A 57,671-nucleotide genomic window follows, 5' to 3' on the forward strand; every position below is an offset into this window, starting at 1 on the left:
GACGATTTTCTATCACACCCTGATCGATAGCCTGATTCCCGTCGTTATCGGTATCGCTGTAGCGACTTTGGTCCTAGTCCCTCTGGCGCTTTGGCTTGAGCAAAGCGAGTTCAGTATTGAAACCAGCCTATGGGGCTGGCTGCTACCACCATTGCTTATTATCGGCCTAACCGCCTCGGTGACCCTGCTTTCAGTATGGAAGATAATCAACAAGCCCGCAATTTACGCCCTGCGTGGCACAGGGTAGTTACTCTTTACGCCAATATCCGACACTGCTTGAGATTGTACTCGCTTCATGCAATCTTTGCTGCGAATACAACGATAAGAAATGGAAGAACCAATGCAGCCTCAACAGTGGTTATCAAGTGGCCAATACTTCAGCTACCAAAATCACCGGTTATTCTATATCGACAGCGATCCAAATAACCTTCAGAAGCCAATACTATTGATGGTTCACGGCTTCCCAACAAGTAGCTATGACTGGCATAAAGTTTGGCCACAACTTACGGAAAATTTCCGGTGTATTGCCATGGATATGCTGGGCTTTGGGTATTCTGACAAACCAAAACAACACCGGTATAGCATCCATGAGCAAGCCGACTTACAAGAAGAGCTTCTACATCGCCTAGAAATCACTTCATTACATCTATTGGCACACGACTACGGCGATACCGTTGCCCAGGAACTGCTCGCTAGAGACAATAGCCGGGAAAAGAAGCTTTTCCGTTCTACGTGCTTACTGAATGGTGGTCTCTTTCCTGAAACGCACAAAGCACGACCCATCCAGAAGTTACTGATTTCCCCCATCGGCCCCCTGATCAACTTGCTAGTGAACTATCGTCAATTCTGCCGCAGCTTCAAGGTGCTGTTTGGACCTGCCACCAAGCCCACAGAGACCGAATTGCGTGAACTCTGGCAAATTATCCAGTACAACGGCGGCAAATACCGTTTCCACAAACTGATAAATTACATGCAAGAACGACTCGAATACCGCCAGCGATGGCTGGATGCCCTAAACCAGTACCCTGGCCCACTCCAGCTCATAAATGGCTCATATGACCCGGTTTCAGGCGCACATATGGTAGCCCGGTTCCGCGAACTGATAGAGCGGCCAGCTGGCATCGTAGAACTGGCAAAGGTGGGACACTATCCGCAGTGGGAAGCACCAGAACTTCTCGCATCAACCTACCTAGGGTTTATTGAGAACCATTCAAAAAAAGTGGCTCCAATCAGCCTATAACCAAAGGCTAGATTGCCAAAATTCTATCCAAACAATAAAAGGTTGCCGTCAATGAAAGAGTTGCCCCCAGGTATAACCCCCTATAAGAAAACCCCTGAATTCACTGAAAAAGACATCCCTCCAGGACTACTGAAAGATCACAATACCAAGGAGGGAGTATGGGGGAAAATTGTAATCCTCTCCGGATCACTAGAATATACGATTCAAGAGCCTGAAGTGGAGATTGTTGAGTTGAGTCCTAAAAAATTTGGCGTAGTAGAACCAACTATAAGGCACCACATAAAACCGCTAGGGAACGTAAAATTTTATGTTGAGTTCTATCGATAAAAATCATCCAATCCAGCCATCTTGATAGATAGATCTGGTACAGCCCTGCTTCCTCAAGTCAAAGAAGGCAGATAGACACAGGATACATTTCAGCCACCTATATAAAAGGACAAGATCAACTTCAATGATAAGTAACGTGGATAGTTAGACAGATATTCTCAACCAGAATATAAAATAAACCTCAAAAAATCCAAGGGAGTATTTATGTATCGGATTACATTGCTCACTTTATCTTTCCTGATCGTCAATGCTGTAACTGCAAATTCACCAGATGATAAGAAAAGCATAGAGAGGGCTGTACTCGACTATATTGAATCACAACACCAGGTTAAGCCCAAATTAATGGGTAGGGGTTTAGATAAAAAATTAGCCAAAAGAACCTATTGGAAAACTAAGGATGGTTCAGAGTTCATAATGGAGACAGATTATGAAACCATGCTTTGGATAGCCGAAAACTACAATAAGGATGGAGATAAGTTTCCACCTTCCCCTAGAATTGATATAGATATCCTTGATATTGATAATCGAGCTGCATCAGTAAAATTATCTGTAGATGAGTGGATTGACTACATGCACTTATATAAAAATGATAGAGACGAATGGAAGATAATCAACGTTCTCTGGCAATACCATGACAACAATAGACATGTAAGCAAGAAATAAACTGGGGCAATACGGGCCTAAAGCAAATGGACACTTCTGTATATCATGTGATTTCCAAATGCACTCAAGCCCAAGACAGAAAATCACAACTTCCTGCCTCTCAGAAAACTATCAGTTTAAAATCACTACTTGCTGGTTTGGACCCTGGAGCATTTTAACTACAGCTGGTAAATTAAGATATCCGAGGTCACATAATGCTTAAGCAGAATACCAAGATGACAAAGAGATTCATATCATCAGCATTTCTACTTATTGCTCTCGTTGGGTGCGCACACCAGGAAGACACCCTGAATAATGAATTGTGGCCAGGGGATCTAAACATGTATCAACTTAGCTACTCAAATGATCCTCAGCCAGGTAATACCCAATCTCTATACACGCAACCTGAAAATAATGAAAATAAGAACAAGCAAAAGCTTATTTCTGACTCTATAAACTGGCATATAAGAGCTGGATACCTAACATTTATCCTACGATAGCGATATAAAGAAGTAGTATGGGGCTATCAGCCCCATACTTCACCATTAACAGCACAAAAGTAATTGCATGAAAAAGACCCTGATTAAAATTCTAATTTATACTTGCTGTATTACAGTTCATGATTCGCTTGCAGATCACGGAACAGGTATAGATAAGGCATCTGAGAGCCGACACCTACAGGAAAATGAGCATCTAACCCGTTTATTTAACCAGGATCAGATTGCACGCAAGCTTTCACACGACGAAATCGACTGGAATGTACTTAATCATAAAGACAAGAATCGACGTGAAAAAGTACTAAAGATGCTAGCAGAGGGCCGAATTAAGACTTCAAAAGACTTCTACCATGCAGCACTTATTTTCCAGCATGGCAATAATGCGGAAGATATTAGGCTCGCTCACGCACTTACCACCATAGCAGCCACCCTTGCTGAGGACAAAAGCAAGGCAAATTGGTTAAAAGCAGCTACATGGGATCGATTAATGATGAACCTAAACCAACCACAATGGTATGGCACCCAGTTTGTGAAAGACCCATCGGGAAACTGGAGCCTGTATGATATAGATCCTGATATAATCTCTGATCAGCAACGAATAGACTGGTCAGTTCGAGTAATAGAAGAATCGAAGGCTTTAGAGAAATCACTGAACAACACCAAGGAAGGCAAGCATTAATTAAGCTGACCATTTTTCTTATTACGACAAGGGAAGAACTAAGAATAAGCATGATAAGACTAGTTACTACTTTAGACTCCGCAGAGATTGCTGAAATCTACAATTACTATATAGAAAGTACTTTTATTACTTTTGAGACCGAGCCTGTTTCAACTGAAATTATCACCAACAGGATCGAAGAATGCTCCAGAAACAAACTCCCCTGGCTTGTCGCAGAATATGAAGGTCGCATAGTTGGCTATTGTTATGCCAGTAAATGGAAGGGGCGCTGTGCATATCAGCACTCAGTAGAAGCTACCGTATATTTAGATACAAATTCAATATCCAAAGGCTGGGGTTCGAAGCTTTACGCAGAATTATTAAAGCAGTTGATACAGCTTGATGTTCATGCAGTTATCTGCGGTATAGCACTACCCAATGCAAGTAGCATCGCACTTCATGAGAAATTTGGCATGAAGAAAGTCGCTCATTTTAAGGAAGTGGGATACAAGTTTGGGCAGTGGGTGGATGTTGGTTATTGGCAATGCTTACTTTCCTCAGGAAAATAATTAAGATATATAACCATTCGATTACGATAACCACGTATTAGATATATACTTTTACACTAGATTTCGCCATAAGAAGGAAGTCAAATGATTTTTTCAACTACGGAAACAGTACCAGGGAAGGAGATCTCAGAGGTGCTGGATATCGTCACAGGTAATGTTGTTCAGTCAAAACATATCGGTCGTGACTTAATGGCAGGGATCAAGAGTATTGTCGGTGGAGAGATCCGCGGCTATACCGAAATGCTGACCGAAGCGAGAAAAAAAGCTTTTCAAAGACTGAGCGATAGCGCAACACAGAAAGGTGCTGACGCCGTAGTGGGTATTCGCTTTACTACAAGTGCTATTATGGACGGCTCCTCAGAGATCCTGGTTTTTGGTACAGCAGTTAAGTTAAAAAGATAGGCTGTTGGCATCAAAAAATTTGAACAATTTCCCTGTATAGACTTAACCCAAGCTAGAAGCTGCTACTTATTTACACGACTAAAGCTCTACCGCAAACTGCCCCAACTTTCTCCGCACCGCCGGCAAAGAGTTAGCGGCAGCTATAAGGGCCCTGAATTCAAATCTTGCCTTAAGGGATTGCCCAGTGACTATTTTGCGGCCATGCTCGGTAATGTCAATAACCTTCTTGTCCTCCCTGTGACGCAATTCTGAGTACCCAGTGAGCCGCCCTGCTACAACCCGCGCTGCTAGCTCAGCAGCATCGGCAATCCCCAAGTTCATACCGCGGCCGCCTACAGGAGAATGACAGTGGGCGGCATCTCCAGCAAGATGTATTCTGCCTTTCGAGTAGGTCTCAGCCTGGCGAACAGAAATATTAAAGGTTCCCTGACGACGAACCCTCTTGATATCCAATGCCATTGGGAAAGCCCCTATGGCATCGTCACAGCTTGCCACCAAACGATGGCGCCCCTCCCCTAAAGGCACTGCAACAGCTACCACTCCGGACTCCATTTTTACCAATGTGAACTTTCTTTTTGGGGGCCAACCATCGGTATCGACATCGGCAATCGACCATTCTTCCTCCAGGTCAAACCCAGGATAATTAATACCTGCAGCCTCACGAACAGTGCTGTGGATACCATCCGCTCCAATCACAAGATCGAAACGCGCCTCCTCACCCGCATTAAACTGGGCTACCACTCCGCCTTCAGATTCAGTAAGAAATGTAAGCTCTTTCTGATATTCGACCTCAACACCCATACCTGATAGTACCTGGGCCATAAGGGATTCGGTCCTGTCTTGAGGCAATCCGAGAATAGTGGGGAAATAGGTGCGATCGGAGTGAAGGGGGAATTCAAGCGCTAGTCGCGTATCCAGATAGATACAGGCAGCTTGAACAGCAATACCTTCAGCTATCAATTTCTCTGAAACGCCTGACTTCGAAAGCAATTCAAGACTGCGGGAAGTAATACCCACAGCCCTACTTAGAGTGGATGCGCTGTCCCGACGGTCAATAATCCTTGGTGACAAACCAAGGCGGGTAAGCTCAATGGCAGCGGTAAGACCAGTAGGTCCCGCCCCAACAACCAATACTTTCACAAGCCACCTCGAATAACTTCACTATCAGGCCACTGCTATCTGCGTAAAGTATAAACATGAACTCTCGGTTTCACCCCTATACATAAAGCTCAGGTGGTTATCGATACAAAGGGCACACTTCATCAATGAAAGGAGTAATTATGCCCCCTTACAACTAAAAAGAGTGCTGAAATCAGGAAGCTTTAGCTACTAAATCCTGGACATTATCATAACCACCCCGTGATATGTAGCGACTAATACGAACCGAGCACTGCAGGAATAAATTATTTATTCATTTTAATATTTGATTAATTATATCTTAAATTAATAAAAAAATTATAAAGATATAGACCGCCAACCCACAGGATAAACCCTCCCCTTAGATGCAGCTAGATGCAGCAAATCCACCTAAAAAGAAAGAATCAGCAAGCCCCTTAAACCATCACTTTCCACAGAAATATCACATAAATATGTAGCCTAAGACGCAAAAGAATATTAAACTCAACTTCATAAAACTGCAAAAAAGCAACAATCTGAAAAAACAGAAAACCACCATGATTGACCGAAGACTATTTATTAAGATTAGCAGCCTTTTACTTGCAGCCCCGCTATTCGCAAAAAAATCATTAGCCATGCAGGACTTAACCTTCAGCTCGCTGCACATGCCAGATGAAAGCGATCAACACAAGAGAACATGGATGGCTTTTGTTGCCAATGATTATATTTGGTCACATAAGCAAATTCCTGAGGTAAAAAGGAATCTGGCATTAATTGCAAATACAATTGCCAAATATGAGCCCGTATCTCTCCTGGTGAGCAGAAAAAATTTACATGAAGCAGAAGAGTTACTGGATATAGATAATTCAAATTTTAAAATCGAGCTTCATACTTTTGAAGTCGATGATCTATGGCTTCGTGACACGGCCCCTATCTTTGTAAGATCCACCTATGGGGAGAAAATTGCACTGAATTTCAATTTCAATGGTTGGGGCAACAAACAGGAACACTCGTTAGACAAACAAGTCGCCAGGTATATTGCCAATACATCTGGAGCAATCCATGAGAGAGCCAACATTGTACTAGAGGGTGGGTGCTTTGAAGTTGATGGAAATGGCACAGCGATTATGACTGAGAGCTGCATCCTCAATAAAAACCGTAATCCAGGATGGTCAAAAATAGATATTGAAAAGGAACTCAAGGCACTGCTCGGATTACGTAAAATTATTTGGCTCAAAGGCATTAAGGGAATGGATATCACAGACGGCCATACCGATTTTTACGCACGTTTTATCAAACCTGGGGAAGTTATAGTCAGCAGGGATAATTATCAATCCTCCTATGACTATGAGGTTACTCGCGAAAATATCAACACATTAAGCAATAGTGTCGACGCAAATGGAAATCCGCTAAACCTACACGTCCTGGATACACCAGAAATTATTAATGAGAGATTTGGTACTAAAGACTTTGCCGCAGGCTATATTGGTTACTATGTTTGTAACGGCGCAATAATTGCTCAAAAATTTGGCGATAGAAATGCAGATGAGAAAGCCAGAGCTGTTTTGCAAAGCGCCTTCCCCAATCATATAATTGAGCAAATAGCAATTGATGGAATTGCTTCAGGTGGAGGCAGCGTCCACTGTTCTACACAGCAAGAGATTATTGTTTGATTCTGCTTTTCTTTAAAAATTTTCTGCATCACTTGCAAAACTTTCCATAAGTACCCAGAAAATTATTGGGTTATTTCTGGGAACCCTGGGTGCAGCCTGGATAGGCTTCAAGAGAAATATGGCTGCATTAACACTGGACCTAAACCGGGGGCGAGCTGGATCTTCTTATCAGGTGCAATTTCACTTAGCCTGTATAACCCACTGGTTAAGCTGGTTCACTCTGATGAACCTACAGAGGTCATGGCCTATTGGGTAATTTTATTCGGTGCACTCTGGTTATTGTTTTTTACCCTCCCCCTCTTAGGCACCATAAACTGGCAAAATACATCTTTTCAACTCAATGGCAGCTTACTTTATTTAGCGCTATTCACCACACTAATGAGTTTCTTTCTGCTGCAGTTCGACACGGTAAAAATTGGTCCCACCAAGGTAGCCGCTTATGGATTCTTGAACCCGATTTTTGTACTGGCACTAACCCTGCTTCTGGAAATGTCAGAATTCAGTAGTTCCTTTTTCCAAGCATTATTCTGGTCTTCTTGGCTATGTTATTTATTCAGGCAGAAAAGACAGCATAAAAGGCACCCCAAATATTGAACTACAGATCACTGCTGTACCCTCTTAACCCTCCCCTTACCCACACTGCAGGAGGAGTGATAGATCTAATTCACAGGCTTCTCAATCTCATAAATTGCATCAGATATATCTTCCAGTTTTGAAGACACAATAGCCAGTGCATCATGCAGCCCTTGATTGTAGAAGCCAGCCCCCATCTCCCTTGCAAGAAAATCGATCAAGAACTCCACCTCAAAGCCACCAGCTTCGAGATCAAACTCCTCAGAAAGGTATTTCCTTATCTTCTCCACCAATACAGATTTACGTTCTTTTTCAAGTACAATTTCTGGCATAAGAATAACCCTGTCATTACTTCATTTTTACCCGGAAAAGCTATTAAACATATACTGGGATATATTAGTAAACAAAGACTACGATGACTTCCATAGGTATACAAGACAGAATGAAAAAAATCCGAGCAGCCCAAGGCTGCTCGGATTTGAGTGACCCTTATTGGGAACTTTACTTAAAAATTGTAGTTGAAACGTACTCCGTAGCTCACAGGTGTGGAGAATGGACCGGATACCAGGCCATCACTTCCATCTGCGTAGTACGGAACAATTTCATCGGTAATATTGTTACCATAAGCTTCAACATTCCACTGATCATCTGGGCTTGCATACTTGATGGACGCATTGATCATCCAGAAAGAATCTCGGCCATCATCATAAGCCGAAGTATCACCAGCCGGGAAATCATGCTTATCAACATTCCAATAAGTCAGGTAAGACTCATCCTCCCAGTGAATGCCGATAAACGGAATAATTGCACCGCCGTGGGCCAGCTCAAAAGTGTGATCGTAATTGATAGTGAAGCTGAACTCCGGTGATACCGGCAACTCATTATCCTTCAAATTTCTGAAGAGTCCTTCATTAGTATTGTCATGAGCTAAACCATAATCCGAAAGTTCAAACAACGCTTGGTTGTTGAAATTCCAGCGGTTCCAAAAATCAGAGGTGATTTCTGTTTGTATCCAGGTAGCAAAACCACTGATTCGGCCATTCGGATAGGGAGCCCAGTCAAACTCTAACTCTAACCCCATAATTTCTGCGCTAGCAGCATTCTTGGTAAGGTAAATAACAACGGGCTCGGTCGTAATTTCACCGGCATTCTCACCTTCTCGCTCTACCGCATAGTACGAGTACGCGGTATCAGGTGCAGCTAGCTGCATATCCTTATAGTCGGAGAAAAAGAAGGTACTGGCCAGATTTAGGCGTCCATCCAAGAAGGTACCTTTTGCTCCTAGCTCCCAAGTAATGACCTTCTCCTCATCATAGCTAGTGTCAATTACCTGTTGAACAACCCGATTTCCTTCATCATCGTAGATGTACTCAGCCGTACCCGGGTCTTGCTCATATTGGATGACAACGTCACCCAAACCTCCGGATTTAAATCCACTTGCAACATATGCATACAGCATGACGTCATCTGTCAGGTCATAATCAAGACCAATTCGGAAGTCTGATGAATCCCAGCTCTTGCTGACATCATTGTAAGTATCGATTGTATAAATTGAACTATCGGCGAAGTGACTAATAGAAAAGCTATTAAAGGTGTCCTGTAAATAGGCAGGGAAGCAACCATACACTTCATCTGATCCAGTGGACCAGTCACGAGTACAGCTCAGGTTATTACCACCTTCATCACTCTTCTTATCTTCAGTATAGCGACCACCAAGAGTCAGGTGCAGGGTATCAGTAAGGTCATAGGTAGCCTGAGCAAATACCGCGCTGGCCTCTACAGTTCTGTCTGGCTGTCTCCAAAATACGGCATTATCTAATGAGGCCAGGAAGTAGCCATTCAGATCAGTGGTCTCATGGAAATAAAACAAACCTGTAATCCACTGTAGGGGACCATCACCTGTAGATTGCAGCTGCAACTCATGGGAGTAGGAGGTATTTTCTGAGTCTGTAATGCTCATACTCATATCCCAGGTATTGCGACCAGCATCAATATCAATCAGATTACTTCGTTCCTGAACTGCATATCCGGTGTTATACACAAAGGCCATTGTATCGCTGAGATCCCAGCGGAAGTTAGAACGGAATGAAGTCATGGTGAGATCAAGTTCACCTGGTACATTCACCGCTACGGTGTACTCATCAGCACCGGAGCCGTAGTAGGTTTCACAAGTTGTTCCATCTTCGCGCTGCTCAGCCTTTTCACAGTCGATAGTGTTGATGCCGCCTGCACTACTATCCTGATAGTGTTCCGCTACGGCATACCAAGAAATATCGTCAGTCGGTTCCCATAACGCACCTATACGCACCGCTTGCTGATCAACATTCCCATAAAAATCTTCAGCATCCGCCCTGACCAGCTGATAGTCTGTGGCTCCTTCAGCGTTATTCGCCTGAATAAAAGTTGTGATTGCGTTATCAGCTAATACACCCGCACCTACAGAGTCAGCATCAATATAGCGATTATCCCACTGGTTAACGTCATAAAACCCGGTAAGGTAGGAATCCCGTGTCTCATCCATAAAGGACGCACGAAGAGCAAAGGTGTCTGAAACTGGAATATTGATAACACCTTTTACCAGCTCTTGATTCCAGCGACCGAACTCAACTCCAACTGAACCTTCGAACTCATTAATTACCGGTCTTTTTGAAATAACATTAATGGCACCAACGGTAGAGTTACGCCCATAAAGGGTGCCCTGCGGCCCACGCATGGCTTCAACCCTTTCGGAGTCAAACATCATTGCCATAGCAGACTGGGGGCGTGATGAGTAAATACCATCGAAGTGCAAACCAACAGCTGGGTCACCAAACTCAGTGGTGTTAGTAGAGCGCACGCCCCGCATAGAAATTACAGGGGAGGACTGGGAGGCATCATAGCCAATATCCACATTGGGGATAGTGTTGCCCAAATCCTTTACGTTCTTTACCCCTTGTCGATCCAGCTCTTCTTGAGTAAATGCACTGATCGCTACCGGGGTTTCCATCAGGTTGGTTTCGCGCTTGGTTGCGGTAACCGTTACTTCTTCTAGTACCCAATCATCATCCTGTTGGCTTTCTTCCTGAGCCCAAGCCGACACTACCGCAACATTTGCCATTGCAATCGCAAGGGTAAGTGGTTTTTTAATTCTCATTGATGTCTCTCCAATCTGCTGTAAAAGGAAAGCCAAATTTGATTGTTATACGTGGCTAACCCTAAAGGCCGTCGGCTATACGGCGACCAGATTAAAATCTCAGAAAGGAGAGCTCTGTGAAACCAAGATACGACGGGAGGGATCGCGATTAGGACAAATCGGACCAATCTGCGTTAAGCCAGGATATCAGCCAACTACTTAAATATTTGGAGGAATGGAAGCAGACTCTAGAAATATTTTTTTATTTTACATAAATTAAGGAGACAAATTCCCACAGAAAGCCGTGAAATTTTTTACATCAGCCAGAGAAAAAAATGTCTTGGCTTCAGAGCAAGCTTATTCAATTGGAAAAAGCACTTATTAAATAACTAGAAGCAAAGGAGATAAGAAGTGAAAAATAGCGGGAACCTTACAGGGCCCCCGCCAAAGTAACGCCAATTAACCCTAGAAACTATCGCCAGGCACCCTTACCCACCCCTCCATCAGGATCCGGGCACTGCGACTCATAATGGCTTTGGTGGCAACCCACTGGCCATCAACAACTTTCGCATGGGCTCCAACCCGCAATGTGCCTGAAGGATGGCCAAAGCAGACGGAACTGCGCTCACCACCACCAGCGGCAAGATTCACCAAAGTACCAGGAATAGCCGCAGCTGTGCCGATAGCTACCGCTGCCGTGCCCATCATGGCATGGTGCAGTTTGCCCATCGAGAGCGCACGCACAAGCAAATCAATATCTTGCGCCGCTACCTTTTTTCCACTGGAGGCGATGTAGCCCTGCGGCTTGGCGACAAAGGCAATCTTCGGCGTGTGCTGCCGGGCCGCGGCTTCCTCCACCGAAGAAATCAGGCCCATCTTCACTGCACCGTAGGCGCGGATGGTCTCGAACATGGCGAGCGCCTTGCCATCGCCATTAATGGCATCCTGCAACTCAGTGCCGCTATAGCCAATGTCTTCCGCATTGACGAAGATCGTGGGGATACCGGCATTGATCATGGTCGCCTTCAGCATACCAATCCCGGGCACGTCCAGATCATCGACGGGGTTACCGGTGGGAAGCATGGCACCCTCGCCGTCCGAGGGATCCATAAACTCAATTTCTACTTCGGCTGCCGGGAAAGTTACGCCATCCAGCTCGAAATCCCCGGTTTCCTGCACTTCACCATTGGTAATAGGCACATGGGCGATAATGGTTTGGCCAATATTGGCCTGCCAAATGCGCACTGTACAAATACCATTCTCTGGAATCCGCGCAGCATCCACAAAGCCGCTATTAATCGCAAAGGCTCCAACAGCCGCAGTGAGATTACCGCAGTTGCCGCTCCAATCGACCATGGGCTTATCGATGGAAACCTGGCCAAACAGGTAGTTCACATCGTGATTGGGCTTATCACAGGCAGACAGGATCACCGTTTTGCTGGTGCTCGAAGTGGCGCCACCCATACCATCGGTTTGCTTACCGTAGGGGTCCGGACTGCCGATTACCCGCAACAGTAAATTATCACGGGCCTCTCCTGGAACCTGCGCAACTTCGGGTAGATCCTGTAAACGGAAGAAAACACCCTTGCTGGTTCCCCCGCGCATATAAGTCGCGGGGATTTTTACTTGAGGAATAAACTTCATAACTCAGGCCGTCGCTTCTGCTTCGAGGAAATCTTTAGCAAAGCGCTGCAAAACACCCCCAGCCTCATAAATGGAAACCTCTTCTGCGGTATCCAGGCGGCATGTAACTGGAGCCTCAACTGTCTCACCGTTGGCGCGGTGGATCAGCAAGGTCAGCGTGGCATGGGGAGTGCGCCCACCAACCACATCGAAAGTTTCAGTACCGTCGATACCCAGGGTTTCACGGGTAGTGCCCGGCTTAAACTCCAGCGGCAACACGCCCATGCCAATCAGGTTGGTGCGGTGAATACGCTCGAAGCCTTCGGCAACAATCGCCTCCACGCCGGCCAGGCGCACACCTTTCGCAGCCCAGTCACGGGAAGAGCCCTGCCCGTAATCAGCGCCTGCAATGATAATCAGCGGCTGCTTGCGATCCATATAAGTCTCGATCGCCTCCCACATACGGGTAACCTGCCCTTCCGGCTCGACACGAGCCAGAGAGCCCTGGCGAATCTCGCCCTTATCATTGCGTACCATTTCGTTGAGCAGCTTCGGGTTGGCGAAAGTTGCACGCTGGGCAGTGAGGTGGTCACCACGGTGGGTTGCGTAGGAGTTAAAGTCCTCTTCCGGCAATCCCATCTTCGCCAGGTATTCACCGGCAGCACTGCTGGCCAGAATGGCATTGGAGGGAGACAAGTGGTCGGTAGTGATATTGTCACCCAGCAACGCCAGCGGGCGCATGCCCTTCAAGCTGCGCTCGCCTGCCAGGGCACCTTCCCAATAAGGTGGACGGCGAATATAGGTGCTCGTTGGACGCCAGTCATAGAGTGCGTGACCCTGCTCTTCTGCGGCATCCCGCTCTTCAAACATGGGAATATACACATCGCGGAACTGCTGCGGTTTCACGCTCTGACGTACGATCGCATCGATCTCTTCGTCGCTGGGCCAGATGTCTTTCAGGGTAATCGGGTTGCCATCGGCATCGTATCCCAGCGCATCTTTTTCGATGTCGAAACGGATGGTACCGGCAATAGCGTAGGCAACGACCAGCGGAGGTGAAGCCAGGAAAGCCTGCTTGGCATAGGGGTGAATACGACCGTCGAAGTTGCGGTTGCCAGACAGGACTGCAGTAGCATACAGATCGCGGTCGATCACTTCCTGCTGGATTTTCGGATCCAGGGCGCCGCTCATGCCATTACAGGTGGTACAGGCGAAAGCCACTACGCCGAAGCCCATCTGCTCCAGATCCGGTAGCAGGTCGGCCTCTTCCAGATACATTTTTACCGTTTTGGAGCCCGGTGCCAGGGAGGATTTCACCCAGGGTTTGCGGGTCAGACCGAGCTTGTTGGCATTGCGGGCAATCAGGCCTGCGGCAATCATATTGCGCGGGTTACTGGTATTGGTGCAGCTGGTAATCGCGGCAATAATCACAGCACCATCGGGCATCTCACCGGCTTTCTCTTCCCAGGCTTTAGCGATACCGCGATTGGCCAGTTCCGAGGCCGGCAGCAGCGCGTGGGGGTTGGAAGGGCCAGCAAGGTTGCGACCCACTGTGTCCAGATCGAACTCCAGCACGCGCTCGTATTCGGCATCCTTCAAGGTGTCGGACCAGAGGCCCGTTTCCTTGGCAAACTTCTCTACCAGGGCTACCTGCTCATCATCGCGGCCGGTGAGCTTGAGGTAGTCGATGGTCTGCTCATCGATAGAGAACATGGCCGCAGTAGCGCCATACTCCGGAGTCATATTGGAAATAGTGGCGCGATCGCCCAGGGTCAGGTTGGAAGCCCCTTCGCCGTAGAACTCCAGGTAGGCACCAACCACGCGCTCGCGGCGCAGGAATTCAGTGAGAGCCAATACCAAATCGGTACCGGTAATACCTGGCTGCAACTTTCCGGTGAGTTCCACCCCAACAATATTCGGCAGACGCATATAAGAGGCGCGGCCGAGCATCACACTCTCAGCTTCCAGACCGCCAACGCCCACAGAAATCACACCCAGGGCATCTACCATCGGTGTGTGGCTATCAGTGCCGACACAGGTATCCGGGAAAGCTACGCCCTCGCGCACCTGCACCACCGGAGACATTTTCTCCAGATTGATCTGGTGCATGATGCCGTTACCGGGGGGAATCACATCGACGTTTTCAAATGCGGTTTTGGTCCAGTTGATAAAGTGGAAGCGATCTTCGTTGCGGCGTTCTTCTACCGCACGGTTTTTTTCAAAAGCATCCTTCTCAAATCCGGGGTGCTCTACCGCGAGGGAGTGATCCACAATCAACTGGGTGGGAACAACTGGATTTACCTTGGCGGGATCACCGCCTTTATCGGCAATGGCATCGCGCAGACCGGCGAGGTCTACCAGTGCGGTTTGACCAAGAATATCGTGGCATACAACCCGGGCTGGAAACCATGGGAAGTCCAATTCGCGCTTGCGTTCGATAATCTGTTTCAGGGAGTCGGACAGTTTTTCCGGCTCGCAGCGACGCACCAGGTTTTCCGCCAGAATACGTGAGGTATACGGCAGTTTGGCATAGGCTCCGGGCTGGATCGCGTCAACGGCGGCGCGGGTATCGAAATAATCGAGGTCGGTACCGGGCAGTGATTTGCGGTAATCAGTATTCATAGCTAGGTAAATCAGTCGAATCTTTTTTTAAAATCGTGTCTCTTCTGAGAATGGCTTCAGGCCACCAATCACTGGTAACCTGAAACCTGCACACTGGGTGTGCTTCACTTCAATAATGAAATGAAAATTAACCACGCTCGGCGATTGGAGTGACTGTACGAGGCTCAACACCTACGTACTCTGCACTCGGGCGAATAATGCGATTGTCAGCGCGCTGTTCAAATACATGTGCAGCCCAGCCAGTAACGCGGGACATTACAAAAATCGGTGTGAACAACTTTGTGGGAATCCCCATAAAGTGATACGCGGAAGCGTGGAAGAAGTCTGCATTGCAGAATAATTTTTTCTCGCGCCACATCACTTCTTCACAACGGACTGATACTGGGTAAAGCACAGTATCACCCACATCTTCAGCCAGCTTTTCAGACCAGGCCTTGATGATCACATTGCGCGGATCGGACTCGCGATAAATAGCGTGCCCAAAGCCCATAATTTTTTCTTTACGCTCCAGCATTCCCAGCAGTTCTTTTTCTGCCTCATCCGGGCTGGAGAAACGCTCGATCATTTCCATCGCCGCTTCATTAGCACCACCGTGCAAGGGCCCGCGCAGGGTACCGATCGCTCCAGTAATACAGCTAAACAGGTCAGACAGAGTGGATGCACAAACACGTGCGGTAAAAGTAGATGCGTTGAACTCGTGCTCTGCATACAGGATCAGGGAAACGTTCATAACCTGCTCATGCAGCGCGTTAGGTTTTTCGCCACGCAGCATATGCAGGAAGTGACCGCCGATGCTGTCATCATCGGTTTCAGTTTCAATACGCACATTGTCGTGGGTGAAACGGTACCAATAGCAAATAATGGATGGGAAAGCGGCCAACAGGCGGTTGGCTTTCTCCAGTTGCTGCGCGAAAGACTCTTCAACTTCCAGGTTACCCAGCATGGAGCAACCGGTACGCATGACATCCATCGGGTGGGCATCAGCGGGGATGCGCTCAAGAACTTCTTTCAGCGCTTGCGGCAGGCCGCGCATGCTTTTCAACACCGCCTTGTACTCAGCAAGCTGACCGCTAGTAGGTAACTCTCCGTAGAAAATCAGGTAGGCCACTTCTTCAAACTGACAGTGCTCAGCCAGATCTTTGATATCGTAACCACGGTAAGTTAGGCCGGAACCGGATTTGCCCACTGTAGACAGTGCAGTTTTACCCGCAACCTGGCCGCGCAGACCGGCACCACCCAATGCTTTCTCTACCATCTTCTTATCTCCCCTTTTTAAATACGCAGTTTCTTTATTCGTTGAGTAAATACCACGCTGGTATCTACTCGAAACGAAAATCCGTTACTTCTTGAACAGCTCGTCGAGTTTCTGCTCAAACACGTGATAATTGAGGTAGTCGTACAGCTCCTCACGGGTTTGCATGGTATCCACAACCGCTTTTTGGTCGCCATTTTGCAGAATGCTGGTGTACACATTTTCCGCAGCACGATTCATAGCGCGGAACGCCGACAACGGATACAGTACGATATCTGCACCGGCGTCACCCAACTCTTTGGTGTTATACAGTTCGGTTTTACCAAACTCGGTAATATTTGCCAAAATCGGCACGTTCAATGCCTCTTTAAACGCTCTGTAGTGCTCTAATTCAGTGACTGCTTCAGCAAAGATACCGTCGGCACCGGCCTCAATGCATGCCTGGGCACGCTCAATGGCCGCATCCAGCCCTTCCTGAGCAAAGGCATCGGTGCGGGCCATAATAAAGAAGTTATCATCGGTACGGGCATCTACTGCAGCCTTGATACGATCCACCATTTCCTGCTTGGAAACGATTTCCTTATTTGGGCGATGGCCGCAACGCTTTTGTGCAACCTGATCTTCAATATGCACTGCACCTGCGCCTGCACGAATCATCTCTTTAATGGTGCGAGCGATATTGAAAGCACCGCCCCAACCAGTATCTATATCTACCAACAGCGGCAGGTCACTGGCAGCGGTAATACGGCGAACATCCTCGAGTACATTGTCGAGGCTCGTCATACCCAGGTCGGGCAGACCATAGGAGGCGTTGGCAACACCTGCACCGGAAAGGTAAATTGCCTTGTGGCCAATACGTTCGGCCATGATCGCGGAATACGCATTAATGGTACCGACTACCTGTAACGGTGAATTTTCTGCAAGTGCGGTGCGAAAACGCGCGCCGGCGGAAGGCTTTTTGCTCATACTCTACCTCAGTTTATTTTCAATATTCTGCCTGGAAGCGCGGATATGCCGGCGCATTAATAACTCTGCCAGCTCCCCATCCCCCGCTTCTATGGCTTCGATGATATGGCTGTGTTCGCGAAACGCACGCTGGGCCCTGGGACTAGCCATACCCAACTGGTAGCGATACATACGAACACGGTAGTAAAGACGATTGCATAGCGTGTCGATCAGTAAATCATTTTTGGACGCCTGCACTATGCGAAAATGAAAGTCGAAATCCCCTTCCGGTTGGAAATAGGCCTTGCCAGCCTGCAGCTCCTCCTGTTGCTCGTGGCCCGCAAGCATTCCGCGCAAAGCCACCAAGTCCTCGTCACTGCGCTGTTCAGCTGCCAGCCTACAGGCCATGCCCTCAAGGGCTTCACGCACCTCATAGAGCTCCAATAGGCCCCGCTCACTCAGCTCGACCACACGGGCGCCCACATTCACTCTGCGCTCCAACAAACCCAGGGACTCCAGGCGCATTAGAGCCTCGCGCAGGCTCCCCCGGCTTGCATTGAGACGCCGGGCAAGCTCAGGCTCACTAATTTTGCTGCCCGCAGCGATGCGCCCCTCTACAATCTCACCGCGCAGTGTCAAAAAAAGACGCTCAGCCAGACTCTGATGGGCTTCACGTATCGGGACGTTCATACCAATAGTAGCCATTTGCCCTTAACATTGTCGACAATCTTAAAATCCCGCAGACCTTAAAACACTACGACCTGAGCGTCAACTAATGTACTTAAGACAGATTGTTGACAATTTGAAGTGAAGAATGACTTTTGCGGCAGCAGTAGTCTTGCAACACCGAAGTGGGCATAATAGCGCCCGCGCCAGATACGCCATGCTCCACTACCGGGGGCGCTCTATGCTTATCTGGGGTGGGAAAAAATCCCTAGCAAGAATTTCCAAACCCCGGTACAGCGCTCATTTAAAAAGGCTGCCAGCACCCAGGTTTCAGACAGAGTTATGCCGAAGAGTATTATCAGGCGATGGCTGCCAAGCCCCGAAGAAATCCGAGCCAAGAACGGGCTCAAGTTTCTGGGGACTCTTCTCCACGATCCCAACCTATTTCATCTGAATAGGCACTCGGTTTCAGTTGCATTCGCAGTTGGCGTATTTACCAGCTTCTTGCCCTTGCCCGGACAGATGATTATTGCCGCACTGTTAGCCCTATGGCTGCGCTGCAATTTGCCGCTATCGATAATTCTGGTGTGGATTAGCAATCCTCTCACCATGCCGGCTATCTTCTACAGCACCTATAAACTGGGTGCCTGGATTCTGGGCACCCCACCAGTGGACTTTGATATCGAGCTATCCTGGGAGTGGCTCACGGAAGAAGTAGGAAAGATTTGGATGCCGCTATTTTTCGGCTCACTATTGGCGGGTATTTTCTTTGCTACCCTGGCCTATTTTTCTATGCGCGCCCTTTGGCGCTGGCACGTGGTAAAACGCTGGAAACTGCGCCTGGAACGGCGCTCCGCTGTCAGCTAGCACCCCTACGGCAAAACTGCCTGACACTCCATAAAGCCCCTGCGCCCACACCAACAGCTACTAGCGCGGGTAGAGAGTAGTCGGTAGCGATACCCAGCCCCAGTGCAGCAAGAGCCCCAAACAGGAAAGCTATGGTTGCCGCCTTTGCACGATCTCCGCTGGCAGAAAGTGCAACGACCCAAATAACCGCAAGGGCAGAAAGGGCGGCTCCCATACTCACCAACCAGAGAGGGTGCATCTCCCACACCTCCGCATAACAGACGGAACCTTCACGCAAGCCAGGTGGACAGAAGGTTTTCACCCGCCACTCATCAAACCACAAAGTACCGAACAATACTGCTACCCACGCTGTGGCCGCCAAAGGAACAGGTAATAATTTACGCATCACTCCGGCAACGCTTCTCACACTTGGGCCCTCTACTCATTGCGTAACGCCGCGGCTGGCTGCACACGGCTAGCCTGCAACGCAGGGTAGAGAGTAGCCAGGAGACTGAGCAGGAACCCTGCACCTACGACTAACGCTACATCTGCCCAGGATAATTCCGAGGGCAGGTAGTCCACCGGATAGACATCAGACTTGAGGAACTGGATACCAAAGAGTGACTCAAGGCCCGCCACCAGGTCTGTCACTGTGAGCGAACCCAAGACCCCAAGGGCACCGCCAACTAGAGCCCCGACCAGGCCGACTAATGCGCCCTGGCTAACAAAAGTGAGCAGGATCTGGCGGGTGCTGGCACCCATGGTACGCAGAATGGCGATATCCGTGTGCTTATCTATCACCACCATTACCAGTGTGGAAACCACATTGAAGGCAGCGATGGCAATTATCAGCAAGACCAGCAGCCCCACCAGATTGCGGGACATCTGGATCGCCTGGTAAAGATTGCCATGGGTTCGACTCCAGTCCGTGCCATAGAAACCCTCCCTGGGCAGCTCCTGCAGCAGTCGGCGCATAATCCAATTGGCCTCCAGCATCTCTGTAACGCGCAACTGCACCCCTGCTCCGCCCTTACTGCCTGCCAGTGCCTTGGCCTGGTCCCAAGAGACCAGAGCCAGCGTTTGGTCAAGGGCGGTTCCAGAGTGAAACACCTCCGCAACCCTAAAACCAGCCACCCTGGCAGCACGGCGACCACCAGAGGCCGCATCGTTGTTTGGCACAATCAGGGAGAGGTAATCGCCCTTTTCCACCCCTAGCTTCTCGGCGATACCACGCCCGAGCACTACGCCGGGCTCAACAGTATTAAGCATTGCCGGAAATGCCTCGGGGCTCAGAAACTCGCTGATATTCGAAACTTCAACAATGGTTTCCGGGTTAACCCCCTGGACCAGCAGTGGTGTTACCTCGGCGCCACGCCGAGCTAGTGCGTTTACCTGCCAAACCTCAGCCGCAGACAATACCTGAGCATCGGCAGCCAGCTTTTTTCGCATCGCTGCCCAATCTACCTCGGAGCTGGCGTTGTAAATGGTTGCATGGGGCATAATGCCGAGAATTCTGTCGCGCAGCTCACGATCGAAACCGTTCATCACCGACATCACCACAATCATCAGAGCGACGCCGAGGACTAGGCCGATCATCGACAAGCCGGAAATAAAGGAAACCAGTCCGGCGGAGTCATCACTTCGCCGCTGGGCGCCGGCATAACGCAGGCCAATAAATGCGGGAAGCGGCTTAAACATGGTCACCCTGATGCCAGTCGCTGAGAAGTTCGCCATCTATCAAGTGCAAACAGCGATCCAGTGCTGCAGCAAGGTCCGGGTCATGGGTAACGATTACAAAACTGATACCCATATCCTGGTTGAGTTGATCCATCAGCCTGTGAATTTCCTGGGCTGTTGCCCTATCCAGGTTGCCAGTAGGCTCGTCCATTAACACGCAGGCTGGACGGGTAACCAGCGCACGCGCGATAGCCACACGCTGGCGCTCACCACCGGAAAGCTGCGAGGGCTTATGGCCAATTCGCTCGCCTAGACCCACTGCCTCCAACATGGCTTTTGCCTCGGCACGGGCATCCGCCACACTGTGCTTTCCAATCAGCAATGGCATAGCCACATTTTCCAGGGCGGTGAATTCATTAAGAAGATGGTGAAACTGGTAGACGAAGCCAAGACTGGTATTGCGCAGCCAGCCGCGTTCATTGGCATTCAAGTCCGCCAGATTTTGGCCCGCCACCCGCACTTCGCCAGAGCTTGGCGTATCCAGGCCGCCCAACAGATTGAGCAGAGTGGATTTACCAGACCCGGAAGCACCAACAATTGCCAGCTTTTCGCCACGCTTCACTTCCAGCTCAACACCTCGCAAGACCGCGAGATCCCTACCCCCCTGTCGGTAGCTCTTGCACAGCTTATGACAGGCCAGCACGGCATCATGGGTATCCAGTGCCGGACGAGCTTGCTCGGTATCTATTTCCACTCGGCTATTCATCAATCTATTCGTCGTCTCTCAATTCGTATAAATCATGTCAACAATCATTACTAATCAATTGATTTTTGACATTTATTCGTAGCGCAAAGCTTCTGCAGGCTCGATCTGAGCCGCGCGCCAAGCTGGAAAAAGGGTCGCCAGAAGACTCATGCAAATAGCCACGGAAAGCACAACAACGGCGTCACCAACTCGGAATTCTGATGGCAGATAACTGACAAAAAATACCCGCGGGTCAAATATTTTGGCCCCCAGCAGGTTCTCAACCCAAGTAACCATCTCGGTCAGGTTGAGTGCTATCAATATCCCCAATACCGCGCCACTAAAAGCACCTATCAGGCCGATTGCACTGCCCTGCACCACGAACACCGCCATAATCTGCCGGGATGTAAGTCCCAGGGTCCTAAGCACTGCGATATCAGAGCGCTTATCTGCCACCATCAAGACTAGGGCCGATACGATATTAAAAGCAGCGACGGCAACGATAATCATCAGCATCAATGTGACTACCGTCTTCTCCATCTTCACCGCCTGGAACAGGTTGCCCTGGGAATGGCTCCAGTCTTCACCGCTAAAACCCTCTCCCAACTCGCTGGCATACAGGGGAACCCTACCTAAAGCGTTATCCATATCATCGAAGCGCAGCTGCAGCCCCTGGACCTTGCCCGGTATGCGCATTAGACGGGCCGCATCTTCAATATTCATCAGGGCAATATTTTGATCCACCTGGGCACCAACGGAAAATACGCCAGCTACTGTAAAACGTTTAGTACGGGGAAAAATACCGGCAGGGGTTACCGAAACTTGAGGCAGAGTGAGTATCACAGACTCACCGGGCATCACATTCAACTGCTGAGCCAGGATACGGCCAAGCACAATGCGATAGCTACGCGGCTTCAACTCATCCAGGCTGCCCAAAATCATGTTCTCGCCCACTTGGGAGACATTGCGCAAGGCAGCCGGTTCCACTCCCTGAAACTGCACTCCATGACTGTCACCATAGGCGCTCAACAGAGCAAAACCCTTAACGAAGGGGCTGACCGCCTCAACGTGGGGCTGCTGCTCAATCTGCTCTGCCACCCCTTGCCAGTTCTGTAGTCCCCCTTCACGCTCAATAAAACCGTGGGGAACCACACTGAGAATCCGTGTTTTAAGCTCACGATCGAAGCCATTCATTACAGAAGTCACAACGATCAGCGCAAGAACGCCCAGCGCCATGCCCACCAAAGAGAAGCCATTGATAAAGGAAATGAACTGCTGCCGACGCCGGGCAGCCACATACCTCAGGCCGATAAATAGGGGTACAGGTTTTAACATAGAGCAGATTTAAACGGAAAAGGACTAAGAAATCCAAGCATTTACACAACATCAGCGCTTTGACTGAGTTTTTAGCGTCATCCGCAGGCGTTTGAGTTCCGCTTCACTCCAATCGGGAGGCTCCGTCAGGGCTATCCAAGCGAGGGTGTATCCAGCCGGTGAATAGCGATGCCCAAAATCCCGCGGTGTTACCCCCACATTAAAGTCCGCGATCAACTGCAGCATGGTAACTACAGGAAACCACCGAAGATCCGGGGACACATCCGGTCCTCTGGGGCGCTCCAGCCAATCAGGCCTTCGGAACATCCAGCGTAAATCAAAGAAGACTATTGGATCACTGGCGTGCTGAAGGAATGCAATGCGGAACCTACCCCAGGGTTCTTGCCCCAAGTAGCCACCGTATTGATTGCCAAAGCGCACTACCTCACCACCCTTAAACTGAGGTAACCAGGCGGGCGTGCCTGGATCACGATTATCGGTAATCATTCGCCAGACGCCCATTCCAAATGGAGGCCCTGCCCAAAGCGCACCGTCGATGGGATTGTCGATAATATCGTAGAACTCAAATGAATCCTCGGAAAGCTGTGCACCCAAACTAAGTCCAAATAGATAAAGCCTTGGGCGCGTACTGGCAGGCAAAGTCTCCCAGTAATCATAAATCACCTTAAACAGCCAGCGAGCCGACATTCGGATATATTTGTCATCCGTCAGCAATGCGATCGGACCCGGCAAGTATGAGTACTGAGCCGCTATCGTGGCCACATCACCCCGATATAGGAATTCGAGGGAATTCACCGCACCCGGATCAACCCAACCATCCCCTACCGGAGTTGCAATCAGCAAAATTTCCCTTTCAAACGCTTTGAGTCGCTTCAATTCCTCGAGCGCCAAGAGAGCGCGCTGCTTAGGAGTTTCAGCAGAGTGCAGACCCACATAAACCCTAATAGGATCTATTCCCTCTCCGGCAATCTCCTTGATTTCCTCAGCGGTAGGTCCCAGCGTCAGAAATCGGCGCCCCTGGTGTCCCATGCTGTCCCAAGACAAAAACGAATTTGCCCCACCTGTCTGGTTGGGATCTTCCGGCGGAGGCAGATCGTCGGCAATAACCTCATCTAACTGTTCATAAACAACTGAAATTGTATGCAGACCCGACTGCAGAAGTACTCCGTTTAAAATGCCCCAGTAAAGCAACAGTGCCACCAGCAGCCCAGCAAGAATTGCCACCCGCTCAGGAATCCTTTTTCCCAGCCGTGCCGATACTGCAAGAACTATCTTGTGGAAGCCTTTACCTAGCTGCCTGAAGAACACAAATATAGCGAATGCCACAACCCCAATCGTAATAAGGCCGGTACTAGATACCGCAGGCATACCCATCAATGAGCGCACAGAGTTCTGCCAGTAGGTACCCTGCCAGAGAAACCCTGAAATCAGGAAAAAACCAAAAATAATTACCCAGCGCTTCAGTATTTGCCGCTGCCGATTATTTAGTGGAATATCTGGAATATCTAAGTACTTCCAAAGTCGGCGAAAAAGTACACCAAAGGAATAGCCGACGGTAAAAGAGACTCCAGAAAGGATGCCTTGGACAATAGCACTGCGCGGAATCAGTGAAGGGGTCAGGCTCAGAGCAAAAAAAATCGCGCCCAGCAGCAGGCCAGAAACTGAAAAAGCGACTACTGTTGTTCGCATCCATGCCTGCCTGCTAGACCAAGCTTAACGTCAGCCTAGCATAGAGCCCCGCAACTTAAGGCGGGTAGATCTTTAAGCCACAAACTGCTTTTAACAAGAAAAACCCACGGACTCATGGCGTCTGGGAAATCTCACCGCACCGGATAGGATCTCAGTTTTACGCGCAGACGCTTTAATTCCTCTTCACTCCAATCCGGGGGTTCGGTCAACGCCATCCAGGCCAATATATACCCGGCAGGGGAATATCGATGTCCGAACTCCAGGGGGGCTATACCCACATTCAGGTCCGCCAACAGTTGTAACATTGTTACTATAGGGAACCATTGCAGATCCGGCGATACATCAGGCCCCCTGGGGCGCTCCAGCCAATCGGGTTTACGAAACATCCAGCGCAAGTCGAAAAAGACTATGGGATCGCTGGCATGTTGCAAAAACGCAATACGGAACCGGCCCCACGGCTCCTGCCCCAAATAACCACCATACTGATTGCCAAAACGTACTACCTCCCCCCCTTTAAACTGGGGTAACCATGCCGGTGTTCCAGGATCGCGATTATCGGTGATTATGCGCCAAATGCCTGTACCGAAGGGAGGGCCTGCCCAGAGAGCGCCATCCAGGGGATCATCGATAATGTCATAGAAGTCAAATGAATCTTCAGATAACTGCGCACCCAGGCTAAGACCGAATAAGTAGAGCCGAGGGCGGGTCTCTACGGGAAGGTTCTCCCAATACTCATATATCACTTTGAACAGCGCCCTGGCGGACGTCAATCCATACTGATCATCAGTAAGCAGAGCCACCGGACTGGGCAGATAGGAATACTGGGCTGCAACCGTCGCCACATCCCCCCGATATAAAAACTCCAGTGAGTTGACCGCACCTGGATCGATCCAGCCAGCCCCCGTGGGCGTAGCAATCAGGAGTATCTCCCTGTCGAAGGCCTGAAGGCGTTTCAGTTCTTCCAGGGCCAGGTATGCTCGCTGCATCGGGGTTTCGGCTGCATTCAGCCCCACAAACACACGTATTGGTTCAATGCCTCGCCCTGCTACTTCCTTGATATCCTCTTTAGTTGGGCCGAGTGAAAGGAAGCGCCGCCCCTGGTGCCCAACACTGTCCCAAGACAAAAGGGAATGTGCTCCACCAGTCTTATTTGGGTCTTTTGGTGGTGGTAAACCCTCGGCAACTGCGGTATCGACTCTCTCAGATATCAGCGCAATCGTATGTAGCCCCGCGTTAAGAAGTACGCCATTTAAAACACTCCAATATAGTATTAGGGCCACAAATAACCCCGTGAGCAAGGCCACCCGCTCAGGGATATATTTTTCCAAACGGACCGTGACTACCCGAATAATCCTACGGAACCCTTTACCCAACAACCAAAAGATTAGAAAGACCAGGAGGGCAACCACTCCTACGGTCACAGGCCCAACTCCAGATACTGGCGCCATCCCCATCAATGCACGAATTGAGTTCTGCCAATGAGTTCCCTGCCAAAGAAAACCGATGATCAGACAGATGCAAAAAACTAAAGCTCCACGTTTCAATATACGCCGCTGCCACTGATTAACCGGGATATCAGGAATCTCCAGGTAATTCCATAACCAGTGCACAAACAGACCGAAGATATAACCAAAGGTGAAAGCCGTACCAGCCAGAATGCCCTGCATAAATGCACTGCGGGGAATCAGGGAGGGCGTAAGGGACAGCGCAAAAAATATAGCGCCAATCAGCAAGCCGAAAACCGAAAATATTCTTGTAAGTCGCATCCGAGCCTGCTCGCAGGACCAAGCGTACTAGTCAGCCTAGCACACCCTATCCATCCCTTTTCTTTGGTCAAAATGCTTTTTGACAATGAAAAACGTGAAGAAAGCCAAGTGTTTTGGCATTATTTCTGTTCTAATGAGGTGGCGTAATCGAACACCAAAATTGGAGAACAATAAATGTTCAGCAGAAATCGCAACGGGGTCGCCCATATTGCTGGTACCGTCGCACTGCTTTTTGCATTCGGCGCCCAGGCAAAGCCCATCGAGATGCCAGTGGGCACTCAGGGTGGCGAATCCTCCTTCGAGGAAGTTCGCGGAATGAAGAAAAATGACGTAACCACAAGACTGGGTGAGCCCCTGAGCATCAAGGGCCCTATCGGTGAGCCAGCTATCACACGCTGGGAATACACCGATTTTTACGTTTTTTTTGAGCAGGATACCGTTTTACATACGGTAGTTAAGCCCCGAGGCTAAGCTAAAGCTCCCATAAGCTACACCGGGCAGGATTCCCTGCCTGGCTCCCAACGAACCTCAAGCAGGCTCCCTCAAAATTAACCCAACTCAAAAACACAGTTAACTACAGACCTGAAAACCGGGAGAGGCCAGCGACTACTAGCTTCAATATCAGTCAGCTGGTTGGTTTACTTAAGAACATCGACACTGCCCAACACTGGCATCTCAACTGAAAAAACTGGCAGCCAATATCAACGGCTTTGCTCGCATTACCCTCTCCACTAGATTTCTGGCCCATGCGATTTCTCCAGGGACATCGGTTAGCAAAAAATATAAATCTCCCAGAAAGCCCCCGCAGACCACTCATGGTCAAACAACCTACTTACCACTCCTTTCCTCTTTATTTCTGCAAACATTAAATAACCAGAGAGCCCAGGAATGAAACCTATTGCAATTTTACTCCTGCTTTTAACTAGCTTTGCCAGAGCCGAGGTCACTCTGGTTCGAGTTATTAAGTCGGAAAACAAGATGTTACTTATGGATGGACTGGGGGTAGTAAATACCTACCGGGTCGCCTTTGGTGCATCCCCTAAGGGGCACAAGTCAGAGGAGGGAGATGAGAAAACGCCTGAAGGGCGTTACATACTGAATCATAAAAAAGAGGACTCTTCCTACTACCGCACTATGCATATCTCCTACCCCAACGCTCAAGACAAGGCCCAGGCTCTGCAACGAGGCGTTTCTCCAAGAGGCTTTATCATGGTGCATGGCCAGCGTAATAGTCTGGGCTGGCTTGCGGCACTCGCCCAACGGATTAATTGGACGGATGGCTGTATCGCTCTCAGCAACGATGAAAAGGATGAGTTTATGGCCCTGGTACCAACCGGAACACCCATAGAGATTTCCTGGTAACCCCCTGCCCTCTGGGCACCCAAATGGTCAAGGGACTGGATTTCCCCTCGGCAACAGGTCAATATGCCCGCCGTAACTTCAGCTTGGTGGATTGTACAACTTTTAGGCAAGTTGGCGATATTCCACCTTTTAGGACCAGCGAGAAACCGATAGAAAATGACAGTAAAAGTCGAATCCGTAGATAGCCTATTGAAGTCCAGCGGCCGCGAAGGAGAACAAGTTCGCGTGCAGGGCTGGATCAGAACCCGCCGCGACTCCAAGGCCGGCCTATCCTTCCTGGCCGTGCATGATGGCAGCTGCTTTGACCCGATCCAGGTAGTCGCTGAGAATCACCTGCACAATTATCAGTCAGAAGTGCAGCGCCTGACTACCGGCTGTGCAGTGGATATCCTCGGTACCATCAAACCTTCTGAGGGTAAGGGACAATCCATCGAGCTGCTGGCCACAGAAGTTCGAGTTGTAGGCTGGGTTGAAGACCCGGATACCTACCCTATGTCGCCAAAGCGCCACACCATGGAGCACCTGCGGGAGCACGCCCACCTGCGCCCACGCACCAACGTTAGCGGTGCCGTAGCCCGCGTACGTAACTGTATCGCCCAGGCTATTCATCGTTTCTATCACGAGAACGGCTTCCTCTACGTGCATACTCCAATCCTCACCGCTTCTGACTGTGAAGGCGCCGGGGAAATGTTCCGGGTCAGTACCCTGGATATGGAAAACCTACCGCGCACTGATAAGGGCGCTGTGGATTACAGCAAGGATTTCTTCGGCGAGGAGAGCTTCCTCACCGTATCCGGCCAGTTAAACGTGGAAAGCTACTGTCTGGCCATGTCCAAGGTATACACCTTTGGCCCTACTTTCCGCGCAGAAAACTCCAACACCACTCGCCACCTGGCGGAGTTCTGGATGGTTGAGCCAGAAGTCGCCTTTGCGGATCTGGCAGATGTAGCCGATCTCTCCGAGCAAATGCTGAAGTACGTTTTCAAAGCGGTACTGGAAGAGCGTGCCGATGACATGGCCTTTTTCGCCCAGCGTATCGACAAAGAGGCTATCAGCCGCCTGGAGAACATCGTTGATAATGACTTTGCCCGCATCAACTACTCCGAAGCAATCGAAATCCTGGAGAAGTGCAAGGAGAAGTTTGAATTCCCTGTATCCTGGGGTATCGACCTGGCTTCCGAACACGAACGCTACCTGGCCGAGAAACACTTCAAGAAGCCGGTTATCGTGATGAACTACCCGAAGGATATCAAAGCCTTCTACATGCGCATGAATGACGACGGTAAGACCGTTGCCGCCATGGACGTACTGGCACCGGGAATCGGCGAGATTATCGGCGGTGCCCAACGGGAAGAGCGCCTGGAGAAACTCGATGAACGCATGGATGAAATGGAAGTTCCCAAGGAGCACCTGGACTGGTACCGCGATCTGCGCCGCTACGGCACTGTGCCCCACGCCGGCTTTGGCCTGGGCTTTGACCGCATCGTATCCTATGTTACCGGGATGGGTAATATCCGCGATGTGATCCCCTTCCCGCGCACGCCAAAGAACATCTCGTTCTGATGCAATAAAGCCCCGCACGCGGGGCTTTTTCTTTTCCTGCTTTTATTTAAACGGGATACCTCAGGCAATTTGCCCCGTAGCCGTTGCGATAATGTCATCGCTGGCCTTCTCGCTGATCATATAGACCGGCACTACGATAAAGAATCCGGGGATCCGAGGGAACACAGAAGCATCCACAACCCTCAGATTATTGGTACCGTGAACTCGGAACTTGCTATCAACCACCGCCATGGGATCACTGGCAGGCCCCATTTTGTTTGAGCAGGAGGCGTGATGCCCCCAGGATTGGTTTTTAACGAAGTCACCAATCTGTTGATCTGATTGGATGTCAGCCCCAGGTAATAATTCTCTTGATACCTTCTTGCCAACAACGGGACCAGACATTATATCTCTGGAGATCTTCACCCCCTCGATAACAGCCGCAAGATCATCACCCGAAGCATCATTACCCTCACCGAAATAGTGGAAATTGATATCCGGTGTATCTCGTGGATCAGCAGAGCGCAACGTCACCCGCCCAGCCGTATTGTTTGTATGCCCTTTCAACACAATCCAGGAGAAACGGTCCTTGTAATTCCTTAGCGCCTCTGAGTAACCGGGGAAATAACCATGGAAATCTGAAGGTACTCCAAAGATAAACAGATCTGGATCTTCCAAATCAGGTTTTGAACGTTTCACCAGGGATAGCACTGGGCCATTGCCACTATAGGGGCCCTTATTCAACCAGCCATAGCGATATCGGTTCAAGCAGGGATCACCCTCCTCCCCCCAAGTGCAGTCTTTCAGCAGAGCCAGGTCTTCTGTCATCTCACTGACCACACCCACCTCATAACGATCCTGAAGGTTCTCACCTACCCCGGGTAAATCAACAACCGGCTCAATCCCGTAATCTCGCAGCTCACTCGCAGGACCAACACCGGAGAGCTTCAGTAACTGAGGGCTGTTGAAGGCCCCTCCCGACAGTATTACCTCGCGAGTGGCACGCACTTGCCGCAAAGTACCAGCGGAGCCACTTTCATTGTAATAAGGGTCTGCTTTATACAAGCTTGCCCCATCAAGAAACTCTACACCCACCGCAGTTTTGCCTTCAAACAGCACCCGTGTAGCCAGGGCATTAGTGCGTATGTGCAATAAGTTGGGATAAATCGCCTGTGTATCCAGCAAATGCTCACGTACACCGCTGCGCCGACTCTTACTATCAGCCGCCATGGGTGCAATAAACGGCCCCTCTAAACCGCTGGCCACATCCCAATGATTGATATCAAGGTTCAAGCTGCCCGTAACTATCTGGTCGATAGCTCCTTCCAAGCCATATTTGGCCAAGGCCGCCTTAAAAATTTTCAGTATTGCGGGGTCTTCCAGTAACAAAGCCGGATTACCCCGATTGGTAGGTAACCAACCATCAAACCCATGCCGTGAAGGGTTAGAGAAAACCGGACGGGACACATACTCGCAGCGCTCTATACGCTGGAAATATCGCCGCATATTCCAGCTTTCCCAAGAGCTGTCCCCGGTACTCTCTGCAATACGATCAAAGTCATTATTGTGGGGATAGACGGTGATCAGCGCATGGTGGGTAGTACATCCACCTATAGTGGCTGCTCTGGGATACAGAATACCTTTGCCAGGTATATATTTACTATCCAGTTTTTGCTGGCTTAGATCTGCATAGTGCTTAACGAAAAAATCCCAGCTGAGCTTACGGTCCTCTGATGCGAAGGGATGCCAGGCAGGGATATTATGTGTGTTATCACTAGGATCATTGGCACCCGCTTCCAGCACCAGAACCCTGAAGCCGGCTCTCGCTAAGTTTGCAGCCAGTGGGCCACCCCCCGCACCGGACCCCACTATCACATAGTCATATTCATCATAGAACTGATTTGACGTATCAGACAGTGCCGAGCTAACACCTGTAGCTACAGCTCCTGTTGCCAAACCGACTTGTAAAGCTCGCTTGGCGAAAGTTCTCCGACTAACGCTTTCTATTTCATTTTTTTTATCCGGTGTTTTTTTACTATCCATACTGATTGTTCACCCTAATAGTTTGAGGATCGCATTGCGCGCTATGAGAGGATGTAAACAGCACAACCTTAAACAGCCACTGGAATTTACAACTAAAACGCCTCAAACTTAATGCTCCCGGCTTCTTTAGCAACAAGAAACTTCTCGCTTTTCAACAGACATCTCAAAAAAACAGCAGAAAAAATAATTCACTCTCCCCATTTTTCAATTACATAAACCAGCCAATCACAATGAACCGCCGGCCCGCCAGCTCCAACCATCCTGAAAACGATCGGTTATAAAACCACAACAGGAAAAAATGAAGGAGTGATTTGTGCACTCAATAAGCCTACCTAGGTTCTTATTAAGTACTTACTCCAGCCACGCCCTCACCACGAGCACTCACTGCTTATTAAAAAATATTTATATAGATAATTTTTGATTAACCCTCAACAAAAAGTGCCAGCCAGTTACAAAAAGCGACGAATTGATACAAGGTGTGAAATTTACACCCGCCCTTCCTCAAATTATCTAAAATATTACTGTTAAACAGTTGTACTTGTTGCACCAAAGAACTTGGCACAGTTATGATTCACCAAAAGAAGTTAAATAAAAACAAAAAAATATCTTCCATTTTGAAGCCAGGTAGAAACCGGGAATTGACCCTTAAACATTAGATTACCAACAACATAAAAGCCTATTGACCGAGCTATTTTTCAGGGAGATCAAAATGCCCCTCAGCGAAATTTATATAGCCTCAGATTCCCTACCTAAATATGGTCTCCACAAAAGCGAGAAAACTTCTGAGCTCTTGACAGCCATCCTTGACACAACCTTGCTGAACGACAGGAAAATCATTATTGCAAATGGCAAAGGAGTGAGGATTTTTAACCAAGAAAGGATCAATCAGTTAATCCAAGATGGCTGGATTTGCCGATTTCCCGCCGGGACAACTCTTCCAGAAGGCCTAAAAATTGTCGAGCAATCTCCGGGAGAGTTTTATATTTCTCCAGAAAGAAATATGGCCGAGAGGCAGTTTATCGCACTATTAAAAGAAATGTCTCTCAGAGCAATAACGATATTTAAGAGAGCTGATAGAGCCGTACAAATATGAATTTGCACACGCTAAGAGCACCCACATCTAGCCAAAGCAGAGCATAGATATTGATTACAGCAAAAAATAAAACCCTCACAAGGGTGCTCCGATAGAATAGCTCCCTATTTCAATTCTGGGGAATTACTCTTAGCTCCGAGCAATGATCATTAGGCAGACCTTATAGAGATCAATATGTAAGCGACCAATATAACTCAAAGCTAACTTCAATAAATCGCTAAAGAGAAAATCTATTAAAAAACCACCTTAAATTTCACCCCCCATATGCAAGAAAGGAGAGCAAGCAATGCCTAACCTTGTACGGAGCCGCACCGTTGCGACCAGCTGTAATGACCTGCTGGCTGATCTGAGCGTCGCGCTTGATGTAACCCCAGCCAATATGCGCTGTGTCGGTGTAATGATACAAGCGGGAAAAACACTAACTTCACTTAGCAATATAAAAAAGACCATGGGTGGCGGACACGTTTCTCCATTTGTAGTGAATGCGAATGGACTTCAAAGCTGGGACGAAGTCTGTGACAGCAGTTGGCAAACTTGGGCGCAAAATTCAGCTTCCGGTGAAACTCATGGCACAGTGAATGATGTGATGTTCTACCCAAGCTCAGCAAATGACATAACTGTCTATGTCCACCCGGCAAGTGACACCGAAGTAGCCACCGTAGTAACCAGAGCCCAACAACTCTTGAATGCCACCAATCTCGTGTACAATCATAACCCTACCCTAACATCCAGCTTCCCAACCAAAGGGGACTGTGTAACAAAGAGCGCATGGGTAATGGGATCCTTCTCCTATTCTAAGCCCATGCAAGGAGCTGTGACGCCCTGGGGTCAAGCGGTTATCTATGAAGCCTACACATCGCCAGTCAACTTTATGAGCAAATGGGTAAAGATTAAAAACAAGGGCTGCAAACTTGGTGTGATGAACTAGTCTTCTCCCGTAAGAAAAATTTCACATCAGGCAACCTAGCTTTCGTAACCCGGCAATGAAATAGATGAACTCTTATTCTCTACTTGCCGGGTTCATAGCACCTCACCTCATAACCAAGTTATTCAATGCTATAGTTAAATCGATTGACAGCACGGACTTAAAAATCCAACTGAGAGACATAAAATGATCTATCTATTTATGCATGCCGAGGTAGAAGATTTTAGTAGATGGCAGGAAATACTTACAGATTTTAAACCGATACTGAATCAAATGGGGGCCACCAATACCTCGATATATCAGGAGATAGGTAACCTCAATAATATTACTGTGATTCATGAGTTCCCCTCAAAAGAAAAAGCCGAAGCTTTCGTCAATAGCAGTGAACTCCACAAGGCAAGAAAAAAGGCCGGGGTCATTGGTGCGCCTAGAGTTTGGTTTACTGAAAAACTGTAGTTACATTACCTTCAAGCACGATAAACCACCACTCAAGGAACAATCAACTAGATCAAGAAACAGACAAGTAACTCAACGCATATCAGAGCAAATCATAACTTCATTGACTCACTTCAGGTTATACTTTTTAACTGCTAAGGCAGGTTCCATTGGTCCTGATAAATCCACCTGAGGCCTTTTGCCAAACCAATGGGAAAGGTCGAGTAATGATCAGCTCCACTTACTATCTCATCGTTGATAGATATGCCTGTATACTTTCGCGATCGTAAAATCTCGACAAACCTCTTATGACCATCCACCATGTCATTACTCATTCGGCCATCTTCTTTGGTTTCCAGAGCTCCGGTAGCCAAGTAAACATTGGCATTTAACGATTTATACTTCTTTGAATACTCTTCCTCAATATCAAAAATCATTTCATTCTTATACCAAAGTGACGGACTCGTCAGGACATAGCTGGAAAACAATTCCGGCTTGCTCAACAGCACCCAGACGCCAAATGATCCGCCTAAAGATTGACCAGCCAAAATTCTCTTCGCAGGATTTGCACGATAATTTACCTCAACAAACGGTATCACTTCTTCTTCGATAAATCTCAGGTACTCCGGAGCACCTCCAGTCCTATAGCGCTTCCAGCTCTCATCAAGTACAGGAGTAAGGTCACGCACTCGACTAAACTGCCCATTCTCTCCATGGGCAAAAGAGATACCAACCAAAATAGCCTTATTCATACTTTTTAGGTGTGTAACACCTGCAGCAACTTTAAAGGCATAAGGCCCATCATTAAGATATAGAACCGGATACTTTAATTTCTCCGCAGCCTTATCATTATATCCTGCGGGGGTTTTGATATATAAATCATATTTTCGCCCCAGAATCTTTGAATAAACTGTAAAAATTTCAGAGCCTTTTATATTAAATTCCCCAGAAGTCTCAACAACATGTTCTTCTGCCACGGCAAAATCAAAAGATAATAATATTGCGAACAAAAAAGTGAACCTACGCAACCCCCTCCCCCTCTATATATCCTAAATAGTCAAAAACTATATTCCTGAAAGATTGTATTCTGCCCACAATATTGAATCCCTATTAGCACTGAAATTTCATAGATAAGAAATCTATAAGGACATTGGGGATGAAATCACATTAAACTCATGGAGCTGGATATTACAAAGAGCTACAACCCGTTATCACTTTACAGCTCTGTGGACATCCAAATCTTTATCTACCGCTTTAACATATTCAAAAAAACGATCCAAAGCCCTCCCCGATATATTATTAGAAGCTGGGAGATCTAATCTGAGAGGATCAACTGGCCTACCATTTTTATGTATTTCGTAATGTAAATGCCGCCCTTGAACCCTACCTGTAGCGCCCAGATAGCCTATAACCTGCCCCTGCTCTACTCTCACACCTGCCTTTATACCCTTGGCATAACCTCTTAGGTGTGCATAAATGGTTTGGACTCCCGATTGATGACCAATTCGAATATAGTTACCAAAACTACCGAAATATGAAGCCCTCTCAATAATACCATCACCTGCAGCCAGTATAGGAGTGCCTAGAGGCGCTCCAAAATCTAGTCCTTTATGCATCCTGGTAAAACCCAGTACCGGATGCTTACGTCTACCAAAATATGAGGATAACTGAGCATTCTCTAGAGGGGTTTTCATTAGGAAACTTCTTGAACTTTTCCCATCAGGGTGGAAATAATCAACCACTCCTGAATCGCCATCCTGATAGCGATAAAGAGATATCACGTCATTCGACAATGACACTTCTGCAAAATGTATCGATTGAAAAACTTCGTCACCCTTTAACTCATCCCGACGAGTACTATAAAAAACAGAGAAGCTATCTCCAGATCTAATCTCGCGCTGAAAGTCTACTTCATAGCTCAATATTTCATTCAATTTAACCAGTACCGCATTATTTAGACCAAAGTTTAGTCCTGTATTATATAAACTACCGCTGATCTCTCCCTCGACATAGTAATTTTGTAAGGTCGTTGGATTTTGTTGTTTTACAGAAATCAATTCTTGGCCATCTTTCTTTATTTCCAAACTCTCAGCAAATGCTAAATTTACACTAAGGCTTTGAAACCGTGACTCTTCATCGAAGGCCAATAGAAACTTCTTCCCAACCGCTACTGCATTGATATCGAGGTACTCTGATAAGAGCTTTACAATCATTAAAGATTCTTCTTTCTCTATTGAGTTTTCAGCCAGTAACGAAAGCACTCCTTGATTTTTTGAAAGAGATACCTCTTTTACTCTGACAACCATGCTCTCTAAGGCAGAAGAACCCTCTTGATTTACACCTACTATTGGCCCGTTTCCTAGCCTCAAAGGCATTTGACTGGGCTTTGAAGAGAAAAAAATTGCCAAGATATCATTATTGATCTTAAAAAAACCTTCATGATGAGATAAACCCTTTGCGTCCATCACCGTTAACGGGGATATCACCACCAACAAAATAGAGATACACTTAAGAATCGTTTTACTACAGGAGCTAAAAAACCCACCGGATGTGACATTACTCATTAGAACCCCGGCCATAAATCAACCAAACCACAACTTCAGTAAGTATTCAGGATTTACTCTCTCACCTTGTTTTATCAGCTCAAAGTGAAGATGAGGGCCTGTTACTTTTCCAGTATTACCAACTGTTCCAATCTTCTGCCCCATTTTTATACTTTGTCCTACCTTTACTTCCCTAGTATCTAAATGTGAGTAAAGTGTTTGGATGTTTTGCCCATGATCAATGATAATAATCTTTCCATAATTTTTGTGCCTATAGTGATCAGTTGAAACGATAACAACTCCTCCAGCAGGAGCTACTATCTCTGTACCGAGCGGCGCGGCAAAATCAGTGCCTCGATGTGAATTATTTCTAACTTTATTTAAATCGCCAAATAGGCTACTGATACGAGCATTTTGAATTGGCACTATCCAATTCTCTACTTCAGGATTAACTATCGACAGGCTTGGTTTTGCCATAGCCCCCACAACTGTAAAAAACACTGTAAAGAATATAAGTGATACCCTTAAAACTCCCATTTTAAACTTGTTAGATGAAGCACTCTCTTGAGCAGCATCTCTAATATTTAACATTCTCTTTTTAATCAAGGATAACTGGCTGGTCTTATCAAACATTGAGAAAGCCACAACACCATTGCGATTATCTGGCCCCGAACACTCCTGTAGTGTGCGAAGCATTGCTTGAGCGTATACTTTGCCTAAACCCATACCAGCGGTCCTCAAAACCTCTCGATCGCAACTTAGCTCAATAGCCCACGACAATTGTTCTTTAAACCACTTCAAAAATGGAATAAACCATAAAAAACAGCCCAATATATGAGCAGCCATAATCAACATCGGGTCATGTCTTCTTATATGTGTTAGCTCATGCTCCATTACTAGCTGCTTTTGTCCTACATCCATCGATAATAAGTAACTAGGCAAAACGAGATTCAACTTGAAAAGACCGAAAACAAATGGAGAGCACTTAGCCTCTGTAACAATCACTCGTACATTGTTCTTAGACAAGTATTCATATTGCGCGCTAGTTAATAGGCTACCAATGACTTTTTTCTTAATCACTGTTTTAGCCGTTATCTCTAAGCCTCTAAGCAGCCGATAATGCCTTCGAAACATCAATGATAGGCTCAGTAATGTTCCACTAATATAAAAAATCAACCAGCCGCTGGCCAAAATATCGATATCACTTAACTTTCGCGCTCCATCCTCCAATAAAGGGCTTGCCCCCAGACGATGGCCAAGATTTACATCGAGTGGAGCGACTTCATAACTGACTTCCGGCACCAACCCTGTTGGTGAGATATCCAACAATTGCGAAAGGAAGAATGGCAAGCTAATCACGCATAAAGTACATATCCAGAAGCTACGCCAGTAGTAAACAATCTTAATCTTGGTGCTAACCAGAGAGGATATTCCCCTTACAACGATATATATGAGGCATGCCCAAAGAAAAGAAAATATAGATACAACCAGAAGATTGAAGGCAAAGGGTGACAAAGAGGATATTAATTCCAACATATTACTTCACGCCTCTTGCCTTCAATCTGCATCTGGCCAGCTATTCAACATTTCTTGCAGTTCTTCCAGTTCCTTTTCATCCACTAGCTTACTGTTAGCAAACATGGCTATAGGAAGAGGGCCATCCAGCTCAAGAACCCGCGTTGCAAAGTCAGTAGCATAGTGAGCTAGTGTTTCAACCTTATCGAGAGCCGCCTTATAGACCTGAATACCATGCACCTCAGACTGAATCACAAGTGATTTATCACGCATTCTGTCCAGCGTTTTTCGGGTGGATGAATAGGACCATTGGAGTTCAGATTTCACCTTTTCATGTATTTCTCTTGCACTAAGGGGACTTTGCTTCCAGAGCGCTTTCAGCAGAGCCAACTCAGTGGGGGAAGGTTTAATTTCTTTCATTTATTTTATTCTCGCGACACTTGGTGTATTTCCGCTACACAGAAGGCAAGTATGCGACAAGTGTCGCACTGCGTCAAATCTCAAGTTATGACAAATGCCTGCCTTTGATTGATTTTTAATCAAAGGCAGGCAGTAGAGAGGACTCTTAATAAAAGTTACTACGCATAAAATATTTAGAGGCGCTGACCCAGCGACTAAAAGGAGTAGTGCAAAAGAGAAGTAACAGGCTAAAAAGAGCAGCTATGCATAAGCATTCATAAAGGCGATACGAAACAATCTGATTAACTCCGCTTCACGGTTTTTAGAGCTAACCCCAATGGAGAGGAATCGGGATACCTACCGCCCCTGGGGTAACCATGGTTTAAACCTGCCGTTAGAATTTTATTTTTGCATATCGGAATTCATCTGTGTACTTCCCATATTTAAAGATAGCCTTTTTAAAAACGCCTTCTAATTCCTAACCAGATTTTTCCAAAACTCTTATCGACGCTCTATTTTCAGGTGCTACTGAAGCAAACAGCCCAACGATGGGTCCCTTTGAAAAGATATAATTAATAAATTTATCAAGGGCTGTAGATCCAACTCCCTTTCCCCAGAAATCACGAGCAATCCAGCACCCCATTTATGCAGAGTGAACATGCTCATCAGCTTGACTATTAGCAATAATTACCCCGCAAAAAATTCCTTCAAACTCAATAACTTTTACAACCCCAATTTCTTTACTTCCGGTACGTACCCACCATTCAGTATCTTTAAGTATATAGGGTTGAGGTATTTTGGATGATAGATATTTAACCGTTTTTGACATTCAAGTATTGGACTAGCATTGCTTCGTCCGCTTCGCTCAAACCTCTAAGCTTAATCATCTATCACGCGCCAGCGTGTTTAATTGCTCCAGACTGTTCCCGCCGAGCCCTACGTTTATCAAGAGTCATCATCAGAGCGCACCTGATCCAATTGCCCAAGTGCAAATTTGCCCCTCTCAGATACGGAATCTGACTTATCACTAGCAAAATGCTCAGCTAATCTCCGTCCCTATTGTCCTAACTTATCAAAGCCCCTGATAGGAATTCAGCTGAAACACGCCTTACAAAGGAAGAGGGATCTAATGCAGTTTTTTTAACAAGGAAAGCACTGCTATAGCTCTATTTAACTTCCTCTCTGCAACAACAGCTTGCACTCCACCTTCACAGTAACGAATATCCGTCTATACCCACTACTTTGGAAGTAAAAGGCCTATAGCTTGTTTAGTGAGTGCTTGAGTTTGCATCTTACTTGAATCCACAAACCCAAATTATACCCCAAAAACATATTTACCTTGCTCCACCTCAACATTTGGTGGCCTGCCATGAACCAGAAAGTACTTATAGCCACCTTGCAAATTTCTCCAAAATTCATACCACCTATGATCCCGATACTTATCTAAATTTTCATCTGTCAATTTGAACGGAAAAGCATGCACCCTGAAGAACGGCTGCCCCCCTTTGAGAGCTTCTGTTGCCAATGTATATATTTCATTAATATTAGTATCTGTCATGGCATAACAACCAATAGAAACGCAATCACCATGAACCATTAAAGCGCTGCCTGTCCTACCCTGCATACGGTCATATTTATTCGGGTAGCCTAAGTTAAATGACAGGTGGAATTGACTCCAAGGATTTAAGCGACCTGCGTTAACAAAGTAAAACCCTTCAGGGCTTTGTAGATCCCCCTCCTGTTCTTTTGGCCCCAAATCTCCGGAGTAGGCACATATCTCATACTCTTTGAATAGCTTGAACCTTCCATCATTAGACTCCATCCAAAGCTCCAAAGTGCTTGACCCTTTGAAAATCCTGATGAAAATCGGGGCGCCATACTCCAAATTTTGTGCAGTCAGCTCACTCATGAGCCTACTCTTTACACTCTTAGTAGCAGCTTCAGATCGCTCACTCGAGGGAAGCGTGGAAGCCCCTACTTCTCCAACTAAGAAGCTTAAAACCAAAAATAAAGTTAAGTTATTCATTTTCCTAAACAAGTAAAAACAAGAATCTGTGGCTTTGAAAAAATCGCATCAAGAATTTTCAGTTATCCAATTGTTACTATTTTGATAGGCATTACCAGTTCAAAGAACTAATCACTGTACATATTTTCTAGTGAAGGCCAATTTCGGGCAATCACTTTATTCAATTTCACTGGCACGGCATTTACTGATAGATAAATAGTCAATCTGTTAACATTCTGAATGCCTACCGTTCATTTCAACTTTATCTGACAATTCAAAGGGCGCCTCAATTTATTCTTTGAGTTCATGACACTTATTGCACGCAAAGCCCTATAAAAAAGCCAAATGATCTCTCACGCGGCTATCTGCAGATATAAAGCACCTGGAAACCACTAACTATACTTAAGCATATAGTCACTATGCCACTACAACTGTTCCCTTATGAGACGAATCTGCTTTTTCTTCCTCTTCTTGTGGCTCAGTAAACCCAAAGTCTTCCAGTATCCCATACAGTGCTGGAAGCACCAGCAATATTAAAATGGTTGAGCTGCTGATACCAAATACAATACTGGTTACCAGAGGCACTAACACCTGGGCCTGTAAGCTCGTTTCAAACAGCAGGGGTAAGAGGCCAGCAATAGTTGTAAGCGAGGTTAGGAAGATTGCCCGGAAGCGGTCGCGACTGGCCTGGCTTGCAGCACTGTGCACGGCCATACCCTCACGTACTCGCCGTTTTACAAATTCCACCAACAAGATGGAATCATTCACCACTATGCCAGCAAGGGAAACAAATCCCATCATGCTGGGCATAGACATATTCTGCCCCATTAGCAGGTGCCCCCAGATTACGCCGATCAGCGCCAACGGAATCGCAACCAATACGATAAAGGGCTCCACATAGCTGCGGAATTGCAAAGACAAAATCAGGTATATGCCAATAGCACCTATCAGGAGTGCGCGCCCTATGGATTTACCGGTTACTTCACTGTTCTTCAACTCCCCCTGCATATCCACACGCAGACCGGGGAACTCTTCCGTGAGCTCTTCCAGAAATTTTTGCTTGGTATCCCCAAGTACCTGCCCTGCGTTAGCCTTCTCGGTGAAAACATCAGCGTACACGCTCACAACACGTTCACCATCTACGCGCTGAATGCGCGCATAATCCCGATTCATTTCAATATCTGCAACGGCTATCAAAGGGACCCGCTGCTTGGTAACCGGGTGAATAATTACCAGTTCATCGAAGCGACTAAGAGCTCCACGGGAATCCGCATCCATACGCACTTGAATCTCATAGGTTTCCCCAAGGTATTGAACTTCATCGATCTCCATACCCTGGTAAGCGGCACGTAGCTGGTTCGCAACATTGCTGGCATCTAACCCGGAAGCGTATGCACCTTCACGCATTTTTACAGTTAATTGCGGCTTCCCTGGGCGCAAGTCATCCACTACATTCACCACTCCGTCGTATCCGCGCAGCCAGTTTTGCAGACGGATAGAGGCTGCTTTCAGTTGATCCAGTTCCAGCCCGGCAAGGCGCAAGTGGATGGCACGACCTGCGGGACCGAGAGCGGGCTCTTTGTAAAGTATGGCGATAGCTCCCGGTGTTTCACCAGCAGCCTCTCGCCAGGCGTGGCGCAATTCATCCATACTGGTATTGCGCCCCTCTGCTGCAAGTAGGTCCACATTAATAGTGGCCACATGAGGCCCAGTTTCAAAAGCATCTCCATTTACGCCGAAGGTTACGCTGGTATGATTTACAAGGGGTGCGCTTTCATTTCCAGAAAGTTCATTGGCAACCCGGTCTAAAGCATCTAACTGCCGATCAACCAGGCTTTCCATATCTACCAGAGAAGTCCCCTGGGGCATCAGAATACGGGCCTGTAAAAGATCCCCCTCAAGAGTTGGAAACCCCTGAAACTTTACAACCCCCGCAGGCAGCAAGCTCACCGTTAAAAAGAACAGGCCCAGCACACCCCCAACAAAGGCGTAGCGATATTTAACAGCCCAGTCTGCCGCGCGGCCCATGCTCTCACGCCAGCCTTCAAAGCGCTGAGCGAAAGCCTGTTTCCAGGCTGGCGTACGGCTTTCTTGATCGAGTGCATGGCGCAGGTGCGCCGGTAAAATTAAGAAGGCTTCCACCAAGCTCACAAGCAGAACAGAAATCAGGACAATCGGCAGTACCTTAAGCACCTGCCCCATATCTCCCTTAATAAAAATCAGCCCACCAAATACCATCACAGTAGTAGCGAAGGAGGACAACACCCCGCGAGCTACACGCTTGGTACCATTGACAACTGCTTCGAGCGGAGAAAGACCATCGCGGTGTTCACTAGCGATGCTTTCCGAGAGCACGATGGCATCATCCATCAAAATACCGATGGCAATCAGTAAACCTACCAGGCTGATCATATTAATGGACACACCCATGGCAGTAATCAGCGCAAAAGAGCCGAGGAAAGATACCGGTAACCCCATCACCACCCAAAATACATAGCGGCCACTAAAGAAAAGATACAAGGCGAGAGCCACCAGGATCAGGCCCTGCCAGGCATTAGAGATGATCATTTGCAGGCGATCTGCGACGATGGAAGCACTATCTTGGGTGAGGGTCATCTTCATACCCTCTGGCAACTTTTCATTTTCGCGATCAACAAAAGTGCTTACGGCTTCCAGTACGCGCAGGCTGTCATCTACGCTGTTCTTTTCAACATTGAGCAATGCTGCGCGGTGGCCATCGAAAGTAATCTTGTCTTCCGCCAATTCAAAATCATCATAAATTTTCGCAATATCACCGAGACGCACTTCAGCTCTATCATCACCTTTAATAACAACCAGGTTTTCCAGCTCTTCCACAGTGCGGCGTTCTTCAGTAAAGCGCACCTGATATTCACGATCCGATGTAGATACTTTGCCGGCTGGCATATCGACCGCTTGCTGATCGATAATATTGGCCAGTTCCATCACACTGAGCCCGTACTGGCGCAGGTTGTAATCAGAGATTTCGATCTGTAGTTGGTGGTCCGAGAAACCCGAGATTCGGACGATCGGTATAGCGGGGTCACGCAGTAATTCACGGCGGTAGTGCTCTGCCATCTGGTTCAGTTGCGGCAATGGCAAGTCAGCACTAATAGCAATACTGACAACCCCTTGAGTACGCCCCAGCTCTTCAATTACCGGGCGCTCGCTCTCTGCTGGCAGGGAGTCGATGCCGTCTACCGCAGATTCAACATCCGCAAGAAACTGGTTCATATCACCAGTTTCTTGCATTTTTAGGGTCATCAGGCCTAGGTTGTCTTTCGCTTCACACAAACGCTCATCAACAAAGCTAATCCCATCGGTGGCCTCTTCCAATGGAAGACAAATACTATCTTCCACCTCAGCAGCTGCAGCACCGGCATAAGGAACAGAAACCTGCACCTCAAACTTATCGATTTCCGGCATGGTTTCGCGTTTCATACTGGGCAGGACAAACAGGCCACTCAACATCAGCGCTACCATCAGCAAGTTGGCCGCAGTAGGGTGGCCGGCAAAAAAACGAATCACTGCTGCGTACCTCTTGGACTCAGCGCCACTGGCTGCTGACCGCCGGCTACAGAAACCGCCATGCCATTAATCGCCGGAATTACATCGGTGACAATTACCTGCTCACCGGGGTTCAAACCGGCACGAATCACTGAGGTATCTCCCTGATGATAATCCACCTGCACAGGACGAACGCGCAATTGGCCATTTTCAACCAGGTACACCCTACCCTCGTGCAATGCCCGACGAGGAATAGCCAGTGCCGACGCAGCAGGAGCAAGCAACTCTACGCGGGCATACATACCGCGAAATAGCGGTGGTTTTTCACCCGCAAGGGCTTCGCCATAGGGATCGTCAACTGCAACAACAACGGAAAGGGTACGACTGGTACTGTCAAGAGTTCCGCCCAATCGAACAACCCTGCCCTGCCACTCGTTTTCCCCTGGGCCACCGACCAGGGTGATGCGGGCCTCTAAGCCCAGCAGCATTTTGGGCAGATCATCCGGCGTTGGAGCACTGCCTTCTCCCGGCCTGAGGTTTCGCAACAGTGGGGCCACATGAACCATAGGAAGCTCTGCGGCAATCTCCACCTGCGCAAGGCCACTGGCGTCAAACAAGCGCGCGTTACCGGCTACATACTGATTTTCCTCCACATGGACGTCTCCAATACGTGCATCGAAAGGCAGGGTCACTTGGGTTCGTCCCAGGTTGTACTTACTATCACGCACCTGGGCCTCAGAGCGTGCTATCTGGGCTTCGATTACTTTGCGGCGCGTGGGAAAGAGTGACAGCTGACTGGTCTGGTTCTGCACTTCCTGGCGTAGGCGCAGCATGTTTTGCTCTTCAAGATCTACTGTGGAGCGGGAGACAGTGCCCTTGGCTACCAGCCTCCGCTTGCGCGCCAGTTCTTTTTCACCCAGCTTTAGCGCACGCTCGGCAATATCCAGAGAGCGCTGACTATTGGCTTCTTCTACATCTAACTCCTGTAAATTAGCCCGGTTAGCCGCCAGATCACTCTCAGCCTGGGCCAGGGCCAACTGATAACTGGTGTCATCAATCTTCAGAACCAAAGTACCCGCAGGAATAATATTTCCGCGCTCCAATTCTGGGGCTATGTAAACTACCCGACCGCTAATTTCAGCATTCGCCTCCAGAAATGTACTGGGCTTTACCTCGCCGTAAGCGACAGCCTTAGCTCGCAACTGCTGTTCCTGCACCTCCACCACCTTAACCGGCGTTATCAGTGCTTCTATCCCATCGTGTTTCGGTGGGCGCTTGCTCATCACCACCGCTGCAGCCAAAAACATACCAATGGTAATCAGCGCAGGTAGTGCCAGGCGACGGCTCATCTGTTTTTCCAGTTGGGCTTTAATTCTCACCGCCTGTCTCCTGCTGTTCAGCTATAGAAGTATTTGCTACTCCGTGGAGCAACATCTGTACTGTGTGATCAACCCACTTCTCGCTGTTATCCCCATCTACCATAAAGGCGAACACTTTCTTCAGGGGGTCTCCCGCTATAAACGGGAATGCAATCAGGCTGATAAAAGAAATGGGCATCAAGTTGATATCGAGATCTTGACGCAGACAACCGGCTGTCTTGAGCACACCCAGTAATTCACGAAGCTTGGGCCCCAGCTGGGATGCCAGCCTATCTGCAAACAAGTCACGCATACGGCCCGGTTTAGACGCCACTTCGTCAACAATAAGCCTGGGAATCCAGGGCTCACGAGTGTAAAGGCGAATCATTCTGGCCATCGCCTCCTTCAGCATATCTAAGGAAGGTTCTTTTCCATCCAGCCCCACATTAAGGAATGCAGGGCCGTACTGCAGGAATTGGCTTCGCATTACCTCAATAATCAACCCTTCCTTGCCGCCAAAGTGGTAGCTGATCATTGCGGAATTCACCCCTGCCCCTTTGGCAATCTCGCGGATAGAAATATCGCGAAAGGCCTTCTCACGCAGGAGCACATAGGCAGACTGTATCAAGGCCTCGCGCACCTGCATTTCACGTTCCGGATCCCTGGGCCGTCCGCGGCCACGGCTGGATATGGATTCACTCACCTTAAATAACCAATTAATTAATCACTTGATTAATTAAATAACAGACCTCAAATAAGAACAAGCTAAAAAATCGACCTAATAGTCATATTTTTGGGCTGCACAAGGCAATTAACCCTTTGGGTGGCACACTAGGCTTGCTTCCCTTTTTTGGTCAGTCGCCCTTTTGCAGGCTTGAGAGCGTTGGCCACGATATCTCGCGGCACTATGAAGATCTAAGCGATTTTGTAAGAAAAGAAAAAAGGCCCACAAGGGGCCTTTTTAGAGGGGAGAGGCTTAATAAAGGCAACAAGGTCCTATCCCCTGCTGAGCACAAGCCATATATCAGAGAGATTTAAATCTCGCCGTGAAATGTCGTAAAACCGGCGGCTCATACTCAAAGGTCAAACCCTTCAATTCATGGGCTCGATTTTGCAACTCAATAATGGCATCAGCGATATAATCCATATGATCATTGGTATACACACGGCGCGGAATGGTTAAGCGCATTAATTCCAAATCCGCCTTCTTCTGCTCACCTGTTTCCGGATCACGCCCCAACAGTAAAGAACCAATCTCCACCGCGCGAATACCCGCCTCCAAGTACAGTGCATTAGTTAAAACCTGAGCAGGAAATTGCTCCGGCGGAATATGTGGCAGAATTTTGGCAGCATCAACAAACACTGCATGGCCACCTGTCGGGTACTGGATAGGCACTCCACCCTCTCGCAAACGCTCACCGAGATACGCCACCTGGCTAATACGGTAGTGTAGGAAGCTCTCATCAGCTGCCTCATAAAGACCTCGGGCCAAAGCCTCCATATCCCGCCCGGCCATACCACCATAGGTAACAAAGCCTTCCATAGGTACACAGCGTGTGCGTACGGCCTGGAACAGCTCTTCATGATCGCGAATACAGCACAGACCTCCGATATTAACCATTGGATCTTTTTTAGCAGACATAGTCAGCATATCGCCGTACTGATACATCTCGCGAATAATTTCCAGGATCGACTTATTCTGGTAGCCCTCTTCCCGCTGCTTGATAAAGTAGGCATTCTCACAATAACGAGCGGAGTCAATCACCACAGGGATATCGTATTTTGTGGCTATCTCATAGACTGCGCGCATATTCGCCATGGAAACCGGCTGCCCACCAGAACTGTTACAAGTTACCGTAGTGATAATTGCACAAATATTGTTCGGCCCATGCTCTTCAATCGTTTCAACCAACTTTTCCAGGTTGAAATTTCCTTTCCAGTCATAGGCAGTAGTGGTATCAAAGGCCCGCTCATCCACCACATTGATCGCTTTACCACCATTCAGCTCAATGTGACCAGCAGTTGTGTCAAAGTGATAGTTGGAAATAAAAACCGGCGTAGTGCCGCCACGCACTTGGCGCATACGCTCAATCAACGCAGGGAACAGGATTTGCTCAGCACCACGCCCCTGATGTGCGGGAACGGTTAATTTATAACCAAAAAAATGTTCAACCGCTTTACACAGATTGTAATAGTTGCGGCTACCTGCATAAGATTCGTCACCCAACATCAAGCCAGCCCACTGGTTATCGCTCATGGCGCCTGTACCAGAGTCAGTCAGCAGATCGATGTACACATCATCACTACGTAATAAGAAAGGGTTCAAACCAGCTTCCGCCAAAGCCTCTTCCCGGTCGGCCAAGGTTGTCATTTTGATCGGCTCAACCATCTTGATACGGAATGGTTCAGGAATACGCTTCATCGTTATTTTCCTTATAAGTCCTGACAGCGGGAACTAAATCTTGATCCTTAGTCACACCGCACACTGTTTTAACGCGGGTATAGTACAGAGGACGGGGGAAATAGGCGAATGAGGAGCTCGCCATCACGGAAAACTATTCTTATAGCCGGCTATCAGGCATAAATTATGTTCATTTTATATACCCGATACCGCCAGCTCTTTTCTGAATTAGCTGAAAGCAAATCCAATTTCCACGAGAACAGCTGCTAGCTTTAAAGCGCTTCCCCTTCTGCCCAACGGTTTGAGTTAGCCCCCAATTCCAGTAGACCCAAAACCCCAGTATAATTCAGCTTGGCAATAAGCTACATTAAAAGAGTCATACTTTCTGCTTCCAAGCTATATAAATCTATACTTTGTCTAACAAACAAACCTCTTTTTTCCGTAAAGTTATCAGAAAAAAATATGGCTTACGAGCGCTGTATTTTTTATCAAAAAAAATATTTAACGTTCATAATCCAAGTTCATATTGAGTAAAATCCTTATCATTAATATCATTTAGGCTATTACAATCAAAGAAAATAATCTCAAAATAAAAACCGGATTATCCAAAACTTTAAAATGGAGCGCCCGACTAGAGCATACCCATTGATCGATATGGGATATCATCCTGCCAGTTATATTGCTGCTAAAAAATGATAAATTCTAAGGAGAGTTTTAGATGTCCCCGAAAACTATTGGAATTTGTGAAGAACTCTAAGGATAGAATAAGACTGAAGCGCAATAGCATTAAATATAATCGGAAAAAATCTTCTGTAAAAGCCACCAAGATAACTAAAATAGGAAATTATCGACTAGTTGAGAAAACAGCCTTCATCTCGCTCCTATCAACTACCTATTTACCCTCGATCTATATTCTTGCATTCACCTCAATCTTAATTCCCACCGGATCAAAAAACACCAGCTGCCGCATATCTCGCCCCGGGATATCCATTTGCTTACTGTCGACTCCCAAAGAGTCCAACCTGGCCTTAATAGGTTGAAGATCATCCGTATGGAAAGCTACATGATCAAGATGCGGCTTAGCCGGTTGTTCACTAGCAACCTCTCCCTCAATCAAATGGAGAATAGGTTTCCCATTCCCATATAACCAAAACCCCTTACGATTGAAGTTCGGGCGCTCACCCTCGATCAGACCGAGAACCTCGGTATAGAAATCCCGCACGCGGATCAATTGCTCCATAGGTGCGGTAATGTTGAAGTGATCCAATTGCATAACGCTTCCCTGTATTAACCAGCTGACTGAAAAGCGGCGCAAAAATGCACCGCTTTGCTATGCGAGCCCCAATTCCGAAGGGTGTACTACCGGCCAATTAGGAGGCTCTACACAATCCCTTTTTGGCGCAGAGCACCAATCTGGTCTTCGTCTTTACCTAAGAAGTCCCTCAGAACTCCTTCAGTATGCTCACCCAATACGGGGGGGGCTTGCCGATAGTCGAGGGCAGTCTCAGAAAAGATAACCGGGTTACGCACGGTTTTTACCTTACCGGCTTCCGGATGATCCTGCTCAATCACCATGCCACGGGCTTGAACCTGAGGGTCGGTAAAGACCTCTTCCAATGTATTAATCGGTCCACAAGGTACATGATCATCGCTGAGTTTTTCGAGCCACCAGGCAGAGCTTTGCTGGCGAGTCGCCTCCTCTATTTGCGGTATCAGTTCCTCACGGGCAATCACTCGCGCAGAGTTGGTGGCATAGGCAGGATTATCTGCTAGCTGCTCAATGCCAGCGATCGTACAGAAGCGTTTGAACTGATCGTCGTTGCCTACCGCCAACATAAAATAGCCGTCTTTTGAGGGTACTGCTTGGTAAGGCACGATATTGGGGTGGCCAGTGCCCTGCCGCTCCGGGCTTTTACCAGAGGTGAGATAGTTTTGCGCTTGGTTGGCAAGCCAGGCCACCTGGGTATCCAATAAGGCCAAATCGATATGCTGTCCCACTCCGGTCTGTTGGCGATGCACCACCGCCGCTAGCACGGAGGACACGGCATACATACCAGTCATCAGGTCGGCAACCGCCACCCCCACTTTTTGCGGACCGGCACCAGGCTGGCCTTCCGGCACTCCGGTAATGCTCATCAGGCCACCCATACCCTGGATCATGGCATCATAACCAGCACGATTCTTGTAGGGGCCAGTCTGGCCGAAGCCGGTGATGGAGCAATAAATGACACCAGGGTTAATTTCCTTGATGGATTCATAATCCAGACCGTACTTTTTAAGTCCGCCAACTTTGTAGTTTTCCAGCAGGATATCGCAACGTGCTGCCATTTGCTTAATCAGCTCCTGGCCCTCTTCCGTGGTGATATCCACTGTGACGGATTTTTTGCCACGATTGGCGCTCAGGTAGTAAGCCGCATCGGCAGTATCATTACCCTGCCCATCTTTCAGGTAGGGAGGGCCCCAGTGACGGGTATCATCCCCTCGTTCAGGGCGCTCCACCTTGATCACTTCTGCGCCAAAATCGGCGAAAACCTGCCCCGCCCAGGGCCCAGCAAGAATCCGACTGAGATCAAGTACCTTTAAATGCGCGAGCGGACCTGCCATAACTTCCTCGTTTCGCTAATACAGGGAATAAACCGGAAAAATTTCTGCGGCAGCCTAACAGATATTTAACGCCCACGCCCAACTTGGAAGCTGGCAAAATTCGCCGTACACTGAGGTGCGCAATAAAAATAAGGAGGCGCAGCATGGCCGCTATAGAAGCCCAAAAATTTGAATCTTTTCGCGACTTTTATCCTTTCTACTTACAAGAACATAGCAATCTCACTTGCAGAAGGCTTCACTTCCTGGGCACCACCCTGGTTTTTGCAACCGTGATTGCAGCAATCATTTCCGCTAACCCTATTTGGTTCGCGGCTACCCCCATTGCAGGTTATGGATTTGCCTGGATCGGACATTTCTTTTTTGAGCACAACCGTCCAGCCACTTTTAAGTATCCCTTTTACAGCTTTTTGGGAGACTTTGTGATGTTTAAGGACATGCTCCTGGGCCGTATTGAGCGCTGACCTACGCTTATTTTTTGTCCGCCGACAAGCCATATTTACGCAGCTTGTTGGCTACAGCGGTGTGGGAGATTCCCAGTTCTTTGGCAAGCCTTCGTGTTGAAGGACGCCCGGCAATCAGCTCTCTGAGCAATGCTCGCTCCATGTGCTCCATCATTTGCTTATAGCTGAGTCCTCGCCCCCAGTCTTTCCAAGGCAACTGGGCTTGCACGGTCAAATCCGGCAAATGCTGCAAGGCGATGCTGTCCATACCGTGCCTCCGGCAATTCCCAGCAGCAGCCACAAAGTAATCACGTAATCCGTTGAAGTTATCCGGCCAGTCGTGGCGGCAAATCAAGTTCTCGACTTCTTGATCCAAAGCCAAGTCCGCCTCGTCCGGGCACTCCTGTCGCAGCAGTGTCTTGGCAAAACGTGAGATGGCGGGGCGCATATTACGTAGCGGCGGCAAAGTTATAGAAAGCGAAGAAAATAATTGAGCCAGGGCAGGATGCAGGGTTTTAGGGATACAACAGGTGGCCACCAACCGAATGGAAGGAGGCAGAGAGCGCAGACGACGCAAGAGTAAAACTTGTGCCTCACTGCTCAAACGATGAAGATCCTCAAGGATCAGAGTTCCACTAGAACGTAAGTGCAACGGGACTTCCATCCGGCCTTCTTGGGGGACAACCCGGTAGCAATCTGCTCGGGCAGCAGCTGGGGAGAGGTAATGTACCGCACCCGCAAAAGTGCTCTTGCCAGTACCCCGCTCGCCGGTGATCAATAACGGGGAGGCCAGCTCAGCAATATCTTGCAACTGCAGGCAACTGTCTCTGCGCAGGTCGAAATCCCATAAGGCCACAGGCCTGGGCAGCTCAGCATTAAACACACTCCTATCCCAGGATTGCATGCGCAATACCGCCCCCGCGAGGGAATCTACATCACTGGGACTATCCAACGCTAAAGGCGACCAGTCCACTCGAAAATTTTGCCCACGCACCACTACTGGCAGACCAAAGCGGGGAACGGCAAAATCCCTCAACAGCTCTGCCACCTGCATTAATGGAAGAAAGCGCTGTAACTGCAAACCCGGCACCTTATCCAGGCTTACGCCGAAAGCTCGTGCCGCTGCCAGATTTGCAGCCACCACCCTGCCCTCACGGTCCACACTCAAAACCGGGTCGGTCACATGTTGAAGCAGTGTATCAAGCTCAAAATAACGCCTTTCTAATGGCAGCAGTGAGATGCGGCGAACTCTCTGCAGCCCTGGAACCCTGTAGAGGGACTTCTCTATGGTCTGGTACTGAGTGCCAAGCATCCCCGGCGCGAGCAGATATACCTTGTCGCCACTATCACCACCGAGCTCCCCAGAAGTAACGTTTATACGATATTCGCCGAATATTTGCATAATTTCATGCAAAATGCCGACTCGATTAGCACAAGTTATTTCAATCCTCACCGGTCCACCTGTAAAGATAACTTTACAAGAAGTGTAAATTGACTGCCACAAGCGGCGCAATACAGCCCTCTCCACTCTCCCCTCCAGGCATCTGCCTGACTAAAAATAGAGGAGAGACATAACAACAAGGTTCAGCGGCAGGGCCAGGCCTACCCGGTACTTACTGGGGACTGGTGGACCGCAGGAGACGAGCGCATGAAAAAAGAAGCAGCCAAGAAGGGCACCAAGTACGTAGCACGCGAACCCAATGAGCAGGGTTTTATCGAATATACGGATCTGGAACACCAGACCTGGCAGCGCCTGATAGAGCGCCAGTTGGAAGTGCTGCCCGGTCGCGCCTGCGATGAATATATGCACGGCCTGGATCTCCTGGACCTTCCCCGCGATCGCATCCCCCAACTGGAGGAAGTTTCCAGCGTTTTACGCCGTGAAACTGGCTGGGAAGTGGCTCGGGTTCCCGCTCTGATCGGTTTTGAAACATTCTTTGGTCTGCTCGCCGACCGCAAATTCCCGGTAGCTACCTTTATTCGCACTCCGGAGGAGTTTGACTACCTGCAGGAGCCGGATATCTTCCATGAGATTTTCGGCCACTGCGCCATGCTCACCAATCCCGCATTCGCCAATTTCACTGAGAAATACGGGCAACTTGGGCTACAAGCCACTCCCAAAGAGCGCGCGTACTTAGCCCGTCTCTATTGGTTCACCGTAGAATTTGGACTACTCAATACCAAAGATGGCCTGCGGATTTACGGTGGCGGCATCCTGTCCTCCCCAAAAGAAACACTGTACGCGTTGAGTAATCAACCAGAGCGTTACGACTTCTCTGCGATTGATGCTCTGCGCACACCTTACCGGATCGACATCGTACAGCCGATTTATTACGTACTGGATGGCTTGCAACAGTTACAGGACCTCACAGAAATTGACCTGATGTCCAAGGTACGCGAAGCCATAGAGCTTGGCCTGTTCGAACCGCGCTTCCCGCCAAAAGACGCCGCCTAAGCACTACTTTACCGGGCTGTAAACTGCAGCCCGGTAAAGCCCTCCCCGCCCCGTTATTTCCTGCATATGGAAAATTTACTCAAACCACTCTCATAAACATTGCACTTGGGGAAAATTCCACTACCGGCACAATCGGCCTGAGCCTATCGTTACAGCAGGTTGTGTAGTGGGAGGCCAACTACCTTTCAGCTCTGCCTACACCCGGAACGCCAAACTAACATTCGGGGCGGCATGCCAGCGGACGGCTTTAAAAATGCGTGCAAGGACACAGAACCCCGTAGTTTTGGGAGCGCTGTAGCACTATGTCCTCACTTGACGCGATTGATAGACAACTTCTTGCTATCCTCCAATCCGACGTCAGCCTTTCAATTGAGGAGCTGGCGGAGCGTGTTGGTCTAACCAAAACCCCCTGCTGGCGCCGGGTGCAAAAGCTGGAGAAAAGCGGCATTATCCGCCGCAAAGTTGCATTGTTGAATGCGGAGATCCTGGGCCTACCTGTCTCGGTATTCGCCCAGGTAAAAACTGACCAGCACACACCGGAGTGGGCGGATGCTTTTGCCGAGCATGTGGCCCAACTGCCAGAGGTGGTAGACTGCTACCGAATGGCCGGTGATTACGATTACCTGCTCAGGGTAGTCGTCAGTGATATCGCCGCTTACGACCGCTTCTATAAGGAGCTGATCAGGCGTGTAGGTATCAGTGATATTATTTCGAACTTTGCCCTGGAGCAGATTAAGAGCACTACTGAACTGCCGATCCCTGCAGAAAACAAGGATTAATACACGGGAGATAATCGGCGAACACTACCGGCTGTCCACACAACTATGGATAATGATGGAATCTCGCTCACTCGCAAGGATGACATGTGGCGGACAGCTCTCTCTTCCAGTCTTTCTTTCTAATTTTTAGTGGCGCGGCGATATTCGCCACCCTGGCTCTCTTCGGCCGCCAGCCGCTATTGGTCGCCTATATCGCCCTGGGTGTATTGCTCGGGCCCTCCGGGCTTGCAGTGATTGATAACCTGCGTCTGCTTTCTGATATGTCCAGCGTGGGCATTATATTTTTGCTGTTCCTGCTTGGATTAGACATGCAGCCGCAGGCCCTGATCTCAGTACTGCGCAAAGCTACCTTCGTTGGAATTGTGAGTTGCGCAATCTTTCTCGGACTGGGCTTTTGTATAGGTGAGCTATTTGGTTTTACCACCACAGAGAGCTGGGTAATCGGCATGGCCCTGATGTTTTCCAGCACCATTATCGGTATCAAGCTACTGCCCACAACAGTACTGCACCATAAACACTTGGGTGAGTTGATGGTGGGGCTGCTACTTTTCCAGGATTTTGTCGCCATCGTCTGCTTAATGATCCTGCTCAGCGACAGCACCGGGGATATGCATCTGGGACAAATTGCACTCTCTTTTGGCTCACTGCCTCTGATGGTGCTATTCGCCTGGGTAGTTGTGAAATATCTTTTACTACCGCTGTTCAGCCGTTTCGATCGATTCCACGAGTATATTTTCCTGATGGCCCTGGGCTGGTGCATGGGGATGGCTGAGCTGGGGGAGTCACTAGGGTTATCGCGAGAAATTGGTGCCTTTATTGCCGGTATTACTCTTGCTGCCAGCCGGATTTCCCAATATATCGCCCTAAACCTGAAACCATTACGGGACTTCTTTCTAATCCTATTCTTCTTCAGCCTTGGGGCTCAATTCAAACTGGCCATGCTGCCGGAAATCCTGGTGCCGGCAATAGTCACTGCTACGGTAGTTTTATTGGCAAAACCGGTGATTTTCCGCTATTTGCTGGGCAACCAGAGCGAGCTTAAAGTTCTGGCCTGGGATATTGGCTTCCGCCTGGGGCAAATCAGCGAGTTTTCCCTACTCATCGCCTTACTTGCCTATAGCCAGAACCTAATCGGCAGCGCTGCCTCTCACTTAATTCAAGCTACGGCAATTATTACCTTCCTGGTTTCCTCTTATATCGTGGTGATGAATTTTCCCAATCCCATCGCAATCAAAGACGAGCTGCGCAGGGATTAACCTTGCGCAGCTGGCTTGTATTTAATTTCCGGCTCGAGCGGTGCCAGTAAATGACTCAAGGGCGTTTTTCAGGGCGCTAAATAGACGGGGTATGTCTTTCCCAAACATCAGGTACAAGCAGGGCACCAATAAAAGTGAAATGGCCGTAGCTGCAAGGATTCCATAGCCCAGGGAAATGGCCATTGGAATCATAAATTTCGCCTGTACCGAGGTTTCAAAAATCATCGGCATTAAGCCACAGAAAGTGGTTACCGTGGTTAAAACAATCGGTCGGAAACGGCGCGCTGCCGCACGCTTGATTGCAGTCTCAACATCAACGCCTTCCTCACGCAAGCGATTACTGTACTCGATCATTACCAGGGTATCGTTAATCACAACACCAGCAAGAGCGACCATCCCCAACAAGCTCACCATGCTCATGCCATACCCCATGACCAAGTGCCCCAGGATTGCACCAATAACCCCAAAGGGAATCGCCACCATCACAATTAATGGCTGCATATAGCTTTTCAAGGGAATTGCCAGCAACAGATAAAGCACAGCCATAGCCAGCAGGAATGTCAGGCCAAGGGAAGCGAGCCCTTCGCGCTCATCCGCCTGACGCCCTTCGTACGAAATAGTAAGACCGGGAAATTCTGCTTGCAGCTGCGGAATAACACTGCGATCCAACTCATTGATGACCAGTGCCGCCTGATCGCTGGGCTCTACATTGGCAGAGGCAGTCAGCACCCGGCGCCCAGCACGACGGTTAATAGTTGCATAAGCGCGCCCCTTATCGATAACCACGAGATCCGTAAGAGGCATCCATAGGCCGCTGCCCGCGCGAATCATAATGTTATTGACGTCATCCATACTGACACGCTCGCTCTCCGGCAAACGCACCATGACCTTGACCTGATCTCGGCCGCGCTGTTGCCGCAGCGCCTCATCACCATAGAGAGCCGCACGTATCTGCCGGCCAATCTCCTCAGCCGACAAGCCCAGACTCTTGGCGGTTTCAGTAAGCGTCAGGTCAAGCTGGGTTTTTCCCAGGGTAACGCCCGCATCGATATCGCTGACATTGGGAAATTTTGCCAGCTCGGCCCCCAATCGCGCCGCCGCCTGATCCAGGACTGCTGTATCGATATGGCGCAGCTCAACCGTGAGAGAAGAACCTGCGCCGGGCCCTCCCCGATCGGAGGCCGTAGTCGCACTTAAAGCTCCGGCAATTACACCAACTTCTTTCCGCCAGGCACGGACAAACTCACCGGTGGAAAATTCTCGCTGATCCGATGGCACGAAGAAAAAGTCCACCTGGACTGAGTCATCTCCCATCAAACCGCGATTCCCGAGAAATACAGCGTCGCGATCGTATTGCTCCAGAACCTTGTTGCCACCGGCAATAATCTGGGATCTGGCTTTCTCCAGCTGGTGTTGCGCTGTTCCCGTGGGGAAAGTCACCGCAAAGCGACCGGAATCCCGCTCTACCCTGGGCATCAACGTAAAGCCCATACGACCACTGGCGGCATAGCCACCAACTACCAGCAACGTGGAAATGGCAATAGCGATAGTGGTGTATCGGTGTCGCACACAGGCTTCAAGCAACGGGCGGAATCGCTCCTGTACAAATCGATCCAGGCCACGAGCCAATCTTTCCTGGCGGGCTGCAAAACGTTGCGCCCGCGGACTTTTATAGCCTCGGCGCGAATGGGCCAGGTGCGCGGGAAGAATAAACAGTGCTTCAACCCAGGAGATAATAAATACCGAGCCCACAACGAAGGGAATAACGCCAAAGATTTTGCCCATAAATCCGGGCAGCGCCATCAACGGGATAAAAGCGACAATATTGGTGAGGATGGCGAATGTCAGGGGAACGGCCACCTGCCTGGCACCAGCAATTGCCGCCTGTAAATTGCTATAACCCTTCTGGCGCCACTCGTGAATATTTTCGCCGGCAATAATTGCATCATCCACCACAATACCCAGGGCGATGATAAAGGCGAACATACTCACCATACTGATAGAAATATCCAACCCGGGCAGGAAAAGCAACGCGCCGAGGAAACTAATTGGAATACCCAGTGTTACCCAGAAAGCCAGGCGCAATTCCAGGAAAGCCCCAAGTACAACAAAAACCAGCAACAAACCGATAAAGCCGTTTTTTAGTAACAGCGACAAGCGCTCCTTAAAAATCTCGGAATCATCATCGCGGATAGTGAGGCTCACTCCCTGCGGCAACGACGCCCGAACCTCATCAATAACTTCCCTTGCAGCATCGCTCACACTCAGTGGAGTCTGGTCTCCCACCCGATAAATTTTGATACCAACGGCCGGCTCACCGTTAAACACCATATTGCGGGCCTCATCCTCGAGGGCATCGCTGACAGTAGCGATATCACGCAAATAAACCGCGCCACCGCCACCACCCTGGGTAACAACAATATCGCCAAATTCCCGCGCCCAATCACGCCGTTCGGTAACCCGCACCAGAATTTCACCGGCATCGGTTTTAACACTACCGGTGGGAATATCCACTGCAGCGTTTTGAACAATTGTGGCCACCTGGGCCAGGGTCAGGTCATAGCGGCGCAGGTCGTCACGGTGTATTTCCACCGCCACTTCCAAATCGCGGACGCCCTGGGCCTCCAGCTGGGTTATGCCACTGTGGGCCTCCAATTTGTCATATACCTGCATGGCAAGTGCGCGCAGGCTCCGCTCATCCAGGTTGCCATGGAGGACCAGATCCAATACATCGCGCTTGCGTTCGGCCAGGTTCACCTGGGGCCGCTCAATATCGGCGGGAAATGTCGTTACCGAATCGATCGCCTGTTGGATATTTTGATAGACAAGATTGGCGTCGGCATCACCTTCCAGCTCCAGGTTGAGTACGGCAGAGCCTTCCCGGGCACTGCCACGCATCTCCTTAATACCCACCAAGCCCTGCACCGCCTGCTCGGCCGCTACCAGCACCCCGCGTTCAACTTCCTCCGGACTGGCGCCAGGATAAGAAATGGAAACGCTGACCAAGTCCAAACTG

Annotated in this window: 50 protein-coding genes (2 of these 50 only partly in view); 20 read left to right on the plus strand and 30 right to left on the minus strand. The window is 48.5% G+C overall.

The annotated features are described in order from the left end of the window. From ACJJI7_RS18785 to ACJJI7_RS18815, 7 genes are all read left to right on the plus strand, one after another. Positions 1-247, plus strand: the 3' end of a protein-coding gene (locus ACJJI7_RS18785; protein ID WP_282953373.1) for an ABC transporter permease. 2,189 nt of this gene lie to the left of the window's left edge; only the last 247 of its 2,436 coding nucleotides appear in the window; its start codon lies beyond the left edge, outside the window; the stop codon is at positions 245-247. 93 nt (positions 248-340) lie between these two features. After that, positions 341-1,240, plus strand: coding sequence for an alpha/beta fold hydrolase (locus tag ACJJI7_RS18790; protein WP_353376271.1), 900 nt, complete (start codon positions 341-343; stop codon positions 1,238-1,240). 51 nt (positions 1,241-1,291) lie between these two features. Continuing rightward, positions 1,292-1,567 (plus strand): TehB family protein, encoded by a 276-nt coding sequence (locus tag ACJJI7_RS18795; protein WP_282953370.1) that lies wholly within the window; start codon positions 1,292-1,294, stop codon positions 1,565-1,567. Positions 1,568-1,771: 204 nt separating this feature from the next. Beyond that, positions 1,772-2,230, plus strand: coding sequence for a nuclear transport factor 2 family protein (locus ACJJI7_RS18800; RefSeq protein WP_282953369.1), 459 nt, complete (start codon positions 1,772-1,774; stop codon positions 2,228-2,230). A gap of 546 nt (positions 2,231-2,776) precedes the next feature. Further along, positions 2,777-3,385 (plus strand): hypothetical protein, encoded by a 609-nt coding sequence (locus ACJJI7_RS18805; RefSeq protein ID WP_282953368.1) that lies wholly within the window; start codon positions 2,777-2,779, stop codon positions 3,383-3,385. A 50-nt stretch (positions 3,386-3,435) separates the two neighbouring features. Then, positions 3,436-3,933 carry an arsinothricin resistance N-acetyltransferase ArsN1 family B gene (locus ACJJI7_RS18810; RefSeq protein ID WP_282953367.1) on the plus strand — a complete coding sequence of 166 codons (498 nt, stop codon included), beginning with the start codon at positions 3,436-3,438 and terminating at the stop codon, positions 3,931-3,933. 84 nt (positions 3,934-4,017) lie between these two features. Next, the gene (locus tag ACJJI7_RS18815; protein WP_020412965.1) at positions 4,018-4,335 is read left to right on the plus strand and encodes a heavy metal-binding domain-containing protein; all 318 of its coding nucleotides are present in this window, start codon (positions 4,018-4,020) and stop codon (positions 4,333-4,335) included. Positions 4,336-4,413: 78 nt separating this feature from the next. Here the strand turns inward: ACJJI7_RS18815 and ACJJI7_RS18820 are convergent, their stop codons facing one another. Continuing rightward, positions 4,414-5,475 (minus strand): FAD-dependent oxidoreductase, encoded by a 1,062-nt coding sequence (locus ACJJI7_RS18820; RefSeq protein WP_444901519.1) that lies wholly within the window; start codon positions 5,473-5,475, stop codon positions 4,414-4,416. Positions 5,476-6,008: 533 nt separating this feature from the next. Between ACJJI7_RS18820 and ACJJI7_RS18825 the strand changes: the two genes are divergently transcribed. Together ACJJI7_RS18825 and ACJJI7_RS18830 are read left to right on the plus strand one after the other, a co-directional pair. Continuing rightward, the gene (locus ACJJI7_RS18825) at positions 6,009-7,124 is read left to right on the plus strand and encodes an agmatine deiminase family protein (RefSeq protein WP_282953363.1); all 1,116 of its coding nucleotides are present in this window, start codon (positions 6,009-6,011) and stop codon (positions 7,122-7,124) included. A 210-nt stretch (positions 7,125-7,334) separates the two neighbouring features. Beyond that, positions 7,335-7,718 (plus strand): DMT family transporter, encoded by a 384-nt coding sequence (locus ACJJI7_RS18830; RefSeq protein WP_475717144.1) that lies wholly within the window; start codon positions 7,335-7,337, stop codon positions 7,716-7,718. Between the two features lie 65 nt (positions 7,719-7,783). On the opposite strand, the gene ACJJI7_RS18835 is transcribed toward ACJJI7_RS18830, so the two are convergent. The 7 genes from ACJJI7_RS18835 to ACJJI7_RS18865 form a co-directional block, all read right to left on the minus strand. Beyond that, positions 7,784-8,029 (minus strand): DUF2164 domain-containing protein, encoded by a 246-nt coding sequence (locus ACJJI7_RS18835; protein WP_020412969.1) that lies wholly within the window; start codon positions 8,027-8,029, stop codon positions 7,784-7,786. Positions 8,030-8,202: 173 nt separating this feature from the next. Beyond that, positions 8,203-10,830 carry a TonB-dependent receptor gene (locus ACJJI7_RS18840; protein WP_282953362.1) on the minus strand — a complete coding sequence of 876 codons (2,628 nt, stop codon included), beginning with the start codon at positions 10,828-10,830 and terminating at the stop codon, positions 8,203-8,205. A gap of 444 nt (positions 10,831-11,274) precedes the next feature. Beyond that, positions 11,275-12,453, minus strand: coding sequence for a 2-methylaconitate cis-trans isomerase PrpF (prpF, locus tag ACJJI7_RS18845; RefSeq protein WP_282953361.1), 1,179 nt, complete (start codon positions 12,451-12,453; stop codon positions 11,275-11,277). A 3-nt stretch (positions 12,454-12,456) separates the two neighbouring features. Further along, the gene (acnD, locus tag ACJJI7_RS18850) at positions 12,457-15,054 is read right to left on the minus strand and encodes a Fe/S-dependent 2-methylisocitrate dehydratase AcnD (protein ID WP_282953360.1); all 2,598 of its coding nucleotides are present in this window, start codon (positions 15,052-15,054) and stop codon (positions 12,457-12,459) included. Positions 15,055-15,181: 127 nt separating this feature from the next. After that, on the minus strand, positions 15,182-16,309 hold the full coding sequence (prpC, locus tag ACJJI7_RS18855; protein ID WP_282953359.1) for a bifunctional 2-methylcitrate synthase/citrate synthase: 1,128 nt from the start codon (positions 16,307-16,309) through the stop codon (positions 15,182-15,184). Between the two features lie 84 nt (positions 16,310-16,393). Continuing rightward, the gene (gene prpB, locus ACJJI7_RS18860) at positions 16,394-17,272 is read right to left on the minus strand and encodes a methylisocitrate lyase (RefSeq protein WP_282953358.1); all 879 of its coding nucleotides are present in this window, start codon (positions 17,270-17,272) and stop codon (positions 16,394-16,396) included. Between the two features lie 3 nt (positions 17,273-17,275). Next, positions 17,276-17,941: a GntR family transcriptional regulator gene (locus ACJJI7_RS18865; RefSeq protein ID WP_444901518.1), complete on the minus strand. Its 666-nt coding sequence runs from the start codon at positions 17,939-17,941 to the stop codon at positions 17,276-17,278. Positions 17,942-18,259: 318 nt separating this feature from the next. Here ACJJI7_RS18865 and ACJJI7_RS18870 point away from each other — a divergent pair, with 318 nt between their 5' ends. Then, positions 18,260-18,784, plus strand: a complete 525-nt coding sequence (locus ACJJI7_RS18870; protein ID WP_020412976.1) for a DUF2062 domain-containing protein — start codon at positions 18,260-18,262, stop codon at positions 18,782-18,784. Here the strand turns inward: ACJJI7_RS18870 and ACJJI7_RS18875 are convergent. From ACJJI7_RS18875 to ACJJI7_RS18900, 6 genes are all read right to left on the minus strand, one after another. Further along, the gene (locus ACJJI7_RS18875) at positions 18,777-19,190 is read right to left on the minus strand and encodes a hypothetical protein (protein WP_282953355.1); all 414 of its coding nucleotides are present in this window, start codon (positions 19,188-19,190) and stop codon (positions 18,777-18,779) included. The two genes, ACJJI7_RS18870 and ACJJI7_RS18875, sit on opposite strands and share 8 nt — an antisense overlap. Before the next feature lie 11 nt (positions 19,191-19,201). Further along, entirely contained in the window at positions 19,202-20,461 is a 1,260-nt protein-coding gene (locus ACJJI7_RS18880; protein ID WP_020412978.1) for a lipoprotein-releasing ABC transporter permease subunit, read from the minus strand. Beyond that, on the minus strand, positions 20,454-21,206 hold the full coding sequence (lolD, locus tag ACJJI7_RS18885; RefSeq protein WP_282953354.1) for a lipoprotein-releasing ABC transporter ATP-binding protein LolD: 753 nt from the start codon (positions 21,204-21,206) through the stop codon (positions 20,454-20,456). The genes ACJJI7_RS18880 and lolD overlap by 8 nt, the downstream gene beginning before the upstream one ends. Before the next feature lie 72 nt (positions 21,207-21,278). Then, positions 21,279-22,520, minus strand: a complete 1,242-nt coding sequence (locus ACJJI7_RS18890) for a lipoprotein-releasing ABC transporter permease subunit (RefSeq protein WP_020412980.1) — start codon at positions 22,518-22,520, stop codon at positions 21,279-21,281. A 51-nt stretch (positions 22,521-22,571) separates the two neighbouring features. Beyond that, positions 22,572-24,209 carry an alpha/beta hydrolase gene (locus tag ACJJI7_RS18895; protein ID WP_020412981.1) on the minus strand — a complete coding sequence of 546 codons (1,638 nt, stop codon included), beginning with the start codon at positions 24,207-24,209 and terminating at the stop codon, positions 22,572-22,574. 131 nt (positions 24,210-24,340) lie between these two features. Continuing rightward, positions 24,341-25,975 (minus strand): alpha/beta hydrolase, encoded by a 1,635-nt coding sequence (locus ACJJI7_RS18900; protein WP_444901517.1) that lies wholly within the window; start codon positions 25,973-25,975, stop codon positions 24,341-24,343. Positions 25,976-26,149: 174 nt separating this feature from the next. Here ACJJI7_RS18900 and ACJJI7_RS18905 point away from each other — a divergent pair, with 174 nt between their 5' ends. The 3 genes from ACJJI7_RS18905 (at position 26,150) to asnS (ending at position 28,900) form a co-directional block, all read left to right on the plus strand. Beyond that, positions 26,150-26,446: a hypothetical protein gene (locus ACJJI7_RS18905; protein ID WP_020412983.1), complete on the plus strand. Its 297-nt coding sequence runs from the start codon at positions 26,150-26,152 to the stop codon at positions 26,444-26,446. Between the two features lie 417 nt (positions 26,447-26,863). Next, positions 26,864-27,337, plus strand: coding sequence for a L,D-transpeptidase family protein (locus ACJJI7_RS18910; RefSeq protein ID WP_020412984.1), 474 nt, complete (start codon positions 26,864-26,866; stop codon positions 27,335-27,337). Between the two features lie 156 nt (positions 27,338-27,493). Then, positions 27,494-28,900, plus strand: coding sequence for an asparagine--tRNA ligase (gene asnS, locus ACJJI7_RS18915; protein ID WP_020412985.1), 1,407 nt, complete (start codon positions 27,494-27,496; stop codon positions 28,898-28,900). Between the two features lie 60 nt (positions 28,901-28,960). Here asnS and ACJJI7_RS18920 read toward each other — a convergent pair whose 3' ends face one another. Continuing rightward, positions 28,961-30,922: a GMC family oxidoreductase gene (locus tag ACJJI7_RS18920; protein WP_444901516.1), complete on the minus strand. Its 1,962-nt coding sequence runs from the start codon at positions 30,920-30,922 to the stop codon at positions 28,961-28,963. A 709-nt stretch (positions 30,923-31,631) separates the two neighbouring features. Here ACJJI7_RS18920 and ACJJI7_RS18925 point away from each other — a divergent pair. The 3 genes from ACJJI7_RS18925 (at position 31,632) to ACJJI7_RS18935 (ending at position 33,396) form a co-directional block, all read left to right on the plus strand. After that, the gene (locus ACJJI7_RS18925; RefSeq protein ID WP_444901515.1) at positions 31,632-32,015 is read left to right on the plus strand and encodes a hypothetical protein; all 384 of its coding nucleotides are present in this window, start codon (positions 31,632-31,634) and stop codon (positions 32,013-32,015) included. Positions 32,016-32,301: 286 nt separating this feature from the next. Further along, positions 32,302-32,943: a hypothetical protein gene (locus tag ACJJI7_RS18930; protein WP_444901514.1), complete on the plus strand. Its 642-nt coding sequence runs from the start codon at positions 32,302-32,304 to the stop codon at positions 32,941-32,943. A gap of 183 nt (positions 32,944-33,126) precedes the next feature. Continuing rightward, positions 33,127-33,396 (plus strand): DUF1330 domain-containing protein, encoded by a 270-nt coding sequence (locus ACJJI7_RS18935; RefSeq protein WP_282953348.1) that lies wholly within the window; start codon positions 33,127-33,129, stop codon positions 33,394-33,396. Positions 33,397-33,530: 134 nt separating this feature from the next. Here the strand turns inward: ACJJI7_RS18935 and ACJJI7_RS18940 are convergent, their stop codons facing one another. The 13 genes from ACJJI7_RS18940 to ACJJI7_RS19000 all read right to left on the minus strand — a co-directional run bounded on the left by ACJJI7_RS18940 (position 33,531) and on the right by ACJJI7_RS19000 (position 49,725). Then, positions 33,531-34,385 (minus strand): alpha/beta hydrolase, encoded by an 855-nt coding sequence (locus tag ACJJI7_RS18940; protein ID WP_444901513.1) that lies wholly within the window; start codon positions 34,383-34,385, stop codon positions 33,531-33,533. A gap of 201 nt (positions 34,386-34,586) precedes the next feature. Further along, positions 34,587-35,939, minus strand: coding sequence for a M23 family metallopeptidase (locus tag ACJJI7_RS18945; RefSeq protein ID WP_444901512.1), 1,353 nt, complete (start codon positions 35,937-35,939; stop codon positions 34,587-34,589). 18 nt (positions 35,940-35,957) lie between these two features. After that, the gene (locus ACJJI7_RS18950) at positions 35,958-37,454 is read right to left on the minus strand and encodes a peptidoglycan DD-metalloendopeptidase family protein (RefSeq protein WP_444901511.1); all 1,497 of its coding nucleotides are present in this window, start codon (positions 37,452-37,454) and stop codon (positions 35,958-35,960) included. 21 nt (positions 37,455-37,475) lie between these two features. Next, positions 37,476-37,853 (minus strand): BlaI/MecI/CopY family transcriptional regulator, encoded by a 378-nt coding sequence (locus ACJJI7_RS18955; RefSeq protein ID WP_020412993.1) that lies wholly within the window; start codon positions 37,851-37,853, stop codon positions 37,476-37,478. Between the two features lie 457 nt (positions 37,854-38,310). After that, entirely contained in the window at positions 38,311-38,475 is a 165-nt protein-coding gene (locus ACJJI7_RS18960; protein ID WP_444901510.1) for a GNAT family N-acetyltransferase, read from the minus strand. Beyond that, positions 38,476-38,661, minus strand: a complete 186-nt coding sequence (locus ACJJI7_RS18965) for a hypothetical protein (RefSeq protein WP_444901509.1) — start codon at positions 38,659-38,661, stop codon at positions 38,476-38,478. Positions 38,662-39,147: 486 nt separating this feature from the next. Further along, positions 39,148-39,741 carry a L,D-transpeptidase family protein gene (locus ACJJI7_RS18970; RefSeq protein WP_444901508.1) on the minus strand — a complete coding sequence of 198 codons (594 nt, stop codon included), beginning with the start codon at positions 39,739-39,741 and terminating at the stop codon, positions 39,148-39,150. Between the two features lie 513 nt (positions 39,742-40,254). After that, positions 40,255-43,383: an efflux RND transporter permease subunit gene (locus ACJJI7_RS18975; RefSeq protein ID WP_444901507.1), complete on the minus strand. Its 3,129-nt coding sequence runs from the start codon at positions 43,381-43,383 to the stop codon at positions 40,255-40,257. Then, on the minus strand, positions 43,380-44,741 hold the full coding sequence (locus tag ACJJI7_RS18980) for an efflux RND transporter periplasmic adaptor subunit (RefSeq protein ID WP_020412997.1): 1,362 nt from the start codon (positions 44,739-44,741) through the stop codon (positions 43,380-43,382). Before ACJJI7_RS18980 ends, ACJJI7_RS18975 begins: the two co-directional genes overlap by 4 nt. After that, a complete protein-coding gene (locus ACJJI7_RS18985; protein ID WP_282953341.1) occupies positions 44,731-45,423 on the minus strand; it encodes a TetR/AcrR family transcriptional regulator in 693 nt (230 codons plus the stop codon). Before ACJJI7_RS18985 ends, ACJJI7_RS18980 begins: the two co-directional genes overlap by 11 nt. A gap of 321 nt (positions 45,424-45,744) precedes the next feature. Continuing rightward, positions 45,745-47,142, minus strand: a complete 1,398-nt coding sequence (locus ACJJI7_RS18990; protein WP_020412999.1) for a tryptophanase — start codon at positions 47,140-47,142, stop codon at positions 45,745-45,747. Positions 47,143-48,028: 886 nt separating this feature from the next. Next, positions 48,029-48,394, minus strand: a complete 366-nt coding sequence (locus ACJJI7_RS18995) for a VOC family protein (protein WP_444901506.1) — start codon at positions 48,392-48,394, stop codon at positions 48,029-48,031. A 107-nt stretch (positions 48,395-48,501) separates the two neighbouring features. Beyond that, positions 48,502-49,725, minus strand: coding sequence for a CaiB/BaiF CoA transferase family protein (locus ACJJI7_RS19000; RefSeq protein WP_020413001.1), 1,224 nt, complete (start codon positions 49,723-49,725; stop codon positions 48,502-48,504). A 143-nt stretch (positions 49,726-49,868) separates the two neighbouring features. Here ACJJI7_RS19000 and ACJJI7_RS19005 point away from each other — a divergent pair, with 143 nt between their 5' ends. Continuing rightward, positions 49,869-50,186, plus strand: a complete 318-nt coding sequence (locus ACJJI7_RS19005; protein ID WP_444901505.1) for an Mpo1-like protein — start codon at positions 49,869-49,871, stop codon at positions 50,184-50,186. Positions 50,187-50,193: 7 nt separating this feature from the next. On the opposite strand, the gene ACJJI7_RS19010 is transcribed toward ACJJI7_RS19005, so the two are convergent. Then, positions 50,194-51,618, minus strand: coding sequence for a TyrR/PhhR family helix-turn-helix DNA-binding protein (locus ACJJI7_RS19010; RefSeq protein WP_444901504.1), 1,425 nt, complete (start codon positions 51,616-51,618; stop codon positions 50,194-50,196). Positions 51,619-51,813: 195 nt separating this feature from the next. Here ACJJI7_RS19010 and phhA point away from each other — a divergent pair, with 195 nt between their 5' ends. The 3 genes from phhA to ACJJI7_RS19025 all read left to right on the plus strand — a co-directional run bounded on the left by phhA (position 51,814) and on the right by ACJJI7_RS19025 (position 54,655). Continuing rightward, positions 51,814-52,620 (plus strand): phenylalanine 4-monooxygenase, encoded by an 807-nt coding sequence (gene phhA / locus ACJJI7_RS19015; RefSeq protein ID WP_020413004.1) that lies wholly within the window; start codon positions 51,814-51,816, stop codon positions 52,618-52,620. A gap of 302 nt (positions 52,621-52,922) precedes the next feature. Next, positions 52,923-53,399, plus strand: coding sequence for an Lrp/AsnC family transcriptional regulator (locus ACJJI7_RS19020; protein ID WP_020413005.1), 477 nt, complete (start codon positions 52,923-52,925; stop codon positions 53,397-53,399). An 86-nt stretch (positions 53,400-53,485) separates the two neighbouring features. After that, entirely contained in the window at positions 53,486-54,655 is a 1,170-nt protein-coding gene (locus tag ACJJI7_RS19025; RefSeq protein WP_020413006.1) for a cation:proton antiporter, read from the plus strand. 21 nt (positions 54,656-54,676) lie between these two features. On the opposite strand, the gene ACJJI7_RS19030 is transcribed toward ACJJI7_RS19025, so the two are convergent. Continuing rightward, positions 54,677-57,671, minus strand: the 3' portion of a protein-coding gene (locus tag ACJJI7_RS19030) for an efflux RND transporter permease subunit (protein ID WP_444901503.1). Its footprint extends 161 nt past the window's final position; only the last 2,995 of its 3,156 coding nucleotides appear in the window; its start codon lies off the right edge, out of view; it ends in the stop codon at positions 54,677-54,679.

It is taken from the genome of Microbulbifer variabilis (assembly GCF_056232115.1).

Coding starts and splice junctions, on each gene's coding strand:
- ACJJI7_RS18790 (WP_353376271.1), top strand. CDS start 341: ATGCAGCCTCAACAGTGGTTATCAAGTGGCCAATACTTCAGCTACCAA.
- ACJJI7_RS18795 (WP_282953370.1), top strand. CDS start 1,292: ATGAAAGAGTTGCCCCCAGGTATAACCCCCTATAAGAAAACCCCTGAA.
- ACJJI7_RS18800 (WP_282953369.1), top strand. CDS start 1,772: ATGTATCGGATTACATTGCTCACTTTATCTTTCCTGATCGTCAATGCT.
- ACJJI7_RS18805 (WP_282953368.1), top strand. CDS start 2,777: ATGAAAAAGACCCTGATTAAAATTCTAATTTATACTTGCTGTATTACA.
- ACJJI7_RS18810 (WP_282953367.1), top strand. CDS start 3,436: ATGATAAGACTAGTTACTACTTTAGACTCCGCAGAGATTGCTGAAATC.
- ACJJI7_RS18815 (WP_020412965.1), top strand. CDS start 4,018: ATGATTTTTTCAACTACGGAAACAGTACCAGGGAAGGAGATCTCAGAG.
- ACJJI7_RS18825 (WP_282953363.1), top strand. CDS start 6,009: ATGATTGACCGAAGACTATTTATTAAGATTAGCAGCCTTTTACTTGCA.
- ACJJI7_RS18835 (WP_020412969.1), bottom strand. CDS start 8,029: ATGCCAGAAATTGTACTTGAAAAAGAACGTAAATCTGTATTGGTGGAG.
- ACJJI7_RS18840 (WP_282953362.1), bottom strand. CDS start 10,830: ATGAGAATTAAAAAACCACTTACCCTTGCGATTGCAATGGCAAATGTT.
- prpF (WP_282953361.1), bottom strand. CDS start 12,453: ATGAAGTTTATTCCTCAAGTAAAAATCCCCGCGACTTATATGCGCGGG.
- acnD (WP_282953360.1), bottom strand. CDS start 15,054: ATGAATACTGATTACCGCAAATCACTGCCCGGTACCGACCTCGATTAT.
- prpC (WP_282953359.1), bottom strand. CDS start 16,309: ATGGTAGAGAAAGCATTGGGTGGTGCCGGTCTGCGCGGCCAGGTTGCG.
- prpB (WP_282953358.1), bottom strand. CDS start 17,272: ATGAGCAAAAAGCCTTCCGCCGGCGCGCGTTTTCGCACCGCACTTGCA.
- ACJJI7_RS18865 (WP_444901518.1), bottom strand. CDS start 17,941: ATGAACGTCCCGATACGTGAAGCCCATCAGAGTCTGGCTGAGCGTCTT.
- ACJJI7_RS18870 (WP_020412976.1), top strand. CDS start 18,260: ATGCCGAAGAGTATTATCAGGCGATGGCTGCCAAGCCCCGAAGAAATC.
- ACJJI7_RS18880 (WP_020412978.1), bottom strand. CDS start 20,461: ATGTTTAAGCCGCTTCCCGCATTTATTGGCCTGCGTTATGCCGGCGCC.
- lolD (WP_282953354.1), bottom strand. CDS start 21,206: ATGAATAGCCGAGTGGAAATAGATACCGAGCAAGCTCGTCCGGCACTG.
- ACJJI7_RS18890 (WP_020412980.1), bottom strand. CDS start 22,520: ATGTTAAAACCTGTACCCCTATTTATCGGCCTGAGGTATGTGGCTGCC.
- ACJJI7_RS18895 (WP_020412981.1), bottom strand. CDS start 24,209: ATGCGAACAACAGTAGTCGCTTTTTCAGTTTCTGGCCTGCTGCTGGGC.
- ACJJI7_RS18900 (WP_444901517.1), bottom strand. CDS start 25,975: ATGCGACTTACAAGAATATTTTCGGTTTTCGGCTTGCTGATTGGCGCT.
- ACJJI7_RS18905 (WP_020412983.1), top strand. CDS start 26,150: ATGTTCAGCAGAAATCGCAACGGGGTCGCCCATATTGCTGGTACCGTC.
- ACJJI7_RS18910 (WP_020412984.1), top strand. CDS start 26,864: ATGAAACCTATTGCAATTTTACTCCTGCTTTTAACTAGCTTTGCCAGA.
- asnS (WP_020412985.1), top strand. CDS start 27,494: ATGACAGTAAAAGTCGAATCCGTAGATAGCCTATTGAAGTCCAGCGGC.
- ACJJI7_RS18920 (WP_444901516.1), bottom strand. CDS start 30,922: ATGGATAGTAAAAAAACACCGGATAAAAAAAATGAAATAGAAAGCGTT.
- ACJJI7_RS18925 (WP_444901515.1), top strand. CDS start 31,632: ATGCCCCTCAGCGAAATTTATATAGCCTCAGATTCCCTACCTAAATAT.
- ACJJI7_RS18930 (WP_444901514.1), top strand. CDS start 32,302: ATGCCTAACCTTGTACGGAGCCGCACCGTTGCGACCAGCTGTAATGAC.
- ACJJI7_RS18935 (WP_282953348.1), top strand. CDS start 33,127: ATGATCTATCTATTTATGCATGCCGAGGTAGAAGATTTTAGTAGATGG.
- ACJJI7_RS18945 (WP_444901512.1), bottom strand. CDS start 35,939: ATGAGTAATGTCACATCCGGTGGGTTTTTTAGCTCCTGTAGTAAAACG.
- ACJJI7_RS18950 (WP_444901511.1), bottom strand. CDS start 37,454: ATGTTGGAATTAATATCCTCTTTGTCACCCTTTGCCTTCAATCTTCTG.
- ACJJI7_RS18955 (WP_020412993.1), bottom strand. CDS start 37,853: ATGAAAGAAATTAAACCTTCCCCCACTGAGTTGGCTCTGCTGAAAGCG.
- ACJJI7_RS18960 (WP_444901510.1), bottom strand. CDS start 38,475: ATGGGGTGCTGGATTGCTCGTGATTTCTGGGGAAAGGGAGTTGGATCT.
- ACJJI7_RS18965 (WP_444901509.1), bottom strand. CDS start 38,661: ATGTCAAAAACGGTTAAATATCTATCATCCAAAATACCTCAACCCTAT.
- ACJJI7_RS18970 (WP_444901508.1), bottom strand. CDS start 39,741: ATGAGTGAGCTGACTGCACAAAATTTGGAGTATGGCGCCCCGATTTTC.
- ACJJI7_RS18990 (WP_020412999.1), bottom strand. CDS start 47,142: ATGAAGCGTATTCCTGAACCATTCCGTATCAAGATGGTTGAGCCGATC.
- ACJJI7_RS18995 (WP_444901506.1), bottom strand. CDS start 48,394: ATGCAATTGGATCACTTCAACATTACCGCACCTATGGAGCAATTGATC.
- ACJJI7_RS19000 (WP_020413001.1), bottom strand. CDS start 49,725: ATGGCAGGTCCGCTCGCGCATTTAAAGGTACTTGATCTCAGTCGGATT.
- ACJJI7_RS19005 (WP_444901505.1), top strand. CDS start 49,869: ATGGCCGCTATAGAAGCCCAAAAATTTGAATCTTTTCGCGACTTTTAT.
- phhA (WP_020413004.1), top strand. CDS start 51,814: ATGAAAAAAGAAGCAGCCAAGAAGGGCACCAAGTACGTAGCACGCGAA.
- ACJJI7_RS19020 (WP_020413005.1), top strand. CDS start 52,923: ATGTCCTCACTTGACGCGATTGATAGACAACTTCTTGCTATCCTCCAA.